This is a genomic window from Mesorhizobium muleiense, assembly GCF_900099905.1.
GTDB classification, from domain to species: Bacteria; Pseudomonadota; Alphaproteobacteria; order Rhizobiales; family Rhizobiaceae; genus Mesorhizobium; species Mesorhizobium muleiense.
Map to the genome: position 1 here is coordinate 1 of NZ_FNEE01000016.1, position 57267 is coordinate 57267.

At 64.0% G+C, this 57267-nt stretch carries 47 protein-coding genes and 5 pseudogenes (1 of these 52 only partly in view); 28 read left to right on the forward strand and 24 right to left on the reverse strand.

Annotation, left to right across the window (positions count from 1 at the left end; all coding sequences use genetic code 11):
- Positions 1-266: 266 nt before the first annotated feature.
- Positions 267-950, reverse strand: a complete 684-nt coding sequence (locus tag BLT09_RS23260; protein ID WP_091597217.1) for a GntR family transcriptional regulator — start codon at positions 948-950, stop codon at positions 267-269.
- 269 nt (positions 951-1219) lie between these two features.
- Here BLT09_RS23260 and BLT09_RS23265 point away from each other — a divergent pair, with 269 nt between their 5' ends.
- From BLT09_RS23265 to BLT09_RS23320, 12 genes and pseudogenes are all read left to right on the forward strand, one after another.
- Entirely contained in the window at positions 1220-2347 is a 1128-nt protein-coding gene (locus tag BLT09_RS23265; protein WP_091597220.1) for a BMP family ABC transporter substrate-binding protein, read from the forward strand.
- Between the two features lie 40 nt (positions 2348-2387).
- The gene (locus BLT09_RS23270; protein WP_091597223.1) at positions 2388-3548 is read left to right on the forward strand and encodes an ABC transporter permease; all 1161 of its coding nucleotides are present in this window, start codon (positions 2388-2390) and stop codon (positions 3546-3548) included.
- Positions 3548-4474, forward strand: a complete 927-nt coding sequence (locus BLT09_RS23275) for an ABC transporter permease (protein WP_091597226.1) — start codon at positions 3548-3550, stop codon at positions 4472-4474. Before BLT09_RS23270 ends, BLT09_RS23275 begins: the two co-directional genes overlap by 1 nt.
- Positions 4475-4499: 25 nt before the next feature.
- Positions 4500-5200, forward strand: a pseudogene (biuH, locus tag BLT09_RS23280) (biuret amidohydrolase).
- 10 nt (positions 5201-5210) lie between these two features.
- Positions 5211-6740: an ABC transporter ATP-binding protein gene (locus tag BLT09_RS23285; RefSeq protein ID WP_091597229.1), complete on the forward strand. Its 1530-nt coding sequence runs from the start codon at positions 5211-5213 to the stop codon at positions 6738-6740.
- On the forward strand, positions 6740-7408 hold the full coding sequence (locus BLT09_RS23290; protein ID WP_091597232.1) for a cysteine hydrolase family protein: 669 nt from the start codon (positions 6740-6742) through the stop codon (positions 7406-7408). The genes BLT09_RS23285 and BLT09_RS23290 overlap by 1 nt, the downstream gene beginning before the upstream one ends.
- A complete protein-coding gene (locus BLT09_RS23295) occupies positions 7401-7751 on the forward strand; it encodes a cupin domain-containing protein (protein WP_091597235.1) in 351 nt (116 codons plus the stop codon). Before BLT09_RS23290 ends, BLT09_RS23295 begins: the two co-directional genes overlap by 8 nt.
- Positions 7748-9574 (forward strand): allophanate hydrolase, encoded by a 1827-nt coding sequence (atzF, locus tag BLT09_RS23300; RefSeq protein ID WP_091597238.1) that lies wholly within the window; start codon positions 7748-7750, stop codon positions 9572-9574. The genes BLT09_RS23295 and atzF overlap by 4 nt, the downstream gene beginning before the upstream one ends.
- A 401-nt stretch (positions 9575-9975) precedes the next feature.
- Positions 9976-11844, forward strand: coding sequence for a di-heme oxidoredictase family protein (locus tag BLT09_RS23305; protein ID WP_236473651.1), 1869 nt, complete (start codon positions 9976-9978; stop codon positions 11842-11844).
- Complete coding sequence (locus tag BLT09_RS23310; protein ID WP_091597244.1) at positions 11841-13271, forward strand: putative sulfate exporter family transporter; 1431 nt, start codon at positions 11841-11843, stop codon at positions 13269-13271. Before BLT09_RS23305 ends, BLT09_RS23310 begins: the two co-directional genes overlap by 4 nt.
- Positions 13272-13316: 45 nt before the next feature.
- Entirely contained in the window at positions 13317-14024 is a 708-nt protein-coding gene (locus BLT09_RS23315; RefSeq protein WP_091597247.1) for a phosphoadenylyl-sulfate reductase, read from the forward strand.
- Between the two features lie 171 nt (positions 14025-14195).
- Positions 14196-17444 (forward strand): AfsR/SARP family transcriptional regulator, encoded by a 3249-nt coding sequence (locus BLT09_RS23320; RefSeq protein ID WP_091597250.1) that lies wholly within the window; start codon positions 14196-14198, stop codon positions 17442-17444.
- Positions 17445-17739: 295 nt separating this feature from the next.
- Here BLT09_RS23320 and BLT09_RS23325 read toward each other — a convergent pair whose 3' ends face one another.
- From BLT09_RS23325 to BLT09_RS23340, 4 genes are read right to left on the reverse strand one after another with little or no spacing between them, the layout of a single operon-like run.
- Complete coding sequence (locus BLT09_RS23325) at positions 17740-18918, reverse strand: hypothetical protein (protein WP_091597253.1); 1179 nt, start codon at positions 18916-18918, stop codon at positions 17740-17742.
- Positions 18919-18975: 57 nt separating this feature from the next.
- On the reverse strand, positions 18976-19986 hold the full coding sequence (locus BLT09_RS23330) for a succinylglutamate desuccinylase/aspartoacylase family protein (protein ID WP_091597256.1): 1011 nt from the start codon (positions 19984-19986) through the stop codon (positions 18976-18978).
- 9 nt (positions 19987-19995) lie between these two features.
- Positions 19996-20340 carry a RidA family protein gene (locus tag BLT09_RS23335; protein ID WP_091597258.1) on the reverse strand — a complete coding sequence of 115 codons (345 nt, stop codon included), beginning with the start codon at positions 20338-20340 and terminating at the stop codon, positions 19996-19998.
- 44 nt (positions 20341-20384) lie between these two features.
- Entirely contained in the window at positions 20385-21704 is a 1320-nt protein-coding gene (locus tag BLT09_RS23340) for an alanine racemase (RefSeq protein ID WP_091597261.1), read from the reverse strand.
- A gap of 74 nt (positions 21705-21778) precedes the next feature.
- Between BLT09_RS23340 and BLT09_RS23345 the strand changes: the two genes are divergently transcribed.
- Positions 21779-22720 carry an amidohydrolase family protein gene (locus BLT09_RS23345; RefSeq protein WP_091597505.1) on the forward strand — a complete coding sequence of 314 codons (942 nt, stop codon included), beginning with the start codon at positions 21779-21781 and terminating at the stop codon, positions 22718-22720.
- Here the strand turns inward: BLT09_RS23345 and BLT09_RS23350 are convergent.
- The 4 genes from BLT09_RS23350 to BLT09_RS23365 are packed head-to-tail and all read right to left on the reverse strand — an operon-like array spanning position 22694 to position 27204.
- Positions 22694-23665, reverse strand: a complete 972-nt coding sequence (locus BLT09_RS23350) for an ABC transporter permease (protein ID WP_208602530.1) — start codon at positions 23663-23665, stop codon at positions 22694-22696. The two genes, BLT09_RS23345 and BLT09_RS23350, sit on opposite strands and share 27 nt — an antisense overlap.
- On the reverse strand, positions 23662-24618 hold the full coding sequence (locus tag BLT09_RS23355; protein WP_413468425.1) for an ABC transporter permease: 957 nt from the start codon (positions 24616-24618) through the stop codon (positions 23662-23664). Before BLT09_RS23355 ends, BLT09_RS23350 begins: the two co-directional genes overlap by 4 nt.
- Positions 24619-24623: 5 nt before the next feature.
- Positions 24624-26132 (reverse strand): sugar ABC transporter ATP-binding protein, encoded by a 1509-nt coding sequence (locus tag BLT09_RS23360; protein WP_091597267.1) that lies wholly within the window; start codon positions 26130-26132, stop codon positions 24624-24626.
- Between the two features lie 19 nt (positions 26133-26151).
- The gene (locus BLT09_RS23365; RefSeq protein WP_091597270.1) at positions 26152-27204 is read right to left on the reverse strand and encodes an ABC transporter substrate-binding protein; all 1053 of its coding nucleotides are present in this window, start codon (positions 27202-27204) and stop codon (positions 26152-26154) included.
- Positions 27205-27445: 241 nt separating this feature from the next.
- Here BLT09_RS23365 and BLT09_RS23370 point away from each other — a divergent pair, with 241 nt between their 5' ends.
- On the forward strand, positions 27446-28246 hold the full coding sequence (locus BLT09_RS23370) for an IclR family transcriptional regulator (protein WP_091597273.1): 801 nt from the start codon (positions 27446-27448) through the stop codon (positions 28244-28246).
- 334 nt (positions 28247-28580) lie between these two features.
- On the opposite strand, the pseudogene BLT09_RS23375 reads toward BLT09_RS23370, so the two are convergent.
- A pseudogene (locus BLT09_RS23375) lies at positions 28581-29587 on the reverse strand (isopenicillin N synthase family dioxygenase).
- A gap of 446 nt (positions 29588-30033) precedes the next feature.
- On the opposite strand from BLT09_RS23375, the gene BLT09_RS23380 reads away from it, so the two are divergent.
- Positions 30034-30840: an SRPBCC family protein gene (locus BLT09_RS23380; RefSeq protein WP_091597276.1), complete on the forward strand. Its 807-nt coding sequence runs from the start codon at positions 30034-30036 to the stop codon at positions 30838-30840.
- Between the two features lie 87 nt (positions 30841-30927).
- Positions 30928-31096: pseudogene (locus BLT09_RS23385) on the forward strand (AbrB/MazE/SpoVT family DNA-binding domain-containing protein).
- Positions 31097-31170: 74 nt separating this feature from the next.
- Here BLT09_RS23385 and BLT09_RS23390 read toward each other — a convergent pair.
- The 3 genes from BLT09_RS23390 to BLT09_RS23400 all read right to left on the reverse strand — a co-directional run bounded on the left by BLT09_RS23390 (position 31171) and on the right by BLT09_RS23400 (position 34545).
- A complete protein-coding gene (locus tag BLT09_RS23390; protein WP_091597278.1) occupies positions 31171-31752 on the reverse strand; it encodes a DUF1349 domain-containing protein in 582 nt (193 codons plus the stop codon).
- Positions 31753-31829: 77 nt separating this feature from the next.
- Entirely contained in the window at positions 31830-33347 is a 1518-nt protein-coding gene (locus BLT09_RS23395; protein WP_091597508.1) for a S10 family peptidase, read from the reverse strand.
- Positions 33348-33447: 100 nt separating this feature from the next.
- The gene (locus BLT09_RS23400; protein WP_091597511.1) at positions 33448-34545 is read right to left on the reverse strand and encodes a lactonase family protein; all 1098 of its coding nucleotides are present in this window, start codon (positions 34543-34545) and stop codon (positions 33448-33450) included.
- Positions 34546-34694: 149 nt separating this feature from the next.
- Between BLT09_RS23400 and BLT09_RS35070 the strand changes: the two are divergent.
- From BLT09_RS35070 to BLT09_RS23415, 3 genes and pseudogenes are all read left to right on the forward strand, one after another.
- Positions 34695-34834 (forward strand): annotated as a pseudogene (locus BLT09_RS35070) (amine oxidase); the annotation flags it as partial.
- Positions 34835-34837: 3 nt separating this feature from the next.
- Positions 34838-35988 (forward strand): annotated as a pseudogene (locus tag BLT09_RS23410) (CaiB/BaiF CoA transferase family protein).
- Positions 35985-37133: an extracellular solute-binding protein gene (locus tag BLT09_RS23415; RefSeq protein ID WP_091597281.1), complete on the forward strand. Its 1149-nt coding sequence runs from the start codon at positions 35985-35987 to the stop codon at positions 37131-37133. The pseudogene BLT09_RS23410 and the gene BLT09_RS23415 overlap by 4 nt, the downstream one beginning before the upstream one ends.
- Before the next feature lie 19 nt (positions 37134-37152).
- Here BLT09_RS23415 and BLT09_RS23420 read toward each other — a convergent pair whose 3' ends face one another.
- The gene (locus BLT09_RS23420) at positions 37153-37989 is read right to left on the reverse strand and encodes an amidohydrolase family protein (protein WP_091597284.1); all 837 of its coding nucleotides are present in this window, start codon (positions 37987-37989) and stop codon (positions 37153-37155) included.
- A 51-nt stretch (positions 37990-38040) separates the two neighbouring features.
- Entirely contained in the window at positions 38041-38832 is a 792-nt protein-coding gene (locus BLT09_RS23425) for an IclR family transcriptional regulator (protein ID WP_091597287.1), read from the reverse strand.
- Positions 38833-38981: 149 nt separating this feature from the next.
- Between BLT09_RS23425 and BLT09_RS23430 the strand changes: the two genes are divergently transcribed.
- From BLT09_RS23430 to BLT09_RS23440, 3 genes are read left to right on the forward strand one after another with little or no spacing between them, the layout of a single operon-like run.
- A complete protein-coding gene (locus tag BLT09_RS23430; protein WP_091597514.1) occupies positions 38982-39311 on the forward strand; it encodes an L-rhamnose mutarotase in 330 nt (109 codons plus the stop codon).
- On the forward strand, positions 39304-40380 hold the full coding sequence (locus BLT09_RS23435; protein ID WP_091597291.1) for a Gfo/Idh/MocA family protein: 1077 nt from the start codon (positions 39304-39306) through the stop codon (positions 40378-40380). Before BLT09_RS23430 ends, BLT09_RS23435 begins: the two co-directional genes overlap by 8 nt.
- Position 40381: 1 nt before the next feature.
- Positions 40382-40840, forward strand: a complete 459-nt coding sequence (locus BLT09_RS23440; protein ID WP_023800111.1) for a MaoC/PaaZ C-terminal domain-containing protein — start codon at positions 40382-40384, stop codon at positions 40838-40840.
- Positions 40841-40930: 90 nt separating this feature from the next.
- Here the strand turns inward: BLT09_RS23440 and BLT09_RS23445 are convergent, their stop codons facing one another.
- From BLT09_RS23445 to ehuB, 7 genes are all read right to left on the reverse strand, one after another.
- A complete protein-coding gene (locus tag BLT09_RS23445; protein WP_091597294.1) occupies positions 40931-41599 on the reverse strand; it encodes a Vgb family protein in 669 nt (222 codons plus the stop codon).
- Between the two features lie 41 nt (positions 41600-41640).
- A complete protein-coding gene (locus BLT09_RS23450) occupies positions 41641-42861 on the reverse strand; it encodes a helix-turn-helix domain-containing protein (RefSeq protein ID WP_091597297.1) in 1221 nt (406 codons plus the stop codon).
- A 650-nt stretch (positions 42862-43511) separates the two neighbouring features.
- A complete protein-coding gene (locus BLT09_RS23455; protein WP_091597299.1) occupies positions 43512-44243 on the reverse strand; it encodes a GntR family transcriptional regulator in 732 nt (243 codons plus the stop codon).
- Positions 44240-45019: an ectoine/hydroxyectoine ABC transporter ATP-binding protein EhuA gene (gene ehuA / locus BLT09_RS23460; RefSeq protein ID WP_027152502.1), complete on the reverse strand. Its 780-nt coding sequence runs from the start codon at positions 45017-45019 to the stop codon at positions 44240-44242. The genes BLT09_RS23455 and ehuA overlap by 4 nt, the downstream gene beginning before the upstream one ends.
- Positions 45016-45675, reverse strand: a complete 660-nt coding sequence (ehuD, locus tag BLT09_RS23465) for an ectoine/hydroxyectoine ABC transporter permease subunit EhuD (RefSeq protein ID WP_023800464.1) — start codon at positions 45673-45675, stop codon at positions 45016-45018. The genes ehuA and ehuD overlap by 4 nt, the downstream gene beginning before the upstream one ends.
- Entirely contained in the window at positions 45672-46400 is a 729-nt protein-coding gene (gene ehuC, locus BLT09_RS23470; protein WP_091597301.1) for an ectoine/hydroxyectoine ABC transporter permease subunit EhuC, read from the reverse strand. Before ehuC ends, ehuD begins: the two co-directional genes overlap by 4 nt.
- A gap of 55 nt (positions 46401-46455) precedes the next feature.
- Positions 46456-47325 (reverse strand): ectoine/hydroxyectoine ABC transporter substrate-binding protein EhuB, encoded by an 870-nt coding sequence (ehuB, locus tag BLT09_RS23475; protein ID WP_023800462.1) that lies wholly within the window; start codon positions 47323-47325, stop codon positions 46456-46458.
- Between the two features lie 215 nt (positions 47326-47540).
- Here ehuB and BLT09_RS23480 point away from each other — a divergent pair, with 215 nt between their 5' ends.
- The 6 genes from BLT09_RS23480 (at position 47541) to BLT09_RS23505 (ending at position 54973) form a co-directional block, all read left to right on the forward strand.
- Positions 47541-48731, forward strand: coding sequence for a M24 family metallopeptidase (locus tag BLT09_RS23480; protein ID WP_236473652.1), 1191 nt, complete (start codon positions 47541-47543; stop codon positions 48729-48731).
- A gap of 76 nt (positions 48732-48807) precedes the next feature.
- The gene (locus BLT09_RS23485; RefSeq protein ID WP_091597304.1) at positions 48808-49956 is read left to right on the forward strand and encodes a M24 family metallopeptidase; all 1149 of its coding nucleotides are present in this window, start codon (positions 48808-48810) and stop codon (positions 49954-49956) included.
- Between the two features lie 9 nt (positions 49957-49965).
- Positions 49966-51222 carry a sarcosine oxidase subunit beta family protein gene (locus BLT09_RS23490; RefSeq protein WP_091597307.1) on the forward strand — a complete coding sequence of 419 codons (1257 nt, stop codon included), beginning with the start codon at positions 49966-49968 and terminating at the stop codon, positions 51220-51222.
- 13 nt (positions 51223-51235) lie between these two features.
- Positions 51236-51532 carry a sarcosine oxidase subunit delta gene (locus tag BLT09_RS23495; RefSeq protein WP_091597310.1) on the forward strand — a complete coding sequence of 99 codons (297 nt, stop codon included), beginning with the start codon at positions 51236-51238 and terminating at the stop codon, positions 51530-51532.
- Positions 51529-54483 carry a sarcosine oxidase subunit alpha family protein gene (locus BLT09_RS23500; RefSeq protein ID WP_091597313.1) on the forward strand — a complete coding sequence of 985 codons (2955 nt, stop codon included), beginning with the start codon at positions 51529-51531 and terminating at the stop codon, positions 54481-54483. The genes BLT09_RS23495 and BLT09_RS23500 overlap by 4 nt, the downstream gene beginning before the upstream one ends.
- Positions 54476-54973 (forward strand): aminomethyltransferase family protein, encoded by a 498-nt coding sequence (locus BLT09_RS23505; protein ID WP_091597316.1) that lies wholly within the window; start codon positions 54476-54478, stop codon positions 54971-54973. The genes BLT09_RS23500 and BLT09_RS23505 overlap by 8 nt, the downstream gene beginning before the upstream one ends.
- A gap of 27 nt (positions 54974-55000) precedes the next feature.
- On the opposite strand, the gene BLT09_RS23510 is transcribed toward BLT09_RS23505, so the two are convergent.
- Both BLT09_RS23510 and BLT09_RS23515 read right to left on the reverse strand, forming a co-directional pair.
- Positions 55001-56035 (reverse strand): phosphotransferase family protein, encoded by a 1035-nt coding sequence (locus tag BLT09_RS23510; RefSeq protein ID WP_167366515.1) that lies wholly within the window; start codon positions 56033-56035, stop codon positions 55001-55003.
- Between the two features lie 31 nt (positions 56036-56066).
- Positions 56067-57267, reverse strand: the 3' portion of a protein-coding gene (locus BLT09_RS23515) for an acyl-CoA dehydrogenase family protein (protein ID WP_091597318.1). Its footprint extends 11 nt past the window's final position; only the last 1201 of its 1212 coding nucleotides appear in the window; its start codon lies beyond the right edge, outside the window — the gene reads right to left on this strand; it ends in the stop codon at positions 56067-56069.

Here is a 57267-nt window from a genome sequence, read left to right on the forward strand (position 1 = left end):
AAACGTCATTACCCTCGTCCGCAACGCGCCGATGGGAAGTCGGCCGCTTTCAACGCCATGCCGCTGCTTCCGGTCACGCAGCAGGCAACGAGAGCATCTCCTGCATCTTGGCTTTATCGTTGGCGTGTCCGCTTCAGGATCTGTTGAAGCCAGCCCAAACGACCGACATTGGGGCGCGAAGCGGCCATTCGCTACATGCAAGACATAGGTCGCCTCGGGGTCAAAACGGTATTCCGTTTCGGGTACCACGCGTCAGGTTTTGTCCACTAGGAAGACATCCCAATCGAATCCGCCGGTTTCATCGGGTCAACCGCGGCAAAGACGGCGCTCGCCTCGCTGACGATGGAGACGTGATCCTTGGCTGCTTGCCCTGCGGCGGCGCCGTCACCGCGCATGATTGCGGTAACGATGACGTCATGCTCCTGCCAGGATTTGGCCAGGCGGCCCGGCAGCATGAATTGCGCGCGCCGGAACGGCGCCAGCCGGCTGCGTGTCATGACGGTCAGTTCATAGATGTGCTTGCTGTGCGCGCCGCGATAGAGCCGCGTGTGGAACTCGGTGTTGAAATATTCGTAGTCCTCCTCCGCACCCAATTGCACGAGGCGCGCCGATGCCTGGTGCTCGGATTCGAGCGCGCGGCGTTCGCCGGCGGTCATGCGCTCGGCCGAGAACCGCGCGCAGATCGCTTCAAGCTCGGCCATGCTCTCGAACATCGAGGCAAGATGCTCTTGCGTCACCACGGCGACGGTGGCGCCGCGGTTGGGCCGCCTTTCGACCAACCCCATGGCGCTCAGCCGGCCAAGCGCCTCCCTGACGGGGGTGCGCGACACATCGAAACGGGCAGCCAGCGAGGCCTCGTCGAGCTTTTCGCCGGGGCGCAGGAAGCCGGTGACGATCCGGTCACCGATCGCCCTCACCATCTGATCGACGGTCGTGCCCGACCTGATCAAGCTGCGCTTCCCCGACAATTCTCCTCCGTCCAGTCTTTTTCGTTTCGACTCGGGCGCGCCCTCTATGCCTTTATTTTAATCTTGTTGTCAAACTGTCTAATTGAAAGGCAAAAAGTGTATGCAATTGCCTTTCGCTTGAGCACGGCTAATCAGCCCGCCAACTGATTTAATTGGATAAAATCCAGCTTTTGAACTGGCACAGCGATTGCATGCACTTTTACGAGAAGGGGATTAATCGACCCGGAAAGGGTCCAACAGGGAGCATTCACATGACCGAGAGATTCATGCTTAGCCGCCGCGATCTGCTCAAGACCTCCGCCGCCGGAGCGGCGCTCGGCCTGGCCTCGGCGTCATTCCCGATCAGCAGGGCGTTCGCCGCTGCCGTCACTGTCGGCTTCATCTATGTCGGACCGAAGGACGACTACGGCTATAATCAGGCGCATGCCGAGGGTGCCGCCACATTGAAGGCCATCGAGGGCATCTCCGTGGTCGAGGAGGAGAACGTCCCCGAAACGGTCGATGTCCAGAAGTCGATGGAATCGATGATCAACCTCGACGGCGCCTCGCTGATCTTCCCGACCTCGTTCGGCTATTTCGATCCGCACATGCTGGCCATGTGCGCGAAATTCCCCGACGTGCAGTTCCGCCATTGCGGCGGCATGTGGAACAAGGACAAGCATCCGATGAATGCCGGTTCCTATTTCGGCTATATCGGCATGGGCCAGTATCTCAACGGCGTCGCCGCCGGCCACGCCACCAAGAGCAAGAAGATCGGCTTCGTCGCGGCAAAGCCCATTCCGCAGGTCCTGCTCAACATCAACTCCTTCCTGCTCGGCGCACGCTCGGTCGACCCGGCAATCACCTGCCAGGTGATCTTCACCGGCGAATGGTCGCTGGCGGTCAAGGAGGCGGAGGCCACCAATGCACTGGTCGATCAGGGTGCCGACGTCATCACCTGCCATGTCGACAGCCCGAAAGTGGTGGTCGAAACGGCGGCGGGGCGCGGCGCCTTCATCTGCGGCTACCATGCCAATCAGAGCCCGCTGGCGCCCGAAGAATACCTGACCGGCGCGGAATGGAACTGGGCGAAGGTCTACAAGATGTTCGTCGACGACCTCGTGGCCGGCAAGCCGCTGCCCAATTTCACGCGCGGCGGACTGGCCGACGGCTTCGTCAAGATGAGCCCGCTCGGCCCCGCCGTCAGCGAGGCGGCGCGCGCGCAGTTCGACGGCACGCTCGCCGAAATGATGAAGGGCGGCTTTTCCGTGATCAAGGGGCCGTTGAAGAACAACAAGGGCGACGTCGTCGCAACCGAGGGCCAAACCTTCGTCGAAGCCGCGATCGAACTGGAAAGCATGGACTATCTCGTCGAGGGTGTCGTCGGCTCGACCGCTTGAGCATGGATCGGAGACGGGATCCATGTCGGAGACGGGGGCCATGGCAGACACCGTGAGCAGCGCGAGCGTGCCAGTGATGCTCGGCGCCAAAAGCTATCCGACGGCGCTCGAATGGATCGCCCGGCGGGCGGAAGCCCTCGTCATCCCGCTCGCGGCCCTGATTGTCGGCATGGCCCTGTTCAGCCTGTTCATCGCGCTGGTCGGCAAATCGCCGGCGCAGCTCTATGAAACGATGTGGCGCGGCGGCTTCGGCTCGTGGTTCTCGGTCCAGAACTCGCTGTCGCGGGCCGCACCCTTGCTGCTTGCGGCGCTCTGCGTGGCGCTGCCGGCCCGGCTCGGCCTTGTCGTCATCGGCGGCGAAGGCGCGATCGTGCTGGGCGGCGTTGCCGCGGCTGCAATGGGCGTGGCCGCCAGCGGCGCCCCCGCCTTTTTCGTTATTCTTGTCATGGGCGTGGCGGGCCTGGCCGCCGGCGGCATCTGGATCGGTGCCGTCGGCGCGCTACGCCACTACCGTGCCGTCAACGAAACCATATCGAGCCTTTTGATGGCCTATATCGCCATCGCCCTGATGAACCATCTGGTGGAAGGACCGCTGCGCGATCCCGCCTCGCTCAACAAACCGTCGACCGAGCCGTTGGCTGAGGCCTACCGCATCGGCAACATTCCCGGCATGGACGTGCATTGGGGCCTGGTCGTCGGCATCATCGCCTGCATTCTGTCCTGGCTGCTGATCGAAAAGACCCGCTGGGGGTTCGCCGCCCGCATCGCTGGCGGCAATGTCAGGGCAGCCCAGGTGCAGGGACTTGCCGTTGGACCGCTGATTGTCGGTTTCACCGCGCTGGCCGGCGGCTTTGCCGGCCTTGCCGGCATGCTGGAAGTCGCCGCCGTGCAAGGCAGCGCCAACGCCTCGCTCGCCGCCGGCTATGGGTATACCGGTATCCTGGTCGCCTTCCTCGCCCGCCACAATCCGCTCGCCATCATCCCGGTCGCCTTCCTGCTTGGCGGCATGGACGCCTCCGGCGGGCTGATCCAGCGCCGCATGGACCTGCCCGACGCCACCGTGCTGGTGCTGCAGGGCATGCTCTTCGTCGTCATCCTGTTCAGCGAAACCTTCTACGGCCGCTTCAAGGCCTTCAATCCCGACCTCTGGCAGAGGGGCGATCTCTTGAAAAGGCCCGATCTCCTGAAGGGAACTGCCTGATGGACGCAACCGAGATCGGCCTCTGGGGCGTTCCGCTCGCCATGCTCGGCGGCGCCATCCGGGTGTCGACGCCCTTCATCTTCGTGTCGCTGGGCGAAGCCATCACCGAGCGTTCGGGGCGCATCAATCTCGGTCTCGAAGGCACACTGGTGTTCGGCGCGATGACCGCCTATGCCGTCGCGGTGATAACCGGCTCACCATGGCTCGGCCTGCTGGCCGCCGCCGCGGCCGGTCTTTGTTTCGGCCTGTTCCACGGCTGGATCTGCAGATTCCGTGGCGTTAACGACATCGCCATCGGCATTGCGCTGATGCTGTTCGGCTCGGGTCTCGCCTTCTTCTTCGGCAAACCGTTCATCCAGCCCCCGGCGCCCGACCTGCCGGCCATCCCGTTTGGCGGCTGGTCCGACGTTCCGCAGGTGCAGGCGGCGCTCAACATCAATGTGCTGTTCCTGATCGGCGCAGCACTTGCCGTGTTCCTGTGGTGGGCTTTCCGCAACACCCGCGCCGGCCTGATCCTGCGCGTGGTCGGCGACAGTTCCGACGCCGCGCGCGCCATGGGCCTCAACCCGAATACGGTGCGCCTCATCGCCACCGGCATCGGCGGCGCGCTGGCCGGAATCGGCGGCGCTTATCTGTCGCTCTATTATCCCGGCAGCTGGACCGAAGGCATTTCGTCGGGCCAGGGGCTGATGGCAGTGGCGCTGGTCATCTTCGCGCGCTGGAACCCGCTCGGCTGCTTTGCCGCCGCGCTGCTGTTCGGCGGGGCCGGCGCGCTGGGGCCGGCGCTGCAATCGGTCGGCGTCACGCAAGGCTACTATCTGTTCTACGCCGCACCCTACATTCTCACCCTCGTCATCATGATCGCCACCTCGTCGCCGAGCCGTTCGCTGGCCGGCGCGCCGGGCGAACTGTCGATCACCAAATGACGTTTCCAGACTGGAGTTTTTCTCAATGAACGCCAGAGCCGAGGTCACGCAGCGCTACATCGATGCCGATCCCTATCCATGGCCCTACAATGGCGAGCTTCGGCCCGACAACACGGCGCTGATCATCATCGACATGCAGACCGATTTCTGTGGGCCGGGCGGCTATGTCGATCATATGGGCTACGATCTCTCGCTGGTGCGGGCGCCGATCGAACCGATCAGATCGGTGCTGTCTGCCATGCGGGCGAAGGGCTACACCATCATTCATACGCGAGAGGGCCACCGGCCCGATCTCGCCGACCTGCCGGCCAACAAGCGCTGGCGCTCGCGCCGCATCAATGCCGGCATCGGCGACCCGGACCCTGCGGGCGCATCCTGGTGCGCGGCGAGCCGGGCTGGGACATCATCCCCGACCTCTATCCGGCCGAAGGCGAGCCGATCATCGACAAGCCGGGAAAGGGCTCGTTCTGCGCCACCGACCTGGAACTGATCCTCAACCAGCGCGGCATCGAAAACATCGTGCTGACCGGCATCACCACCGACGTCTGCGTGCACACGACGATGCGAGAAGCCAACGACCGTGGCTTCGAATGTGTGATGCTGGAGGATTGCTGCGGGGCGACCGACTACGGCAACCATCTCGCCGCGATCAAGATGATCAAGATGCAAGGCGGCGTGTTCGGCGCGGTGTCGAACTCGGTGTCCTTCGTTGCGCAGTTGCCATGAGGGTGTCGTGATGCGTGAAAGCGGCAAGAAGGCCGTCGGCGTCGAGACGATCGGCATGAGCATGCGTTTCGGCGCCTTCACCGCGCTGGACGACGTCTCCATCAAGGTGCCGGCGGGATCGTTTCATGCGCTGCTTGGCGAAAACGGCGCGGGCAAGTCGACGCTGGTCAAATGCATCATGGGCTTTTATCACCCGACCGCCGGCGAAATTCTGGTCGACGGCCGCGAGGTCGGCATCGCCAGTCCGAAGGACGCCTCGGCGCTCGGCCTCGGCATGGTCTACCAGCATTTTACCCTCGTCCCGTCGCTGACAGGTGCGGAAAACCTGGTCATTTCCCGCGAAAAGGTGCCGGGGATTATCGACTGGCGCAAGGAACGCGCCGCACTTGCCCAGTTCATGGAGCGGATGCCATTCAAGCTGCCGCTCGACGTCAAGGTGGCCGAACTCGCCGCCGGCGAGAAACAGAAGCTCGAAATCATCAAGCAGCTCTATCTCGGCCGCAGTTTTCTGGTGCTGGACGAGCCGACGTCGGTGCTAACCCCCGGCGAGGCGCAGGAAGTGCTGGGCCTAGTGCGCGGCATGACTAAGGCGGGCGACCTCACCGTGCTGATGATCTCGCACAAGTTCCACGAGGTGACGGCGTTTGCCGACGACATCACTGTGTTGCGCAAGGGCAGACTGACAGGAACGGGGAAAGTATCGGAACAGTCTCACAAGCAGATGGCGGCGATGATGATCGGTGACCAGCCGATCGCCGCGCTCGACAGCCGCGCTCCAGTGCCGGTCGGCGCCAGGCAAATCCTGACGGTGAAGGCGCTGAAGGCGCCCGACCGCACCGGCCTGAAAACCATCAATATCGGCGAGCTCGATGTGAAGTCCGGCGAGATCGTCGGTGTCGCCGGCATTTCCGGCAACGGCCAGAAGGAGTTTCTAGAAGTCCTTGCCGGACAGCGTACGCGTGATGCCGGCGACGTTCTGGTGAAGGGATCGCCCTACGGCGCCAGCCGCGCCGAAGCCCGCACGCTCAATGTGCGCTTCATCCCGGAGGAACCGTTGCGCAATGCCTGCGCGCCGAGGATGACGGTGGCGGAAAACATGGCATTCCGGACCTTCGACCTGAACGAGGCCGGCAAGCCGATAAGCTGGATCCGGATGAGCGCCATCAGGGACTATGCGACGCGGCTGGTCGAGCAGTTCAAGGTCAAGACAGCCTCGCTCGCCTCGCCGATTTCGTCGCTCTCCGGAGGCAATGTGCAGCGTGCGGTGCTCGCCCGCGAACTGACCGGCGAGGTCGATCTTCTCATCGTGTCGAACCCCTGCTTCGGCCTCGACTTCTCCGCCGTCGCCGAAATCCGCGCCCGTATCATGCGGGCACGCAACGCTGGTGCCGCGGTGCTGTTGATGTCGGAGGACCTCGACGAACTGCTGGAGCTCTCCGACCGCATCTTCGTCATGTCCGACGGCGCGCTGGTCTATGAGACACCGATCGCACAGGCGAGCGTGCAGACGATCGGCGAGCACATGGCGGGACATCACTGATGGCGGAGATCGACGCGCTGCCGTTTCCGTTTGCCTTCAAGCCTGAGGCGATGGCGCTGGTCGTCATCGACATGCAGCGCGATTTCGCCGAGCCGGGCGGCTTTGGCGCCAGCCTCGGCAACGACGTCGGCCGGGTGGCGGCGATCGTGCCAACGGTGAAGAGACTGATCCAGGGATTTCGCGCCGCCGGCCTGCCGGTGATCCACACGATGGAGTGCCACAGGTCAGACCTTTCGGACCTGCCGCCGGCCAAGCGCAATCGCGGCAATCCTTCGATCCGAATCGGCGATGTCGGTCCGATGGGCCGCGTGCTGGTCGTCGGCGAGCCGGGAACGGCGATCCTCGACGAGGTAGCCCCGCTGCCTGGCGAAATCGTCATCGAAAAACCCGGCAAGGGCGCGTTCTACGCTACCAGCTTCGGCGAGGACCTGAAGCGGCTCGGCGTGCAGCAGCTCGTCTTCGCCGGAGTTACGACGGAAGTCTGCGTGCAGACGACGATGCGCGAGGCCAACGACCGCGGCTACGAATGCCTGCTGGCGGAGGATGCGACGGAGAGCTATTTTCCGGAGTTCAAGGCGGCCTCACTGGCCATGATCAGGGCGCAGGGCGCGATCGTCGGCTGGACGGCGATGACGGACCAGGTGCTCAAGGGAATTGCCGATGCCTAACATTGCATACCCGGCTCTCATCCATGGGGTCTGGCGTGATCTGGCATTCGAGCATTTTCGCGACGGCATCACGGTGCATTGGCTGCTCAAGGGCGGACCGGCCGAACCCTCCGTCGCGATCCTGAACTATCGGCCCGGCGCCGGCGTGCCGCGCCATCGCCACGTCGGGCTGGAAACCATCGTCGTGCTGGAAGGCACCCAGAGCGACGAGACTGGCGACTATCTTCCGGGAAGCGTGATCCTGAACCCGGTCGGGACCGAGCATTCGGTATGGACGAAAGACGGCTGCGTCGTGCTGATCCAGTGGAATCTGCCGGTGATCATTCTGGACGAGGCCAAATGAGCGACATCCGTCTTGGTATCGGCAGCCTGCACGCGGCCTATGCCTCCGGCATGTCGGCCGCTGCCATTATTGAAACCGTGTTTCAGCGCATAGCGAAAGCGGACGATCCCGGCATCTTCATCCATCTGGCGAGCAAGGCGGACCTGTTCGCCGAAGCCGACGCACTCGGCGGGTTCGATCCCGTGGCAAAGCCGCTCTGGGGCGTGCCGTTCGCGGTCAAGGACAACATCGATGTTGCCGGCATGCCGACCACCGCCGGCTGCGCCGAATATGCCTACTTGCCGGCGAAAGACGCCACCGTCGTCGCGCGTCTGAGGGCGGCCGGGGCGCTGGTCGTCGGAAAAACCAATCTCGACCAATTCGCCACCGGCCTCGTCGGCGTGCGCACACCTTATCCGGTCCCCCGAAACGCGATCGATCCGAAACTGGTGCCGGGCGGTTCCTCGTGCGGCTCGGCCGTGGCGACGGCGCACGGCATTGTTTCTTTCGCGCTCGGCACCGATACCGCAGGATCCGGCCGCATTCCCGCCGGCCTCAACAACATCGTCGGGCTGAAGCCGACCGTCGGCGCGCTGTCGGCCACCGGCGTGGTGCCGGCCTGCCGCACGCTCGACTGCGTCTCCGTCTTCGCGCTCACCGTCGATGACGCCTACAGCGTCTTCAGGGCGGCGGCGGCCAAAGATGACGTCGATCCTTATTCGCGCGCTATCGCGGCGCCGCCGCTTGGTCCGCGTCCACCCGTGTTGACCGTCGGGGTTCCCGCAAAAGCGGACCGGAAATTTTTTGGCGACGCGGCCATGCAGGCGGGATTCGAAACGGCGCTGCGGACGCTGGAACAGCTCGGCTGCCGACTGATCGAAATTCCCTTCGGCGATTTCTACGCTACCGCCAACCTGCTCTACGAAGGCGCCTGGGTAGCGGAGCGCTATGCGGCGATTGCGGATTTCATGGACGTGAACGAGACAGCCATGCACCCGGTGACGCGCACAATCATCGGCGGCGCACGAAAACTTTCCGCGGCGGATGCTTTCAAAGGCCTCTATGCGCTGCAGGCCCACAAGGCCAGGCTCGCGCCTGTCATCGCCTCGGTCGACCTTTTCTGCGTGCCGACGGCGCCGACGCACTATTCGCTGGAAACTGTTTTGGCCGATCCGATCGTCACCAACAGCCGGCTCGGCACCTACACCAACTTCGTCAATCTGCTCGACATGTGCGGCATCGCCGTGCCGACCGGCAAGCGCGACGACGATCTGCCGATGAGCGTTACCTTGCTTGCCGCTGCCGGCAAGGATGCACTGACGGCGACGCTGGCCAGCGAGTTGCATGCGGCGAGCGGTCTCGGCCTTGGCGCGACAGGCTGGGCGATGCCTGCCTTCGCCGCCAAAAGCTTCGACCCTACTGACGACCTGATCGAGCTCGTGGTTGTCGGCGCGCATTTGTCGGGAATGCCACTCAACGGCCAACTCTGTGCGTTGGGCGGGCGATTGAGCAGAGCCGCCAGGACGGTTGCCTCCTACCAGCTTTATGCGCTCGCGGGCCAGTCGGTGCCGAAGCCGGGGCTCGTGCGTGTTGCCGATGGCAACGGGACGTCGATCGATGTCGAGGTTTGGCGGCTTTCACCAGACGCGTTCGGACGCTTCGTGGCCGCGATCCCGCCGCCGCTCGGCATCGGCACGATCGAGCTCGATGACGGGACATCGGCCAAGGGCTTCCTGGTCGAAACCGCCGGGTTGTCACGAGCGATCGACATTTCGGCCTATGGCGGTTGGCGCAGCTTCGTTGCTAGGCCGGCGGAGCGAGTGGAAAGCGTTCCGGCCGATTGAACGACCGGCCGTTCGCGCCGGCAGCTGACCTCAAATCATAGCGGCATGCTCGGCGAGCCAGCACGCCGTAAGCGATCCGTATGTGCGCGTGCTCTAAAATTGCACTGTGATTTGGCAGGCGTCAGCGCGCGCTTGCGACCGCTGGAGACTTCGCGATGCGAGCAGGCCGTGCAGTTGCCCCAACAGATTCCGTCGGAACTTATCAGGCCCGCCGGACGCTGTCGAAGGCCGCGGCGATAGTTCTCAGCCTGTTGCCAAGCGGGGCGTTCGCGGGAGATCAGACTCCCGATTGGCGCCTGAACGCTCGAATCGTTGCCGTCGGGCTGCCCGACGTGGCCGGCGTGCGCGAGGTGGGGCGCTTTCATGTCGGCGGGCCGATACCGGGAAATCCGGAATTTCTTATGGCGACGCGCGAAGGGCGGATGCTCGATCCGCTCAGGGTTCTCGTCGCCGTGGGCAGCAATTTCGGCGCACCAGCCGACTATCCAGCGCTTGAGGTCGGGGCGATCCTGTCCATCGATCCGCGCGCCGGCAAGTCTGGTGGCACCATCATCGTTCCGCAAGAGCTCACCGGCAACGGCGGAGATGCGAGGGTGCAACTCTACACGGCGCAGAGCGAACAGTTTCTCAACCGGCGATACAATGCCGGAGCTCGAACCGCGCGCCTCGCAGCCGCATCCGGACCGCGATACATTTCGATCAACAACGCCTTCGGAAGACCCTGGATCGCCAACGCGCCGAACGGATTGGCTGGCGAGGGCAGCGTCACCGTCGTCGACCCCGACGGTGCGCCGCTCGCCAACGCGCCAAGCCGCGAGGCCGGCGGCGTGTTCGCCGGCCGGCATACCGATCGCGAGCAGGCGCCGAAAGCACAGCCCAGCGGCTGGCTTGGCAAGCTGCTGAATTACCAGGCAAGCGGCCAGCTGACATCGGGCGGAATGCAGACGGGCGCGCTCGGAACGGCGTTTCTCGGTCCCTCGCCCGACGGCAGCGGCTTTGCCGTGTTCGCCGCGGTCACCGCGGATGGCGGCGTGGTTCAAATCCACGTCCAGGATGGTGTCGACGGCTTGGCCGGGCCGGGCACGGTAAGCACCGGCCTGGGCATCGGCGACGATCCCGGCGTCGTCGGCATCGCCTTCAAGTGGAACCCGGACCGCGCTCTCTACATCGCCGATCCGGGCCGTGACCGGCTGGTGCTGCTTGACCTGGAGGACGACCGGCGGCATTTCACCGTCGCCAGGGCCCGCACGATCTTGCTGCCGGAATTCGACCGCCCGGTCGACGTCGCCGCCGCCATTCCCGAAATCGCCAATCCGCAGTTTTCGAGCCATACGACACTCGCCGGCGGGTCCGATCTGTTTGTCGCCAACCGCGGCGACGGTTCACTGCTGCGCGTGAGCCAGGACGGCCGGCTTCTCGCACGCGCGACGATCGAGGTTCCAGGGCTCGGCCCTTTGGGAGCCGATCGCCTTCGCGCGATCGCGACGTCGGCGGACGCACAGCATATCTGGATAACGATTGGCGGCGAGGTTCCGGGATTTCCGGGCCACGAAGGGGCGCTCGTCGAGGTTGGGGCCTTCGACGAGCACGGCGCGGCGGCAGCGACGCAGGAGACGCAGAGCGCTGCCGCCGACGCCAATCTTGCGGCGCGCGGAAAACAGGTGTTCCAGACCGACTACACGCCGCGCATGGGCCTCGGCCCATTGTTCAACGCAACGTCCTGCGTGGCCTGCCACCCCGGTCCCGGCGGCGCAAGCACCGACGAAAGCCATTTTGCGCGCAGGGTAGCCCATATGGATCCGGGGTCCGGACGCACGGTGCCGATCGACCATCCCAACAGTCCGGTCGCCAGGCGCTATACACTCGGCGGGGGCGCCGGCAACGCGACCGTCCCGGCGGCGATGCCGCGCCAGGCCAACGTGATTTCGCTGCGCATGCCGCTCGCTCTCTACGGTATCGCTGGGATTGACGAGATACCCGACAGCGTCATCGAAGCGCAGGCGGTCAGCAAGGGCGCCGGCATCAAGGGCCGCGCCCATCATGTCGTCGATGGCCAGGGCGCGTCGCGGGTCGGCCGATACGGTTGGAAGGCTGACATGGCCACCCTCGAAGACATGGTGGCGAACGCGTTCGCAAACGAACTCGGCGTCACCGGCGCGAGCGTCGGCCGCGAGGCGAGCGCGCAGCCGATCGAAGACAATTCCGCACAGATCGAGGCGGTCGCCTCCTATCTGCGAGCGCTGCGCCCGCCCGATGGGGCAAAGCCATGAGCCTCGCCCTGACGCTCTCCCATGCTCCGGAAAAAATGCGCCCGGTCCTGCCTGGCGTCATCGTTGCTGCGGCACTCGCCCTTGCGGCCGGCTGGATCGCCGGCGGACTGGGCGAGCCGCTGTCGCGCAACCCGGTCCTGGTCGCCATGATCTTCGGGCTGCTGATCGGCAGCAGCTTCGCCTGTCCGGACGCCTTGCGCCCGGGGCTCGACTTCACCAAGCGCTATCTGTTGCGGCTCGCCGTGGTGCTGGTCGGCTTCCGTATCACGACGCGGCTGTTCCTGGATCTGGGGTTCATGCCGCTCGCAGTGGCGGCCATCGAGCTGATCCTGGTGCTGACGCTGCTCTACGCCATCGCGCGCAAGCTGTTCAGGCTCGACGCCGAAATCGCGCTGCTGGTCGCGGTCGGCAGCGCCGTCTGCGGCGCCGCGGCGATCCTCTCGATGGCCGCGCTTATGCGGGCGCGCGACCAGAGCGCCGGCATCGCCATCGCCTTGATCACGCTGAGCGGCACCGTGGCGTTGCTCGCCTATCCGGTCATGTTCCTGGGCGGGTGGCTGCAGCATCTCGACGACCGCCTCTATGGCGTGTTCGTCGGGGCGAGCATTTTCGAGCTGGCGCAGGTCTATGGCGCCTCCTTCGCCATTTCCGACGACGCGCTGAACACCGCAACGCTGGTCAAGCTCAGCAAAGTGCTGATGCTCGTCCCGCTTCTGCTGGCCGCCAGCCTGGTGTTTCGCAGCCGCAACAAGGTGCAAGAGGCCGCGCCGATCCCGTTCCCGTGGTTCATCGTCGCGTTCATCGGCGTGGTGATGCTCAATTCGGAGATCACCCTCAACCCGCAACTGCGCCGCGCCATCCTCGATGTCGACCAGTTCCTGTTCCTGATGGTGATGATCGCGCTCGGCATCACCACCCGGGTCGGACGGCTCGGAGAGGCCGGCGGCGCCTGGCGCCTGATCGGCATCGGTTTCGTCGGGGTGGCTCTGTCGGCGGCCCTGGCCTATGCTGCGCTGATCCCATTCTCGGCGACCTTCCGGGCCGCATCGCCCTCATCGAGCCAAGGCGCGATGCTTGGCAGCCATGGCGGACGGCTTTTCGCCTCGATCGGCTGCGCCAAATGCCATGTGCCGGCGCTGGAGGGCAGCAACGGCGAAGTTGAGCTGTACTCCGACCTTTTGCTGCACGACATGGGGCCGGCGCTCGACGACAAGATCGTCCAGGGCGATGCCATCGGCGCCGAATGGCGGACCGCACCGCTCGTCGGCATCCGCCTGCGCCACCGTTACCTGCACGACGGCCGTGCGACAACACTGCGCGATGCCGTCTTCGCCCATGGCGGCACGGCGCAGATCGTGCGCGACCGCTTCTTCGACCTGGACGAGACAGACCGCCAGGCGCTCCTCGATTTCGTGGCGAAGCTATGATGCGGCTTCGTCACGCCACCACCGTTTTTGATCGGCCGAACCGCCATGTATGAAGCCGTCATCGCAGAGCTGAACCATCTCGACGGACCCGACCTGCTGGCGCCGCTTGTCAGCGACGTGTTTTGCGGAAACATAGCGCTCGTGTCCTCGTTTGGCGCGGAATCCGCGGTGCTGCTGCACATTGCGGCCTCGATCGACCGTTCGCTCCCCGTTATCACGCTCGACACCGGAAAGCTGTTTTCGGAAACGATCGCCTATCGCGCGCAGCTGACGGCTCTGCTCGGCCTCACCGATCTGCGCGTCGTCAGGCCTCAAACGGATGTCTTGCGGGCGCTCGACGTCGCTGGATCGCTGCACCGCCGCGATCCTGACCGGTGCTGCCAGATCCGCAAGGTTCTGCCGCTCGAAAATACGCTGACTGGCTTCAAGGCCTGGATTTCCGGTCGCAAGCGATATCATGGCGGGCTTCGCGCGGATGTTCCGACGCTCGAGGAAACTGACGGACGCCTGAAGGTCGATCCGCTTGCCCGCTTCACCCGCCAACAGATCGAGGCCTATCTCGATCGCTATAATCTTCCCCGGCATCCGCTCCTCGAAAAAGGCTACCTCTCGATCGGCTGCGCGCCGTGCACGGTCGCGTGCGGCAGCGCGGACAATCCGCGCGCGGGCCGCTGGAGCGGACTGTCGAAGATGGAGTGCGGGATTCACCGGTCGCCCATTGCCGCTCGCAATTCGGCCGCGTCTGCTGCCTGATTTCGCGGTCGCGCAGGCATCCAGTCGACGCTTGCAACAGGCCGTTGCCGCTTCATCTCCGAAGCCCCTACGAATTGTCGCACGATTGCGCTACCCTAAGGTCAATCTGGGCGGCGGGACGGTCATCACGGCACGACCCGACGCTCGATGATTGGTCGAGCGGGAGCCCCGATGACCGCCCTGGACGCCATTGACGCCGATGCGAGGCGCCCGCTCTCGGGCACAGGCCGGATCGCCAAGCTGGCGGCGCCGCGCAGCGCCAGGATATTGAGGCGGAACCGCGTTCTCGAAGCGATCGGTCAAAAATCGCGTTCGAGCGTATGCTGGGTGGCCGCGCCGGCCGGCTACGGCAAGACGACGGCGGTCATCGACTACCTCGAAAGCGTCGCGGCACCGCATGTGTGGTTCCGCATCGACGAGGGCGACCAGGATATCGCGCGCTTCTTTCAATATCTGGCGCAGTCACTCGCCTCACCCGCGGTTGGAAACATGCCGGTGTTCGGCGTCGAGTATGCCGAGCAGCCGAAGGAATTCGCCAGGCGCTTCTTCAGAGCCTATTTCGCGCGGTTGAAGCCCGGCACCATTCTGGTCCTCGACGATTTGCAGGACGCCGACACGCCCGAATTCCGGGCGGTGCTTTCGGTGATGTTCCGTGAACTTCCTGACACGGTCCGCTGCATCTGCGTCTCGCGCACGCTGCCCCACAACGAACTGGGCGACCTCGTCCTCAAGGGCCAAGTGGCCGTCGTCGACAGGTGGGCGCTCGAATTCTCAACATCGGAAGCACGCGATTTCGTCAAGCTGCGGTCGACGAACGGCGCCGTTCCAGTCGATGTCGAAGCGGCGCGCGGCTGGGCGATCGGGCTGGTTCTCCTCGCCGATCACGGCTCGGCGGTCGGCCCTGACGACACGACCGGGACAGCACCCGGCGGGCAGAATGCCCTGTCGGACGTTCTCGGCCGCCATTTCTTCCTTTCCCTTCCCGCCGCCGACCAGGACATGCTGCTGAAACTCAATCTGCTGCCCGAAATCAGCGCCGAACTGGCGGACGTGATGATCGGGTCGAGCGAAGCGGGCAAGCTGCTCGACAGGCTCTACAGGCGGCAGTTGCTGGTCACGCGAACGGAAAACAGCCGCGACGTTTTCCACCTGCACGACCTCTTGCGGGACTTCCTCGACCGACGCTTCGCACAGCGTGTGACGGCAGAAGAGCAGAAGTCGCTCAAACAAAGGGCGGCAAAGGTGCTCGCCGACGCCGGCCGATATGACGAAGCCATACACCTCGCCTTGCAGGCAGAGGACTGGGACCAGGCGAGCGGGCTCATGCTGAGCCGGGCGGAGACCGTTTTGGCGCAGGGACATCGAACGACCTTCATCGAATGGGTCGGCCGGTTGCCGGAAGCGTTCATGAACGGCTGGCATTTCTATTGGCTGGGCGTGGCCCACATGCCGAACGACGCCGCGGCAGAGCACTGGCTGTCGAAGGCATGGCATACCTTTGGCGAGGCCGACGATCAGCGCGGGCTTTGTCTTACGGTGTCGCGCGCGGTTCTGGTCAAAACGGACAGTTGGCGCACCTATGAGGGTCTTTCGGCCTGGACCCGCCGGGCGTTCGAAATCATCGAGCGCGGCCTGCCGGAACTGCCTTCCGAGGAAGCGATGCTGGTGCGCATCGGCATGGTGCGGGCGCTAAACTTCGGCGACGACTACTACCGCAACAGCCCGGCCGGGCAAGCGCTGGAAACCGAACTGCTGGAGCGGCTGACCCGGAATCCCGAGCACGACCCAAGCGGCTTACGGCTGCTTGCCAGCGAAACGCTGATCGAGCATTCGGTATCGGTCATGCGGGCCGATCTGTTCACCAAGGCCGTCGACAGCGTTGTCGAGGATTTGAGCGACAAGGAGGTGCTGCCTTGGGTGCTCGGCATGTGGCTGGTCGAGTTTGGCGCCAAGAGCGGCCGTTACTTCCCGTATAAGAGACGGGGTTTTCCCTACCCGTCGGCCGAAGCGGCGTTGCGGGAGGCGATCGCGATTGGCGAGCGCGAGTCGCTCAAGGGTGTGGAGTTCGGTGGCCTGTATCATCTTCAGATGCAGATGAAGTTCCGCAACGACTTTGCCGAGCTAGACCAGGTGGTCGAGCGCCTGGCCGAGATCGCCGACAGCCGTTTCAGCACACAGGTCGCCATCGTCGCCAATTGCTATGCCGCGCTTCATGCCAGGCAAGGCGATTTCGCGGCCGCCTATGAGGATTGCGAGCGCTTCATGGCGGCGAGCGAGGCCGCCAACGAGCCGATGGTCGAGCGCTGGGCGCACTGCATCACGAAGTTCCAGGTGCTTCTCGCCGACAGGAAGCCACGCGAAGCCGCAGCGCTACTCAGCGACCTGCTGCCGCGGCTGGATGGCGGCGCCCGCAAGCGAACCGAAATATGCATTCTCGCAGCGGCCGCGCTGGAGAGCCTGTGCGACCAGGGTCCACGCTACGGCAATCAGCTGAAGGTCTTCATGGAGGCGCTGCGCGACGTCAGCTGGCCAATGGTGCTCCTCAACGTTCCGGAATTGCTCGCCGAACTGCTTGGCGATGCGCTTGAGCGCGGCATCGAGCCCAAGCTTTGCTGGTCGCTTATCCGGGAACGCCGATTGGACGCGCCGCAACGGCGGCCCGCGGCCTGGCCATGGCCGCTCAAGGTCCACGTCCTCGGAGGCTTTCGGCTCGAACTCGATGGAAACCCTCTTAATCTCGGCGCCAAGCCACCGACGAAGGCTCTCGACATCCTGCGGGTACTGGCGATCTCGAAAGAGAACACCTGCTCGCTGGAGACCGTTCAGGACTGGCTGTGGCCCGACCTCGACGGCGACCAGGCGCGGGCGGCATGCGAGCAGGCGCTGCATCGGCTGCGCAAGCTGCTCGGGCGGACCGACCTCATCGTTCAGCGCGAAGGCAAGCTTCGCCTCGCGTCGGACAAGGTCTGGGTCGACCTCGCCGACTGGGATGCACGGCTCAAATCCGTGACGACAGCCAATGGCGAGGCGGCCGGGCTGCGACCGGAAGCGGAAGCGCTCTTCCTCGCATTCCCCGGTCCGCTGTTTCTGCACGAGCGAGCCAGCTTCTGGTCGTTCGCCGCCGCTGAAAAAGTGCGTCGCGATCTGGTCGATCTTGGATTGCGGATCGGCCAGCGGCTGGAGACATCCGGCAACACCCAGGAAGCGCGCTCGATCTATTTGAGGGCGTTGGACCTCTATCCGGATGCCGGCCCCGTCTGCAAGGCGCTGATCAAGGAGCGGCTGTCGCGCGGTGATTTCGAAGGCGCGGTCGACGACTATGCACGCTACGAACGGGCGCTGCGCGCCGCCGGCGAAGCGGAACCCGCTGCGGAAATACGCGCCTTGGTCGAACCCTATCTTGTGCGGCACACGCGCTGAAGACGGTGTCATGCGCTGCCTGGCGAAACACCGGGCTATCGTCGGTCTGGCAGCCCCCTCAATCTCCGAGCAGGGTGTTTGCTAAGGGCTGCCAGGTTCAAAACGAGGCCAGCGATCGCGTCCATCCTCTCGCTGCGCGTCAGCCCGGCCTGGATAGCACGAGGTGATGGAGCCAAGGGAAATGACAGGTCGCGAGGCAGGACAGCGCTGTCATGCATAACAATGACTTAAAGCGCCTCGCATGAATCCATTCAGCCGCGACGCGCTTTCGACTGCGGCACACGGATCGTTTTGTTCAGCCAGGTCGTGCTGCACGCACCCAATCGAGTCGTGCGGCGGGGACAAGGCCGTAATTGTAAAAATTGATACCGTCGACGTCCGGCGCCAGCGCCGGTTTCACCTTGGCGGCGAGAATTTCAGGGCCTGCCATTTCCGGATAAAAGAGCCGGTAGCCGGCGCCGAGGAATTTCTCTGCCCCGAGCGCGGTGCGGCCAGCCGCCATAAGGCCCGTCACGTCGCCGGCCTGCATGTCGTAGGCACAAAGGATCGCCCCGTCGCAAACCTTGCCGAGCGCTGCCAGATCGCAGCCGCCGAGCCAGCCGTCTCGCAGGTCGATGACGAGGACACGGGTCCCCGGATCGGCAACCTCGCGCAGTTCGGCGACAAGACTGGTCACCGGCTCGAACCGCCACAACAGATAGGCGTGGAGATGCGGCCAGGGCAAAAAGGTGTCGAGGCCACTTGCGGGAAATTCTGGAAAGCGCCGTTCAGGCACCGCGCGCTCGCACGCCTCGGCAATCCACTGCTTGACGAGGTCACGCGCCGCCTGGCCTTCGATGCCGGCACAAGCGGCGCGGGCGAGGCAGGACGGACAGAAGCACAGCGACAGAAGAAAGTCGTCTTCCGGCGTCAGCCCGACACCATCCTTCTCATGATGGTATTCATGGGCAAAGCCCATGAAGGACGGGCTTTCAAGTTCGATTCTGTCGGGCTTATAAGTGTGCGTAACGTCGGCGACGAGCGCGCGGACATAAGCGCGCGCATCCGGATGCGACGGGCACAGATTGTAATAATTGGGATCGCCAAAGGCGTTGCGGGTGACGGCCTGCGGATAAAGCATGCCGAGGCGGGTATTGTGCAGGCAGACCGTCCAGCACGACACCTGGAGGCCGCCTGCCTCGCGCCGTTGGATAAGTTCGGCCAGAACGTCGCCACGTTCCGTGATCATTTCGGCCACCTTCGGCTGGATCACGAGATCGGCCCATCGGGCGGCGGTTGGCTTGAAGTAGATCGTGCCGTCCTCCGGGAAATAGGCTTTGCGGCGTGGGCTGCGCGGCTGCAGGAAGCGACCGGCATGATAGGAGGTCGCGAGACTGATCATGTTGAGCCTGGCGCGCTCGACGAGATCGCGTTCGACTGTCTCCAAGCCCAGATCCTGGACATCCCAGGGGTAGGTCCACATCGAAAGCTGCATGAAATATCCTCGGTTTTCTGCAATGGCGCCGTGAGCAAACGCCGGTTGGTTTCCCTGTCAGCCTTCCACCGGTTCGGCGATCTGCAAAAGGCAATCTCCTGCCTCGCACATCGTGTGCAGCCGGCGCGAAAGTACGATACCGCTTTCGGCGAAATGCAGGGCCTCCTCGGCCAGATCGAGCCGCTCGAGGTCGTGATACCAGCCGGCCAATTGTCCGGCGCTCACGCCGTCGCCGAGCCTGACGGCGGGTTCGAACCAGCCGCGGCGGGTGGCGTAGAGGCCCTGACTGTGCCGGGAAAGCGAGAGCAATCGCGTCGGCGCCGAAGGCTTCGACTCCGGCGCGAGAACCGGCGCCTCGACCACGCCGGTGGCGACCATCAGACTGTCGATCGCGCGAGCGGTAATCGCCATCGTATCGACTGTGGCAGTGCCGCCGCCGCCGAACTCGCCGCTGACGCCGATGGCACCGGCCCGGCGGGCTGCGCCCATCGAGGTTGGCGAGGCCTGACCATTGTTGGCCACGAACCCGTACGGCATGCCGAGCGCCCGCATCAGCTCCACCCCGCGCCCATGCCTGTCGGGATCGGTATTGCGCTCGATGAGCGCCGTGGGAAGATGCTCCATCGAGGTGCCGCCCGAATGAATATCGAAGATGACGTCGTGGCGGGGAAACAGTTCCGTCTCCAGGAAATTGGCAAGCCGGCTTGTCGGCGCGCCCGACGGATCGCCGGGAAAGGCGCGGTTGAGATTGCCGCCATCGAGCGGCGAACAGCGTTTGGCGGCCATGACCGCCGGTGCGTTCGCCATCGGCAGGACGGTGACGCGGCCCTTGAGCCGCTTGGGATCGAGCCGGCGGATCAGCTTTGCCAGCGACAGCTCGCCCTCATATTCGTCACCGTGATTGCCGGCCATCAGAAGCAGCGACGGGCCTTCACCGTTGCGTATGAGGCAGATCGGGACCTTGACCTGGAAATAGGGCGAACGGTCTATCGAGAACGGAATGCTGAGATAACCTGATGTCTTGCCGTCCCGGTCGAAGTCGAGCGTATGGGTGAGGCCGGTGTGCATGGCGGCAACTCAGGCGGCGGCGATCGCGGTGACCTCGATGCGTAGGTCGGGATCGGCGAGACGCGCCTCGACGCAGGCCCGCGCCGGCAGGCGTTGAGGATCCACCCAGGCATCGTAGACGCTGTTCATGGCGTCGAAGTCGCCGATCTGCGGCAGGAAGACGTTGACCGCCACAAGCTTTGACTTGCTGCTGCCGGCCTCGACCAAAAGCCCCTCGATCTTTGAGAGCACATCGCTGGTCTGGTCTTCGATGCCGGCCTTGCGATTGTCGGCTACCTGGCCTGCGATGTGGACGAGGCCGCCATAGACGACCGCCTGCGACATGCGGGAGCCGGACTGGAAATACTTGATCATATCGGATCCTTTCGAGGTTTCTTTGGGGCCGCCGCAAGCTCCGGTCAGCCGAAATAGGTGGGAAAGGCGTGGCGGACATGCCCGGCCGCGTCGACGCCGAAGATCACGCGATAGCGATCGAGGCAGGTGCAGGGATGGGAGATGCCGAATTCAACGACGTCGCCAACGGCAATGTCGTCGCCCGGCGCGATTGTCAGGAAGGCGTGCTGGTCGTTGAGCTTGAAGACCTCGGCGCGTGGTATCGGCAGCGGCTTCCCGGCCCGGAAGACCGCGAGCACCATCGGAAAGCCCTGATCGAACGACACGTCGCGCATGCCCATGCCGCATATCGCAAGGCCGGCCTCCGGCCGCGACAGCACCTCGGCCCACAGGCGCAAAGCCGGACGAAACGAATTTCGTGCGGAAGCACCGACGCCGCCGACCGCAAAACCCTTGCGGGCATCGAGTGCAACAAGCGAGCGGTCATAGATGCCATGGTCGTGGAAGAAGATGGCGCCGCTGCGCAACACCAGCGTCGCATTGCTGTCCCTGGAAACGGTGGGCGAAAGTGCTGCGACCACTTTGTCGAAGAACACAGAGCCGCCGGCCGTGACGACCAGCGGCACGTCGCCGCCGACGCGGGCGCGCAGCCGCAGGAACATGTCGGCGGTCATCGCCAGCAGAGCCGAGATCGCCGCATCAGTGCGGCCAGGATCGGGTTGCGCCGCGGCACCTTCGTAGGCTGCGACGCCGGCGATCAGCAGCCGTCCGCCGGCCGCATCAACTGCATCGGCGATCGCCTCGGCTTGCGTCGTGGTCCGCGCGCCTGCCCTCCCCGCACCGAGTTCGACGAGCACGCGCAACGGCGGCAGCATTCCATTGGCCCGCCAGGCTTCGGCGAGCGCTTTCACGGCAGCGACGGAGTCGGCGAAGACGAAGGGCTCGACGCCTGGCCAGGCGGCAACCAGCGCCGCGAGCCGGTTCGCACCTCCTGATCCACCAACCTCGTTGGCGATGATCAGTCGTGTGAGGCCGGCCCTGAGCATCACCGCGGCTTGTCTGATATCCGCGACGGTAGTTCCCCATGCTCCGGCCTCTACCAACGATCGGGCAAGGTCGGGCGCCATCGGGGTCTTGGCATGCGGCGCGATCATCGCGCCCTGTTCGCGCGCGTAGCGCAGAAACAGATCACTATTGGCGATGAAGGCCTCCTCGTCGAGGGTCAACACCGGCAACGACATGCGCCCGTCAGCCGGATGCCAGCGCTCAGATGCGACAAGGCTGCTGTCCAGCCCGAAGGTGCCGGGCGGCACGCCGCGGATGCGATCGTCGAGCAGGAAATTTTCACGGATCGCGAGCCCCGGCACGGGTGAGTTTTCGGTCATCCGATGCTAGTCCTTTCGCCTTCGCAGGATGAAGCCCGGATCGATTTCCGATGCCGGCCAAAGCAGAGGGATGCGTGTCAAAGCTTTACTCCGGACCGATCATCGATGCCCACCATCATCTTTGGGATCTCGGCCTCGGCCGCCACCCCTGGCTCGCCACAACGGCTGGCGAGCGCGGCGGCCTGGGCGAGCTTGGCCCGTTGCGGCGAAACTATCTTCCTGAGGATTATTTGCGCGACGCCAGCCGGCACAATGTCGTCGCCACCGTTCATGTCGAAGCCGGTTGGGCCGGGGACGACTGCGTCGGCGAAACGCGGTGGCTTGAAACGCTCGACAAGTCGCGGGGTGTGGCGGCCCGCTACGTCGTTCACGTCCCGCTGGCGAACCGCCAAGCGCCGGCGCTGGTCGAGGCGCAGGCGGCATTCGACCGTGTCGTCGGCGTGCGCGACATATTGAGCTGGGATCCAGATCCTGCCCGCCGTTTCGCTGCCCGTGACGGGATCATGAACGATCCGGCCTGGCGCGCCGGCCTGGCCCTGCTTGCCGGCCATCGGCTGGTCTTCGATCTGATGGTGTTTCCGCGCCAACTCGCTGGTGCCGCGCACCTCGCGGCCGCCTATCCGAACCAGCTCTTTGTTCTCAACCACTGCGGCAGCCCGATCGACCGTGACGCCGACGGAATGCGGACGTGGCGTGAAGCACTTCGGCTTTTGTCGGAGCGCGACAACGTCGCCATCAAGATATCGGATCTGGTCGCCTACGATCATGATTGGACGCTCGACAGCCTGAAGCCGGTTGTCATGCATTGCATCGACTGTTTCGGCACGCAGCGCGCGATGTTCGGCAGTGACTTCCCGGTGGCCGGTCTGCACGCATCGTTCGATGCCGTATATGACAGCTTCAAGGCCATTGCCGGGGAGCTTTCCGCAGACGAGCAGACGGCGTTGTTCTTCGACAATGCAAGGCGCATCTACCGGCTGGACGATATGTCATCGGCGGGCCTGCTCCCTGCCTGAGAGAAGCAGCAGCCCCAGGATCAGCGAACCGAACAGGATGCTGCGCCAGCCCGGCGATGCGTTGACGACGGTTATGAGAGCCGTGATCGTGACCAGCAGGATGGCGCCGGGGATGGTGCCGGCATAGGTGCCGAGCCCGCCGAGGATCGAGGTGCCGCCGAGCACCACGGCCGCAATCGAGGCGAGCAGATAGGGATCGCCGATCCCGACATAGCCTTGCCCGTTCATGCCGAGCACCAGCACGCCCGCAAGCCCTGAATTGAAGCCGCTGATGCCGTAGACCGCCAGCGTCGTCGAGGTTACTGGAACCCCCGACAGTGCCGCGGCGAGCGGATTGGCGCCCATGGCGAAGAGCCGTGCGCCAAAGGATGTGGCATGCATTGCGGCCAGAACGATCACGGAGACGGCCACCCACAAGAGCACACCTGCGGGAATACCGGCCGGCCGCGCATTGCCGAGCCAGCGGACCAGCGGGTTTTCGGCGGTCACGGCGCTGCCGCCGGCGATAATGATCAGCAGACCCTGCAGGAATGTCGCCATGGCCAGGGTCATGATCATCGGATGGACGCGCAACAGCGCCACGCCCAGCCCGTTCACCAGACCGATTGTCGTCGTCAGCGCAAGGACGGCAAGGACGGCGGTGAGCCCGGTCGGATCCCCCTGCCACGACAGCAGCGGCAGGCTGACGGCGCTCACTGTGACGATAGCCGCGACGGAAAGGTCGATGCCACCGGCAATCACCACGAAGGTCTGGCCCGCCGCAACCAGGCCAATTACCGCGGCCAGTTCGACCAGATAGCGCAAATGGCCATAGGCGCCGAAGCCACGCGAAACGAAGCTCGCGACGATCCACACCGCGGCAACGATGGCAACGGTGAGAAAAGGCCGGCTGCGCAGGATTGTCAGGGCGCGCCTGCCGCCTGCGCTCTCTTTCCATGCTGTCATTGCTGCACCTTGCGGAATTGCGGGGTGGCGACCGCCCCGATGATGATGAGACCTTGTGCGACATACTGGGCGACCGGCGTGAAGCCGAGGAAGAACATCACACTGATCATCAGGCTGAGCAGCAGGCTGCCGGCAAGAGCGCCGCGCATCGTGCCTTGACCGCCGAGGAAGCCGATGCCGCCGAGCACGGCGGCGGCGATGGAATTCAGCGTGAAGGCCGTGCCGATGACCGGATCACCCGAACCCGTTTGCGCGGCAACGAACAGACCGGCGCCTGTGCAAAGCAGGCCACTGATCGCGTAAGCCGCTATCCGTGCGCCATCGACCGGCACGCCGGAGCGATAGGCGCCGACGGGATTCTCGCCGGCAGCATAGAGGCTCAAACCAAGCGGCGTGGCGAGATAGAGCTTCCACAGAAGGACTATGAGCATCAGCAGCACGAAGGCTGCGGGCGTGTTGCCGGCAAGCAGGTCCGACAGCCATTCCGGAATGGCGCCGCCGGGTCTCGGCAGGATGAGCAGCGCAGCACCGCCGATGATGAAGGAGCCGGCGAGCGTCACCACGATCGCCGGCAACCGAAGTTTCACGACAATGAACCCGGTTGCGGCACCGATGCCGACACCGGTCAGCGCCACCGCAGCGGCACCGCCGGCTATGCCCAGCGGCCCGGTCATCGTCGTCGCGGCGATCACCGCGCCCAGGCTGACCATTGCGCCGATCGCCAGGCTGATGCCACCAGTGAGCATGAGGATCGCCTGGGCCATGGCGACCAGCGCCAGCGGAAACCAGCTCTGGGTGAATTTGGCGAAGCCGGAGGCGGTCAAGAGGCCAGGAAAGAGGAAGCCATAGGCGACGAGGAACGCCATAACCACGGCGAACAGGCTGCGCACGCCGACATTGCGGCGCAGTTGAACCGGCCAGTAGAGAGCGCCGGCTTGCCCTGAGGGAGCCACCGTATTCACGCCGCCACCTTTCGCTGTTCGGCGCCCATCGCGGCGGAAACGATCGCTTCCTCGCTCAGCGCGCCGCGCTTGAGCATGGCAACGATGTGACCCTCCCGGACCACCGCGACGCGGTCGCAAAGGTGCACCAGTTCGGGTGTGTCGGAACTGAGCAGCACGACCGCCTTGCCGGCGGCGGCGAAGTTGCGAAGCATCATGTAGATTTCGCGCTTGGTCTCGACATCGACGCCGCGCGTCGGGTCATTGAGGAGAAGCACAAGCGGGTCGTGCGGCATCCATTTCGCCAGCGCGACCTTCTGCTGGTTGCCGCCCGAGAGGGCCTGCGCCGGCCGGTCGAGGTCGCCCTTGATACCAAGCTGGGCAGCGAGACCTCTTGCCGTCTCGCGCTCGGCACGGCGGCTGCGCAGCTTCAGCGCCGGCAGTCTTGCGAAAGTGGGCAGCATCATGTTGGTGATGATGGAATGGATCAGGTGCAGGCCCTCGCGCTTGCGGTCGGCCGGGACATAGGCGAGGCCAAGCGCGTTGGCTTTCGGCACACCGCTGGGCAAACCCGAAGCCCCCTTAACGATCGCGGATGCCGTCCTGGCCGGAATGGCACCGTAGAGGCCGAGCAGCAAATCTTCCTGCCCTTGCCCGACCAGGCCTCCGATGCCAAGCACCTCACCCGTCCTGATGTCGAGATCGACGTCGCGCATCAGGCCGGCCGAAAAATTGCGAACCGAAATGGCGTTGGCAGCCGATGCCGAAGGCTGCCAATGCGGAAAGAGATCGCCGGGGTCGCGCCCGACCATCAGCCGTACCAGTCCTCTGGCGTCGGTTCCTTCCAGGGTGCGGTCCGCCGTGCAGGTGCCGTCCTTCAGGACGGTGACGTGCTGGCACAGCGCCATGACTTCGTTCAGCCGGTGCGAAATGTAGAGAATGGCGATGCCCTCGCCGCGCAGCCTCTCCAACAGGTCCGTCAGGACTTTCGTTTCGTTTGCCGAAAGCGACGAAGTGGGTTCGTCGAGAATGAGCACGCGCGGCCGGCGGTAAAGCGCCTTGGCGATCTCCACCATCTGCCGGCGGCCAAGCGACAATTGTCCGACCGGCATCGAGAGCGGTTCGTGAAGTCCGACAAGATCGCATGCTGCCCTGGCCCGCACTGCGAGTTCGGGATAGTCGAGCAAACCGAACCGGCGCGGATAGGCGCCAAGGCCGATGTTCTCGGCGATGGAGAGGCTGGCCGTCAGGCTGAGTTCCTGCTGGACGACGGCAATCCCTGCCTGTTGCGCATAGGCAGGGCTCATGCGCGGCACCGGGCGCCCATCGACCTCGATCGCCCCGCCGTCCGGGCGCAAGGCACCGGACAAAAGGTTGATCAGCGTCGACTTTCCGGCGCCGTTCTCGCCGAGCAGCGCATGCACGCGGCCCGGCTGGAGAGCGATGGAAACATCGCGCAGGACGGGATTGCCGAAGAAGGACTTCGACACCCCCCGCGCGGCAAGAAGCGGAGCCGTGGCCAGCACTTTCTGCGACCTTTCAGGCTTATTGCTCAGCCAGAAGTTTCTTGAACAACTCCTCGTCGTAGGGCGAATAGATATAGCCGTCGGCCGGAAAGTCGGCCGCCCGTGCGAGGTACTGATCGATATTGGAATTGTCGATCACCGGCAGCGGGATCTTGACAAAAGCCGGCACATCCTTGCCTTCCAGCGCCTGAACGGCGGTGTAGGTGGCGAAAGCGCCGAGCCAGTTCGGCTGCATGGTTGCCCAGCTCTTGAGGCCCTTTTCCTTCCAGAGTTCGAGGAATTGGCGGGCATTCTCGCCGGTGATCGGCACTTGTTCGCGGCCCTGCTTGTCGAGGGCGAGCACCGCGCCCGCCGACAAGGCGCCGCCGAGCGACAGTATCCCGTCGATCTCGGGATTGGCGAACAGCAGGCTGGTGACGGCTTCCTGTGCAGGCGCGACATTGTAGGGTGTATTGGTCTCGGCAAGGACCGTCACGTCAGGATGGGCTTTGAGCGCCGCGTCAGCGCCTTTGCGCCGATCGTCGCTGACCGAAACGCCGGCAGGGCCGTTGAGGATGAGGATCTTGCCCTTGCCGCCGATCGCGTCGATCAGGAACTTGGCCGCCTGATCGCCCCACTGGGCGGAATCGGTGTTGACCTTGGCGGTCACCTGGTCGGTGTCGACGAGGCTGTCGAAGTTGATGATGGCGATGCCCTTGGCGCAGGCGTCCGCCAGCACACGCGCCGGCGCGGTCGACGAGCCGGCAATCAGGATGATGGCGTCAACGTCGGAATCGATCATCGACTGGATCTGCTGGATCTGGACGTTTGCGTCGCCCTGGGCGTCGGTTACGACAAGCTTGTCGACCAGCCCCTGCTTCTTCAGGGTCTCGACCTCGGCTTCGATCGTGCCCTGTGTCTGCTTCATCCAGGTCGGCACTGAATAAATGTTGGCCCAGCCGATCGTGTACGGCGCCTTGCGGTCGCCCTTGATGCATTTGGCGGCCGCATTGGCCTGCGAACCGGCGCCGAGGCTTAGTAGGAGACCGAGGCAAAGGGCGCTGGCGGATGCGAAAAACGATGATTTCGTCATGATTGTTCCCTTCTGAGGTTATGCCTGGACGTGCGGGGTCCGGACGAGAAAACCCGCCGGTTGCCGCATCCGGAAACCGCCTGTTTTTCTCGTCAGAACGTTCTGCGCCTGGCTCGTTATTGTCTGATATTTCAGACAATTGGTCTGTATATCAGACAAATGGGATGCTAGACTGAGCCTTGACATCTTTCAAGCGTCTTGAGACGAGGGCCGAATTGATTTTTACGCGGATGCGGCCGACATGAGCGATGGAGCTACTGGTCTGATCGAAACGGAAGCCGGCGCCGAGCCGCGCAATGGCGAACGCCGCCGCGGCATCGACCGCGTCATCATGCTGCTGGAAGCGCTTTTGCGGCACCGCGCGCCGATGCGCGTCGGCGACATCGCCAAGATGATCGGCGCACCGCGTTCGACCACTTACGAAATCGTCAACAGCCTGCTCGAAGCCGAAATGCTCGAAAACGTCGGGACGGAAGGCTACGTCTATTTCGGTCGGGCTATGCATCTGTTCGGCTGGGCCTACTCGCATCACAACGCCCACTACCGGCGCATTATCGAGACGCTGGACAAGATGGCGGCGGAGACCGGCGAGACCGTGCAACTGTGCGGCCTGCGCGGAAACAAATATATCGTTCTCGATTGCCGGGACTCATCCGGCCCGTTCCGGATTTCAAGCGATGTCGGGGTCGAGGTGCCGATCCCTTGGACGGCGTCCGGGCGGCTCCTGCTCGGCCATATGAGCGAGGAAGAGCTGAAGGACTTCATCCCGCCTGGCGACTACAAGCTGCCCGACGGCCGCGTCATTGCGCCAGCCGAATTCTTCAGCGATGTCGCCCTGGCCCGCCGGCAAGGTTTCAGCGAGACCGTCGCCCTCGCCGACCGCTTCACGTGGTGCATGGCCGCGCCCATCCGCGATAGCTACGGCGCCATCAACAAGACTCTTTGCTTCGTGTTGCCGGTCGACACACCGGAAGCGCGGCGCAGCGAATTGCTTGCCCTACTGTGCGAACGCGCCCGTGGATTGTCGTTGGCGGGAAGCTAACGCATTTCGCCCAAAAGTGCGCAGCGGTTTTGGGATGACGACATGCATAAAAACAAAGAACTTAAACCGCGTCGCGTGAATTCCTTATGACGCGCTTTTTGAAGAATCGGCTCTGGCGCCTTCGCCAAGGGAGCGCGGAAAAAAATGGCCGGGCTCGAATACGGCCCGGTCAAAAGAAGGTTACAACCTTCAGAGGGGAATGCCGTTCAGGGGAATGGGAGGAAACCGCCGAACGGTGTTACCTGTTTGAGCTTGTTTGAGCGGGTTGGGGACGAACAAAATTCCAAAAGCCGGCGGGATAGCGAAAATTCCTGTTCTATTTGCTCTGACGTCTTCAGCCGGGTGATGCCCTTGTCTCAAGGAGATCGGCATAGTGCCGGCGCGCCACGTCAGGATGCGAGCGCAGGCGACTTTTCAGCACATTGGTGCCGACGTCGCGAAACAGCGGATTGTCCGGATCGCTCGCCGGTCCGCGCGCCTCGGCAGCCAGTTCTTCAGGCAGGGTCAGCAGCGGGATCGTCGCGTCGAGCCGGGCGCTGAAGAAGAACGGAACGGAAATCCGCTCGACACCGGCCGACGGCGTCACGACACGGTGAACCGTTGCCCTGAGATAGCCGTTCGATGCCAGTTCGAGGAGTTCGCCGATGTTGACCACCAGCGTTCCGGGGATCGGATCCACATTCACCCAGCTTCCGTCATATTCGACCTGCAGCCCCTTGTTGTCGTCCTGAAGCAGGAGCGTCAGGAAACCGCCGTCCTTGTGTGCGCCGACACCCTGGTCGCCGCCGGTTGTGTCGCGCCCGGGATAGCGCACGATCTTCATGCGATGGTTGGGCTCACCGCTATAGATCGGATCGAAAGCATCCTCGGCCTGGTCGAGCGACAGCGCGAAGGCCTTCAGCAGGCGGACTGCCACCGCCGTCGCCCTGGTCTGCCATGCCAGCAGTGCCGGCTTGAGTTGCGGCAGGGCCGAAGGCCATTGGTTCGGCCCTTGCAGCCGCGTCCAGGCAGGAATGCCCGGCCCCGACGCTCGACGCCGATGTCGAGCTGTTCGCGCCAATCGGCCTTGCCCCTGGTCAGTTCGCCACCGGTGCGCGTGTAGCCGCGGAATTGGGGGGACTTGACCATTTCGATGGCCAGCTTGTCGGCTTCCGGCAAGGCAAAGAACCGGCGCGAGGCGTCGAGCACCTCGTCGATCTCCACAGCCGAAATTCCATGGCCGCTGAGATAGAAGAAGCCGACATCGCGGGCCGCCGTGCGCAGATCGAACAGAAAGGTCCGACGCTCCGACGCGCCCTGTTCGAGACGGCTGAGATCGAGCACGGGTACAATCCTGGCCATGGTCAACCTCCTCCTGCCTCAGGCTTGGATCAGGCTTTTACGGTGACACGCAGGTTGTTGCGATCAAAGCAACGCTCGATCCAATCTCGATGCCATTGGCGGAAAGTCAGCGCTGCGTTTGGCGGCCGGCAGGCAAATAACGTCCGAACGGCTGTTCCATGGCGCACTCACGCCAAGGCGCTGCAATGTCATTGCATTAAAAGTTCTGCGGTCTCAGGTTCGCCCTCTCTTCATGAATTCGGCTCGATTGCGAACGCTCAGATCACACGACACGGCGACGACGCGCCATAGCCGCTTTCGGCCATCAGCGCGCGTCTTGACAAAATATTTTGTCAAGACGAAAATGAGTATGCTTGAGCTTTGACGGGCGGCCGAATCGGCTCGTAGTGCCGTCGTACCGCACCCGGCCCCGACCGTGAGGACGCCAAACCCTGAAAGGAGTTCCCATGCCGATCAAGAAAGATGAAACCGGAAAGCGTTGGGTCGAAATGGAGTTCATCACGCCCGGCACACCCGAGCAGGTGTGGCGGGCCATTGCGACGGGTCCCGGCAACACTGCCTGGTTCACAAAAACCACGATCGACGAACATGTCGGCGGCAGGCTTCATTTCGACTTCGGTCCCAATGGCGCGTCCACCGGCGAAGTGACGATTTGGGAGCCGCCGTTCCGTTTCGGCTATGTCGAACGCGACTGGAGCGAAGGCGCCCCGCCTGTCGCAACGGAGATCACCGTGACCAGCCGGTCGGGTGATCGTTGCGTTGTCCGCATGGTCCATTCGCTGTTTGCCTCGACCGACGATTGGGATGACCAGCTGGAAGGGTTCGAGAGCGGCTGGCCCGGCTTTTTCGAGGTGCTGCGCATTTACCTTTCGCATTTCGCCGGCGAAAACGCCGCCAGCTTCAGCGTCATGGCCCGCACGAAGGCCGACCAACTCTCGATTTGGAGGCAACTTACAGAGACGCTCGGACTGGCCGGCGCAAATGTCGGCGAGCGGCGGAATGGACCGCTGCAGCCGGAGAGACTATCCGGCATAGTCGAACGCGTGCGGCAGGACGACAAGCAGCGCTTCATCGCGCTGCGCCTGACTGCACCTGCTCCCGGCATTGCCCTGATCGGAACCTATGATATCGATGGCAGCGCAAATGCCAGCATGGCCCTGTATCTTTATGGCGACGACGCCGAACAGCGCGCCGCCGAGGGCGAGCCCAAGTGGCGGAACTGGTTTGGCGAAACCTTCAAGCATCCGGGCTGACGGATGCTACTGGATCGGCCGGCCAGAAGGTCGGCCGCCCGGGCAGCGCCCAACCATGGCGCATATGCAATGCATAGGGAGAGTGTGATGAAGGTCGCCAGGTGGGGCAACAGCCTCGCCATCCGTCTTCCCGCCGTTGTGGTCGAGGCCCTCGAACTCAGGGAAGGCGATGAGATTGCTGAAGCGGCTTCGCGCCTTCCGCGGCCGCCTTCCCGCCGATTTCAAGTTCGACCGGGATGAGGCGAATGCCCTCTAGCTTCTTCGACCGCAATTCGGCTGTCGGAACGATACTGCTGTGAAAGCGGCGCCCCGATCCGCTGACAGGACGCGTCAGTCGTGGAGTTCCCTCGAGATCGCCGGGCCGACTGAAAAATCGCTGAATGTGACTTCGAAACCTTCACGTTGCGGTGAACAGCACATCATGCCGACATCGACTGTTTTCGAGGGCGGGAAGTAGGCGAGCCGCACCGGCTTCCAGCGATGGTCGGAGGCATCGCGATACTGAACGCGGATTGTCTCGGCATGGCGGGTCAGCCGGATCCTGACTCCGTCCGGACCGGCCGGGATGCTGACCAACGACCAGTCGGAAGCATCATTGGTGACGACGACGGAAAAATAGGCGAGCCCGTCGGTGAACTCGATGCCAGCCTTGACCCAATGCGTCTCGCTCAGCCGGACCATCAAACCGGCCTGATCATAGAGCACCTTGTAGTCCCCCTTGACGGTGACCTCGGCGCTGAAATCGCCCTCGACCTGCCGGTAGAGGAAGTGGCCATTGTCACGCCAGAAGTCATAAAAAGTCTCGCGCCAGAAATCGGTTTCCTTGCCGGTCCGAACATGCACGGTGCTGTCGCCGAAGGCATGATGCGGTGGCGGGTTGAGCCAAGTCAGTTCTGCAGGCTGAGATGTCATCGACTTGTTCGCCTCGCCGGTTCGTGTTGCGTCATCCGCCTCTCATGCGACGAGGCGGATTTGTCTCTTTTACGCGCTCATTTCGGCGCTTGGTAAAGCTCGGACGCGGCCTCTCTCAGCGCGCGCCGGCTCTCCGGCCTGAAATACATCATGTGGCCGCCTTCCAGCAGTTCGAGGCGGATAGGCGTTGCGCCGGGAAGCGAAGGAACCTGGCCGACAAGATAGCGTGACACCAGATAGGGCGTCACCAGGTCGGTGTAGCCGTTGACGATCAAAACGCCGAGGCCGGGATTTAGCGCGCGCGCCTGCTGAAGGTCATCCATCACGCCGGTATAGCCCTGACGCGTCGGGCTCGTCCCGTAATCCCAATTTCCGCTGATTTCACGGTTGAGAAGCCGATAGCTTAGATCGGTACGGAATTTCAGTTCCTCCCTGACATAGCTGACAAAGGCGGAAGTGAGCGCCGGCACGCTTCGGTCGAGCACCGGATCAGGGCCGCTGGGCCTTGGACTTTCCGGGGCAACGTCTGCCGTTTCGATCGTGCCGTCATAGACGCTGAGAACATTGCCCCTTGCCCGCGCAAACTCCTTGGCGAAGAGCGCGGTGGGAATGCGTGCAAAGTTTCGTTTCACGACTTCGAGCGGCAGGCCGGTGATTTCAGCAACGCGCGGGCTCGCCAGACGCCCGCCCTGTTCGAGCCCGCTGGCAAGCGCGACGAGATAGTCGCCAAGCGCATAGCGTTCGACATCGGCCAACCGCTCCCGCAGTTCGGAACCGGTGACGCTTTGGCTGCGCAGGCGCACCGCCGCCAGCGACGGCAGCTCAAGCGCCCAGTGAAGCGGCTGGAACTCGTCGGGCCGCACGAGCGTGAATTCGAGCGCCGGCGAGATGAGCACGATGCCGCGAGGGCTGATGCCGATATCATCCTGGAGCGTCTTGGCAAGCAGTGCCGCCCGAAACCCGCCATAGCTTTCGCCGGCAAGAAACACCGGCGACGCTGTGCGGCCCGCCTGTGCCAGATAGAGCCGGATGAAGGCGCCCATCGCGGCGGCGTCCTGGTTGACGCCCCAGAAGCTGCGTGCCTCGGTGCCGGATGCTTCGCGGCTGTAACCGGTTCCGACGGGATCGACAAAGACCAGGTCGGTCATGTCGAGCCAGGTGTTCGGGTTGTCCAAAAGCCGCTGCGGCGGTGGGAGAAAACTTCCATCGGCCGCTGTCGCCATCACGCGTGGACCAAGCGCGCCAAGATGCAGATAGGCGGAAGCCGCTCCGGGACCACCGTTGAATACGAAAGTGATCGGGCGGCGGGGATCAGGTTCCCGGCTTGGCTCGGGACGCAGCGTGTAGGCGACATGAAAGATTTCCGCGGTGACGTCGCCCTTGCCGGATAGCAACGACAGCGTGCCGGTCCTTGCCTGATAGTTGAGCGTGCGTCCCGCGATCACGATCGAATGATCTGAGACCTGGGGCGGCGGGAGCAGCGACAGAACGCCGCCCGAAGGCGACGGCCGTTCGGCCACTTGCGCATGGCCGGCTGGAAGGCCGCCGACCAGCACCAGCATAGCAAGGGTGATTTCTAGGAGCTTGGTACGCATGGCGACTCCGCAGCGGAACGACTGCAAGCTACCACGCTGATGGCTCAGCCGAAATCACAGGACTGTGCACGCCCTCGCTGCTGGAAGGAGAGCAAGGCTTTCAACGCACGATCTTCACGCACATCGGCGTGCCGATATCGATAAACCGCCCGGTGTCGGCCAGCCGACCCGTGGCCGCATCGCGTGCGAAAATCGAGATGCGGTCGGCGTTCTGGTTGGCCGAGAAGAGATGGCGACCCGAGGGCGTCAGTGCCAGATTGCGCGGCGCAGCGCCCCCGCACGGCGCATGGTCGACCAGCGCAAGCGTGCCCGTCTGCTGGTCGACGGAAAACACCACGACACTGTCATGGCCGCGGTTGGAGCCATAGAGGAAGCGGCCGTCGGGCGATATCTGGATGTCGGCGCAATGATTGCCGTCGCGCGCCGCGGCCGGCACGGCCGGCTTCGTGTCGATCTCGGTGAGCCTGCCCGACGCTTCGTCCAGCGCAAGCGAGACCACCGTCGAATCCAGTTCGTTCATGACGAATACGAAGCGCCCGCCCGGATGCAGCGCCACGTGACGTGGCCCAGCGCCGGGCGCAAGCGCCGACTCCGCCAGTCTGGTCAGGCCGCCGTCCGGCCCGATGCGGTACGCGACAAGCCGATCGATGCCGAGATCGGCGACCATCGCCACGCCACCGGCAATCGTCTCGGTGACGCTGTGGGCATGGGGACGTTCCTGACGAACTGCGTCGGGACCAGTTCCGCTATGGGCGACGCTCGACAACGGCGCGGTCAAGCCGCCATCGTCGCGCAATCCGTAGACGACGAGCGAGCGATCGGGGCCGCCTTCGCCCATGCCGTAATTGGCGACCAGGAGCTTCGTCCCGTCGCGCGTGACGGTGTTGTGCGCCGTGATGCTGCCAAGCGTCGGCTGCTTGTTGATGTAGGAGAGCGCGGCGGTTTGCCTGTCGAAATGGTAGGCCGAAACCACGCCTTCGCGCCAGGTGAACACTTCGGAGTTGGCATAGACATGTGACCCGTCCGGCGTCACCGACAGGAAGGTCGGATTGTCGACGTCACCCGTCTCGGCCAGTTTCCTCGTCTCCAGCGTTTCTTCGTCGAAACTGTAGACACCGAGCCCAACGCCGCGCGCGCCCTGAAAATAAGGCGCCTCGCGGTTGAGGCTGCCGACGAAGACCAGACAGGCGTCCTGCATCGAAATCCCTTTTTCCGCCGGCACCCAGCCGCAGCGGATCGCGGCAAATTTCGCCTGTTCACGCTTGAAACACAATCCCATATGTGAAAATACTATTCACTAGAGAAGATCGACGCGGACCGATCGTGCAATCCAATCTCGACACAAAACCTCAATACAAGGAGATGGGCTGATCCGCGCCAGCTATGAGGTCTTCAAGAGTGAAGGAGAGCTCGTGCTTTATTGCCAGCTCCTGCAGACGGTGAAGTGCCGGAATCCGGCCGATTTCGCCGGCAAGACGGAGACATAGGCGATGGCTGCCATCGCCGAATTGCCGCTGACCGGGCTCGTCGTCGTCGACATGAGCCAGTTCCTGTCCGGGCCCTACTGCTCGCTGCGGCTGCTCGACCTTGGCGCCCGCGTCATCAAGATCGAGCGCCCCGATGGCGGTGACCTGTCGCGCCGACTCTATCTCAGCGACACCGAGATCGGCGGCGATTCCACCATCTTCCACGCCATCAACCGGGCCAAGGAAAGCTTTGCCATCGACCTCAAGGAAGCGGCCGATCTGGCGGCGCTGCGCGGCCTGCTGGCCAAGGCCGACGTGTTGATCCAGAATTTCCGGCCCGGCGTCATCGAGCGCCTTGGCCTTGACTACGAGGCGGTGCGCAAGATCAATCCACGCCTGGTCTATGCCTCGATCAGCGGCTATGGCGAAGAAGGCCCTTGGGTCAAGCGCCCCGGGCAGGATCTGCTGGCGCAGGCGTGATGTGGCTGAACGGCGACGAGGACCAGGGTCCGGTGCCCTTCGGCCTGGCGATTGCCGACATGCTGGCAGGCGCCGCCGCCGCGCAAGGCATCCTTGCCGCACTGGTGCGGCGCGGCCTGACCGGCACCGGCAGTCATGTCGAGACCAGCCTGCTCGAAGCGCTGGTCGACTTCCAGTTCGAGGTGCTGACCACGCATCTCAATGACGGACGCCGCCTGCCACGGCGATCGGCGTTCCGCAGCGCCCATGCCTATCTGTCGGCGCCTTACGGCGTCTATCCGGCCAAGGACGGCTATCTGGCGATTGCCATGACGCCGATCCCGAAGCTGGCCGACCTTTTGGCACTCGAACAGCTTGCGCCCTATCGCGATCAGCCGTCGACCTGGTTCACCGCCCGCGACGAGATCAAGGCGATCATTGCGCAAAAAATCGCGACGAAAACCGTTGACGATTGGCTTGCCATCCTCGAGCCCGCCGACATCTGGTGCGCCAAGGTGCTGACCTGGCCGGAAATGATGGCCAGCGAAGGTTTTCAGGTGCTCGACATGCTGCAGACCGTGACGCGCGAGGATCACGTCTCGATCCTCACCACGCGTTCGCCGCTGCGGGTCGATGGCGTCCGCGCCAAGGTCGAGCGGGCGGCGCCGCGCATCGGCGAGCACAGCGCAAAGATCCGCGAAGAATTCGGGCTGTGAGCGACGTGACGCTCAAAGGCATGACCTGGAGCCATCCGCGCGGCTACGACCCGATGGTCGCCTGTTCGGGACTGTGGAAGCAGCAGACCGGCGTCACCATCGAATGGGACAAGCGCTCGCTGCAGGATTTCGAATCGTTTCCGGTCGAGGACCTGGCCCGTGCCTACGATTTGATCGTCATCGATCATCCGCATGTCGGCCAGATCACCGCCGAGACTTGTCTGGCGCCGCTCGACATTGTGGGGCGTGAAGAGGAACGCGCGGCATTGGCGGCAGGCAGCGTCGGCCAGTCCTATCCTAGCTACAACTGGCAAGGCCGGCAGTGGGCGTTTCCGATCGACACGGCCAGCCAGGTGCAGGCGTGGCGGCCGGACATGCTTTCCGCCGCGCCGGCGAACTGGTCCGAGGTGCTCGACCTGGCGCGGCAAGGCCGCGCGTTGCTGCCGCTCAGGCCGCCGCATTCGCTGATGGTGTTCTACACGCTTGCCGGCAATCTCGGCAGGCCCGCCGTCGAAGAGCCTGGCGACCACATAAACCCTGACATCGGCGGCCGCGTTTTCGAGATGATGCGCGAGATCGCGGCTCTCGTCGATCCGACCTGCCTTGGCATGGACCCGATCGGCGTCCTGGAGGAGATGGCCAGCTCCGGCACGCGGATCGCCTGCGCGCCGCTGATCTACGGCTACGTTTCCTATGCCATCGCCGGATTCCACAGCAGCCGCCTTGCCTTCGCCGACATTCCGCCTGCCGGCGACGCCGGTGTAGTCGGGTCGGCGCTCGGCGGAACCGGCATTGCCGTGTCGGCCTTTTCGAAGGCCACGCAAGAGGCCATCGACTTTGCCTATTGGATCGCCAGCGGCGAGGTGCAGCGCGGCCCCTATGCGTCGGCCGGCGGCCAGCCCGGCCATGCCGCAGCCTGGGACGATGCCGCCGTCAACGCAGCCGCCGGCAATTTCTACAAGGACACCCGCGCCACGCTCGAGAGGGCCTGGGTCAGGCCACGCCACGATGGCTACATGGCCTTCCAGCAGGCGGCCTCCGATCGTATCAATCTCGGCCTGACCGAAAGGCACGATGCCGGCCGCGTCGTCGCCGATCTCAATCGCCTGTTTGTGAAGAGTCTCCGGCACCCGGCGCTGAGATGAGGCAGAGTTCGCTAACTTCTCACAAATTCCACAGCCGCTTCGCATTGGCGGAGAGCAGCTTTTGCCGTTCATCGATGCTTGCTCCGGCAAGCAGCGCATGCGTCGCCGCAATCCAGGCCGCGAGCCCGCCGCCAAGCGTGCAGACCGGCCAGTCGCTGCCCCACACGACCCGGTCCCAGCCAAAGCATTGGATGGTGTGCTCGACATAGGAACGCAGCGTTTCGACAGTCCAGGATCCAGCGTCCGCATAGGCGACCACACCGGAAATTTTGCCGACGACGTTCGGGCGCCGCGCGATCTCCGCCATATGCTCGCGCCAGGGATGCTCACTGCTGCCCTTGATGTCGGGCACGCCGCAATGGTCGAGCACGAACTGCACGTCCGGCGCGAGGTCGGCAAGCGCAATCGCCTTGGGGATCTGATGCGGCAAGACGACGAGGTCGAAGGTCAGTTTGGTGCCGGCAAGCCGCTTGATGTTTTCGCGAAACAGCGCGCCTTCCGAAAGCTCGTCCGGCACGACGTGGAGCACACGGCGAAAACCCCTGACGAAAGGATCGGCGCGCTGGCGCTCGAGATAGGCGGCAAAGCCCGGCTCTTCCGGACGGCAGGAGGCTATTGCCCCGCGCAGCAAGCTGTCCTTCTGGTGTGACAGCGCCATTACGTGACTGGTCTCAGCCTCGATATCGGCTGGATCGACATCGACCTCCATGTGCAACGCGCCCTCTATGCCGGCGCGGCGAGCCTGGACTGCATATTCGTCGTAGGGGAAATCGCGGTTTAGTGCCGGCACGCCGGAGAGCCAAGGATAGCGCAGCGCCGACTGGTCGATCAGATGCAGATGGGTATCGAAGATCATGATGGCGCGCTCCTCCTTCGCCGTTTCAAAATCATCTCACGCAGAAATTGTTCAATCAGTCGCCTGCTTGGCAGCGGCTCCCGCCAGCTGCGACAGCTTTTCGGCGGCTGCCAGCAACAGTTCTATGGTCCTCGTAATGTCGGGCGCCCTGGGTGCGTTGATCAGGGTTATGTAGGGGATCGACAGCACGGCGATCGCCCTGCCGTCCGAGCCAAGCACGGGTGCCGACAGGTTGAATACACCGGCGGTCTGCATCGATGCCATCATTTCATAGCCGCGTTGTCGGATCTGGTCGAGACGGGCAAAGAAGTCCGGCGATTGAGGCGGCTTGTGGGCGCTGCGCAGATGTTCGGAGATCATCATCCGCCGCTCTTCCGGCGAGCGGAACGCCAGCAGCACATGTCCGGAGCCGGTGTCGAACAGGCTGACATGGGCGCCGACACGAATGGAGATGCCCCAATAGTCCGGCGCCTCCTGCTGGGCGATTACCACGGCAGAACCGCGGTCGAAGACGACAAGCTGGTTTGACTGCTGCGACGTTTCGGCAAGTTCGCGCATCAGCGGCGTCGCATAGGAAACCAGCCGCCGCACCGGCGCGTGCAGCTGCGCCAGGCCAAACAGCTTGAGCGTCAGCGAGTAGCGGTCGCCATCCAGCCGCGTGACGTAGCCGCGCCGCACCAGCCGGTCCAGCATACGGTAGAACTCGTTGGGGCTGCGGTCGAGCTTCTTGGCGATTTCCGCCTGCGTCAGGCCGCCATCGACGCCGGCCAGAAGCTCCAGGATGTCGAGACCCTTGTCGAGCGCCGGCGCGCGATAGCGGTCATCGTCCTCGTCCTCCGCCATAGTCACTCCCCGTGGTCAGCATCCGAAGGACCATCGGCTTGGCGATTGTGTAAATTATTTGTTTGTATGTAAATAGTGGGCAGATCACCGCCGGTGCAACGCAACGCATCGCGGCATTCATAACGACGATAGTGAAACAGGAGCCGGACATGCAGCGGATGGCAATGGTGCTCGGCCTCAAGCCGGAAAAGGTCACCGAATATGTGCGGCTTCACGCAGCCGTCTGGCCTGAAGTGCTGGCGATGATTTCCGCCTGCAACATCAGGAACTATTCGATCTATCTCAAGGAGCCGGAGCACCTCTTGTTCAGCACTTTCGAGTACCACGGCACCGACTATGCCGCCGACATGGCGAAGATGGCCGCCGATCCCAAGACGCAGGAATGGTGGGCGCTGTGCATGCCTTGCCAGGAGCCGCTGCCGACCCGCAAGGAGGGCGAATGGTGGGCATCGATGGACGAAGTCTTCCATCATGACTGACGGCGTTTTCGACCCAGCCTGGCTCTCCCAGTCCTGGGCGAAGCCATCGAAGCCGCGGCCGATCGTGATTTTCGGCGCCGGCTCGATCGTCGGCGACGCGCATTTCCCGGCCTATCGGAAAGCCGGCTTTCCGGTCGCCGGGCTTTTTGATCCCGACCACGCCAAGGCGGAAAAACTCGCGGCCAACTGGGGCGTCACCGCTTACCGGTCGATCGAGGAGGCTACGTCAATCGACGGCGTCATCTTCGACCTGGCGACGCCGCCGGCTCATCATGCCGGCGTGCTCAGGGCGTTGCCCGACGGCGCCGTAGCGCTGATCCAGAAGCCGATGGGCAGCGACCTCACCGAGGCGAGCGAGATCCTCGAAACCTGCCGCGCCAAAAACCTGAAAGCGGCGGTGAATTTCCAGCTTCGCTTCGCACCGATGATGCTGGCGCTGAAGGATGCGATCGCCAGGGGCTGGCTGGGCGACGTCGTCGACTTCGACGCCTGGCTGGCGCTGGCGACACCCTGGCAGCTGTGGGAATTCCTGCTGAAGGCGCCGCGCGTCGAGATCGCCATGCATTCGATTCATTATCTCGACCTGATCCGGCAATTGCTCGGCGATCCCAGGGGGATTCACGCCAAGACGCTCGGTCATCCCGACCATAAGGTCGCGCAAACCCGCACCAGCGCGATCCTCGACTATGGCGACACAGTGCGCTGTGCGCTGTCGATCAATCATGATCATAAATTTGGCCGAAAACACCAGGCCTGCGAGTTCCGCATCTGCGGAACCGAGGGCGCCGCCTATCTCAAGCTCGGGCTCAACCTCGACTATCCGCGCGGCGAGCCCGATATCCTTGAAATCTATCCGAAGGGCGGCTCAGACTGGGTCACGGTGCCGCTCGTCGGCGAATGGTTCCCGGACGCCTTTGTCGGCCGCATGGCCAATGTCCAACGCCACGCATCAGGCGAAGACGCCGAGCTTGTCAGTTCCGTCGAGGACGCCTGGAATACCATGGCGCTGGTCGAAGCTGCCTACCAATCGAGCGCGGCACCGGCAACACCGATCGCGGCGAGGCCCTGACATGGAACAGACTGTCTATTTCGAGGATTACCAGATCGGCTCGTCGCGCATGACCAGCGGGCGCACCATCACCGAGACCGACTTCGTCGTGCATGCCGGCCATACCGGCGATTTCTTCCCTCACCACATGGACGCCGAGTTCATGAAGACGACGCCGTTCGGCCAGCGCATCGCCCATGGCACGCTGGTCTTCTCGGTCGGCGTCGGACTGACGGCAAGCGTCATCAACCCTGTCGCGTTCTCCTATGGCTATGACAGGTTGCGCTTCATCAAGCCGGTGTTCATCGGCGATACGATCAAGACCCGCACCACCATCTCGGCCAAGCAAGACGACCCAAAGCGGCCGGAGTCGGGTCGCGTCATCGAGCGCTGCGAGGTGATCAACCAGCATGGCGATGTGGTCCTGGTTGCCGACCACATCTACATCGTCGAGCGCCGCGACAAGCCCAACAGCGCTTAAGGGCTCCAGCGATCCGGTCCGCCGCATTGATGACCGCTCCCGGCGGACGGTTCGTCAAAGCGGAAAGCGCGCCCGCGAGGGCCGCTTCGGTTACTTGCTCGTCGGGTCGACCGGGGTTTTGGAGCCTCGCCTGGGTCGGCGGATGGCTCTCACCTTGCCGCTGTTTCCACCGCCGCAGAAGAACTGATCGCCACCATCGGACTCGAGCCCCGACACGCCTGTTCCGGGCGGCATATCAAGCTTCTCCAGGACCTTTCCGGTTTCAGGATCTATCCGCCTGACGTCGCTCTCGTCACCTTCCCAGGTGCCGTGCCAGAGTTCGCCGTCGATCCAGGTGACCCCTGTGACGATACGGTTGGAATCGATTGTGCGAAGAACTGCCCCTGTCTGGGGGTCGATCTGATGGATTTTGCGACCGCGATTCTGCCCCACCCAAAGTGAGCCTTCGGCCCAGGCAAGTCCGGAGTCGCCGCCGCCACCTGGCGCCGGAATCGTGGCGAGCACGCGGCCAGTGTTGGGATCGATCTTCTGAATGCGATCTTCGGCGATCTGGAACAGGTGCTGGCCGTCGAAGGCCGTTCCTGCGTGCGCGGCGACATCGATCGCGCGCACCACATTGCCGCTCGCAGGATCCAAGGCGTTCAGCCTGTCTCCTGACGCAAACCAGACCTGCTGACCGTCGAATGTAACCCCAGCCACGTGGTCGACACCCGGAAAGGGTCCATATTCGCGGAGGACTTCAGCTGCAGATCGTTTCATGCTTCTCCTCCAGGCTCAGATCTGTTGAATTGTCCATGACACTAGTAACCCGACAGTGAGCCGGGGAGTAACAAGATTGTCGGGAATCCCGGCACCGGCGGGGTCATCCAACGGCGCGCTCGCCCGAGGCCGAAGGACTGCACCTTGCCTGCTGCCGCAAGCTGCTCGAGCGAGCGCTGCACGGTGCGCGAGCTGGCTCCGAGCGCAATTGCGAGCGCCGAGCTCGACCACGACTCGCCGTCGGCGAGGAAGGCGAGCACCGCTGCATGCGGCTCGTCGGCGGGCGGCGCCAGCACCACGACATCGCGTGGGCGGCGCGGCTTAAGCGCAAAGCCTCGCTTGGTCGCGCTCACATCCGCCAGTGACCGCAACTCCACCCGAAGCCGACCGACTTCGACCCGCAACCGGGCGCGATGCGATTCATCGGCGTGCTTGCCGCCGAAGGCGCGTGCGACGAGCGTGCTCCTCGGTACGTCTGCGGGCCAGGCTTCGCCCAGCGTGCGCGCAAGCGCGAACAGGACCGGGCGCGTCGCCAGCGAGACGATCATGCCGGCGTCCCGCATGACATTGCGGCAGGCGTCGACGACGAGCGCCCCCGACGCCAGCAGCGCTTCGACCTCCTCGAGCAGGAGCGGGCGCTCCACCCCGCGCGCGATCAGCCGCGCCGCGGGCGTGTTCATCACCAGGGATGCGCCTTCAACCTCGGCCGTCAGCGCTGGAATGTCCGCCTGGCGCGCCGCGTGCGCGGCCCGTCCGAGCGCAGCGCGCGCCGCCTTGGTCCGGAGGCGGCGTATCGCGATCCCCGCAATCACCAGCTCGTGGGCGGCCCTTGACGCGGGTGGGAGCGTCGTCGGGTCGAAGCCAGCCAGCCTGCCCTCCGCCTCATCGAGGCGTCCGATCAGGAGCAGGCGCCGCGCTTCGAGATTGCGCGCATGCGCGGCATTGACGTGGTCGCCGTGTTTTTCAAGCGTCGACCGCGCGGCGTCGAGCGCCTTCTCCGGCCAGCCGAGGTCGCGCGAGACGAGCGCGATCTCGGCTTCGGCGACGACGCACCTCGCGCGTGCCACCGCCTCTCTCGGACCGAAGGCGCGCGCAGCACTTTTGAGAAGAGCCTTTGCTCGGACGAGATCGCCGAGCTGCGCCATCGCGATGCCGCGCAGCGCAAGCGCAGGCGCATCCTCACGCAGGGCGACCCGCTTCAAAGCGCCAAGAGGATCACCCGTCGCAAGGGCGCGCGCCGCAGCGGTGATCAGCGAGTCCATCGGAATCCCGTCACACTTGTCACTCTCACCTTTCGATGTCCGGTCCTAATCTATCTCGGGACCAACAGCCAGCGCGCTGAAGCGCCGCCTGCCGGTCGTGATCCGGCGTTCGCCAGATCAAACGGCAACTGGCGCGACGTAGCCCGACGTGGCGATGGCGTTCGATTTTGTGCAAATGCCAGTTCTGAGCCTGGCAAAAGGGGTAATTACCTGGCTGACAAACCCAACGTGAAACAGGAATATGTACCTGACAGGCCGGCAGTTTAGCGCGTTCTACGCAGCGAGCGGATAAAGACAACAAGGGCGCCTAGGGCGAACCCGGGATTGGTGAAGGACCACCCTCCTGTACGCGCCAGGAACTCTGCCTCTAGTGGATCTTGCGGACCAAGTGGACCCCGTTCGATATGCTCCCTCTCTGGAGCAGCTCGCCTTGCAGCCTTAAGCTTTTCAAGGCGCGCGCCCAAGCGCTTAAGCCGCGCTTGCAACTCGTTGTCCGTCAAGTGTTCCATACATCTGTCATCGCACCAACTCTGGGTTGGAGCAACACCGCTACCCAGCTGTAGGGGAATGGCATTGGATTTAGGCGGCCGCCTTTTTAGGTCTTTCATCCGGGTGAATCCCGCCCGCAGGTGGAGGGTTCAGAACATAAACTACAGAGTTCCGCCGGAGAGCTTGACCTCGCCTGCATGACGCATCATGCGGCGAAAGCTCATCGAGATATGGGCTCGCCTGATGTGCCCGATCGACTCCCAGTCGCCGATCTCGGCGGCGGCAAGCACCTCTTCCATTTCGCGGCGGAACGCAGTGAACTCCTCGACCAGGCCCAACTGCGGCATCATCTTCAGGACGACGCGCGCGACCTGAAAATACAGACGCTCGCTGATCTCGCGCAGCGGCTGGTTGCCGGTCATCGCGGTGAGCTCGTAGAAAAAATCCATGTTGAGGCGCAGGAAAGCGCGCTGGTCGGGATTGAGCACATCGGAATCGCAGCGCGCGATGAGTGCCCTTATCCGGTCGAGGTCGTCCGCCGTGCGCGGGATCGGCGAAAGCTTGCCGACGAGGAGCGCCAGCTCCAGGCGCAAGTGATAGACCTGCTGCAATTCCTCGATGTCGACGTCGGTGACGATCGTGCCGACGCCATGGACGGATTGAACCAGACCCTCGGATTCGAGGCGCGCCAGGACACGGCGAACCGGCGTGCGGCTGATCTGGAATTCCTGGGCAAGCTCTTCCTCGGAGAGATGGCTGCCGGGCGCATAGTCGAGCAGGCAGATGCGGTCGCGCAATATCCGGTAGATACGCTCGAACCGCTCCCGCGCCGAGAGCGGGCGCGGCGGTGCGGCGGTCGCGGCCAGGGGCGCGGCATCCGTCTCAAGCGTCATCCAGCCTCCAGGACAGCGTGCAGGAACTGCCGCGTCCGCTCGTTCTTGGGGGCACCGAACAACTCGTTTGGCGGCCCCTGTTCGCAGATCTTGCCGGCATGGAAAAAGCAGACGCGATCGGAGAATTCCTTGGCAAATCCCATCTGGTGGGTGACCATCAGCATGGTGAGGTCATGTTCCCTGCCGAGTTTTCGGATGACTTCAAGCACTTCGCCGACGAGTTCGGGGTCGAGTGCCGAGGTCACCTCGTCGAACAGCATGATCTTGGGCCGCATGGCGCAAGCGCGGGCGATGGCGACACGCTGCTGCTGGCCGCCGGAAAGCTGCGAGGGATAGTGGTCCTTCTTCTCCGACAGGCCGACCATGTCGAGCAGCTCGGCCGCACGCGCCTCGGCATCGGCCCGCTTCATGCCGAGCACGGTTATCGGCGCCTCGATGCAGTTCTGCATCGCCGTCATGTGCGGGAACAGGTTGAACGACTGGAACACCATGCCGATCTTGGCGCGGATCTTGCGGATGTGCGCGAGATCGGCGGGAACAAGCTTGCCGTTCCTCTCCATGTGGGTGAGCGGCTCGCCTTCGACCCAGATGACGCCGTCATTGATCGTCTCCAGCGTCATCAGCATGCGCAGCACCGTGGTCTTGCCGGAGCCGGACGGCCCGATGATGGAGACCTTCTCGCCGCGTGCTATGTCCAGATTGAGCCCGTCGAGAACGGTCAGCGCGCCATAGCGTTTCGAAACATTGTCGAAGCGGACCATCGGTTGTTCCGTCATCGCATGGTCCTCCGGTTGAGCAAGCCTTCGAGGGAGCGAATGAGCGCGGCGGAAACCAGGCTCATGGCAAGGAAGAACAGGCCGACCAGCGTCATCGGCTCAGTGTAGCGGAAGGTTTCGGAGCCGATGATCTTGGCGGTCTGCATCAGCTCCAGCACGGCGATTGCGGAAAGCAATGGCGTCTCCTTGAACAAGGCAACCAGATAGTTGCCGAGCGCCGGAACGATCGGCGGGATCGCCTGCGGAATGATGATGTCCCGGAACGTCGTCCAGGCTGACAGATTGAGGGCGACCGAGGCTTCCCACTGGCCGCGATGGATGTTGTCGAAACCGGCGCGATAGACCTCGGAACAATAGGCAGCGTAGTGGATACCGATGGCAAGCACCCCGGCGGTGAAGGCGTCGAGCACGACACCGAATTTCGGAAAGACGAAATAGAGAAAGAATATCTGGATCAGCAACGGGGTCGACCGGATCAGTTCGACCAGCACCGAAATCGTCCAGCCGGTCCACGGCACGGCGATGCGGACCACCGCCAGCACCAGGCCAAGCGAGGCGGCAAGCGCAAACCCGATCAGCGTCGCCTCGATGGAAACGATGGCAGCGCTGGCGAGCACCGGCAGGATTTCAAAAGCAAATGCCCAGTCCCAGATCATGCTGCCTTCCCCCGCGCCAATCCGAGCGAAGCCCGCCTTTCGAGAAGCCGCATGCCGATGGTCACGACCAGCGACATTGCCAGGTACATCAGCAGGACGAGGGTGAAGATCGGAATGGTCTTGAACGTGTTCTGGTTCATTTGCTGCGCCTTGAAGGCGAGGTCCGAGAGCGTGATCAGCGAGACCAGCGCTGTCGATTTCAAAAGCTCGATGAACAGATTGCCCCAAGGCGGGATCATGGCGACGAAAGCCTGCGGCAGGATGATCCGGCGCAGCATCTGGGGGCGGCTCATGTTCAATGCGGTAGACGCCTCCCACTGTCCGCGGGCGACGGACTGGATCGCGCCGCGCACGACTTCCGATCCGTAAGCACCAACGTTCAGGCCGAGCGCCAGGACAGCAACCAGAAATGCGTTGAGCGTGACACCGAATTGCGGCAGCACAAAAAACAGCCAAAACAATTGCACCAGCGCCGAGGTGCCGCGGAAGATCTCGACATAGACCGTGGCCAGCCATTTGAGCGGCGCCGGGCCATACATCCTTGCCAGCGCCGCCAGCACGCCCATGACGATTGCCAGCAGGCTGCCGAGGATAGCGATCTCGATCGTCAGGACCGCGCCTTGCAGCAGCCCCGGCATAAACACTTTGTAAGATTCCTGCGTTGCCAAGGCACCGATCACGACAAGCGCGACGACCAGCATGGCAACGAGCGTACGGATTCCCATGCGGATTCCCCCAGGAAAAAGGGGCGGCGCTTTCGCGCCGCCAGCAGTTGGGAACCTATTTGCCCGCGCAAAGCTCCGCGGTGGTCTTGTTGGGCAGGTAGTCCTTGCCGAAGCCGAGCGGCTCGACCAGCGCGATGTGCTCCGGCGAACCGAGGAACGTCTTCAACTCGGCGTTGAACGCCTCCTGCAGGTCGGTATCTTCCTTGCGGAAGCCGAAGCCGCCATGGCCTTTCACCGACTTGCCGGCAACCTCGCCGAACGGCTTGGTCGATTCGACGCCGTCGGCCTTCTTGGCCATGTCGGCGATCGAAAGAGCGGTTAGCGCGGCAGCGTCGGCACGGCCCGACTGGACGGCGGCGACCAGACTGGACTGGTCGGGCAAGGCAACGATCTGCCCGGCGGCGACACCAGCGTCCTTGGCATAGCCGCCCTCGACGGCGCCGGCCATCACGGCGAGCTTGAGATCCGGGTTTTCCTTGATGCTGGAAAAGTCCTTCACGCCCTTCGGATTGCCTTTTGCCACCAGCATGGCCTGACCGATGCCGTAGGACGGCTCGGAGAAATTGATCTCGGCGCAGCGCTTCGGATTGATGAACATGCCGGCGGCGATGATATCGAAGCGGCCGGCCTTGAGACCTGGGATAAGCGAGCCGAACTCGGTCAGCACGCCGTCAACCTGCGCGATACCCATCTTGGCGAGTACCGCCTTGGCAACTTCCGGCGCTTCGCCGGTCAGCTTGCCGTCAGGCGTGGCGTAACCGAACGGCGCCTCGTTGGCAAAGCCGACGCGGATATAGCCGTCCTTCTTGGCCTGTTCGAGGGTGGTTTCCGCATAAGCGGGCAGCGCCGTGAATGATGTCGCGGCAAGCGCGAGGCAGGCGGCGGCTTTCACGACCATCCGGCGCGATATCGATGATTTGAACATGCTTTTCTCCCATTGAACAACTGACTGATATTCCGGGCGCGGCCTTCTTCGAGGTCGACACTTGCCTGTCAAGACGTATACAACTGCCCTAGACATTGTGCAAGCTAAGATATAAAAACTACAGAAATCTGGCAATAATTCGTAATCAGACCACACATTATTGCCAGTTGTGCACAATTTAAGAAAAAACCAGCGTACTGGCAGGTGGGATTTCGGTGGCGAGCGCGAGCGGTTTCGGGACTTTCACGCAAGCGGAGTATGCGCAGCGCCTGGCCGGCGTGAAGTCACGCATGGAGAAGGCCGGCTTCGACCTCATCATCTGTCAGGACCCAGCTAATATGTGCTGGCTGACCGGCTATGACGGATGGTCGTTCTATGTTCCGCAATGCGTGCTCGTCCATCTCAGGGAAGACCGGCCGATCTGGTTCGGCAGGGCGCAGGACGCCAGGAGCGCACGCCTGACCACCGGCCTGCCGGAGAAGAACATCGTGCCGTTCTCGGAACGGCTGGTGCAGCAGCCCGTCGAACACCCCTATGACGAACTCGCCCAGCTGATCCGGTCGCGTGGCTGGGGAAACGCCCGCATCGGCGTCGAGATGGACGCGCATTATTACACCGCGCGCTGCCATGCCCATCTCGTCAGCGGGCTGCCTGACGCGCACTTCGCCAACAACCACGATCTCGTCAACTGGGCGCGGCTGGTCAAATCCGAAGCCGAGTTGGCGCTGATCCGCGAGGCCGGTGCGATCTGCACGCACGCCATGAAACGCGGCATCGAAAAAATGCGGCCCGGCGTACCGCAGAACCATGTCATTGCGGAAATCTATCACGCACAGATCATGGGCGTGCCCGGAGCGGGCGGCGACTATGCCGCGATCTGTCCGCTGATGCCCGTCGGCGAGGGCACCAGCACGCCGCATCTGACCTGGTCCGACGCGCCGCTGCCGGACAGCGGCCTCGCCATTCTGGAGATCGCCGGGGTGCGGCGGCGCTATCATGCGGCGCTGACGCGGACCGTGCATTTCGGCAAGCCGCCGCAAGTCCTCGTCGACATTGCCAAGGTGATCGTCGAGGGCGTCGACGCCGGCCTTGAGAAGGCCCGCCCCGGCTACACCGCCGAAGAGGTGGAAGCCGCCTGGCAGGCAGTGTTGAGGAAGAACGGGCTGAAGAAGGAGAGCCGCGTCGGCTATCCGGTCGGGCTCGCCTACCCGCCCGATTGGGGCGAACGCACCGCAAGTCTTCGTCCCGGCGACACCACCAGGATGCAGTCCGGGATGTGCTTCCATTTCATGGCCGGCGTTTGGCTCGACGATTTCGGCATCGCCATCTCGGAATCCTTCGTCGTCACGGATCGCGGCGGCGAACGCCTCTGCGACGTGGCGCGCGAACTCATCGTCATCGACTGAGCATGGGGACTGGAAGCCGGTCACTGACGAAAGATCATGCCGGCAACGAAACCGGTAACCAGAACGAGGACGCCTGATGGACCGTAATCCGTTTTCCGAAGCCGAAATCGCCGGCCGCCTTGTCAGGGTCCGCACGGCGCTGGCCGAGCGCGAGCTCGACGCTGCGGTCTTTGCTTCGCCGGAGAACGTCTTTTACCTCACCGGGCTCGATCACTGGGGATATTTTGCCCCTCACCTGCTGATCGTCCCACTCGAAGGGAAACCTGTCCTGGTCACCCGCTCGATGGAAAGGGTGACGATCGAGAAACAGGTGACGGCAGCGGAATTCCGCGGCCATTCCGACAGCGAAACGGCGGCCGACCTTGCCGCGCGGGTGCTTGCGGAGCTCAGCCTGTCCGGCAAGCGGATCGGCCTCGAATACTGGACGGCCGGCCTCAGCCATGGGCTTGCCGTCGCACTCCAGACGCAGGCCGATGCCAGATGGAGCGATGTTTCCGGGCTGGTCGACAGGATGCGGCGAGTGAAGAGCGCCGAGGAACAGGCACTGATGCGTCAGGCGGCACAAGTGACCGACGCCGCCGCCGGCGCCGCGATCGCCGCGATCTCGGACGGTGCCTCCGAACAGGAGGTCGCAGCCCAGTGCGTTGCGGCGATGATCCGCGCCGGCGGTCATGCTCCGGGCTTCGGCCCGTTCATCCGCCCGGCCGCGCGCCTGGGCGAAGAGCATACGACCTGGGGCGACGGGATCTACCGCAAGGGCGAGCCGGTCTTCGTCGAACTGTCCGGCTGCATCTCGCGTTATCACGCGCCGCTCGGCCGGCTCGTTCGCATCGGCCATATCAGCGACGAAGACGCCGCGATGGCGGAGGTGACCGCCAGGGCGTTCGATGCCGTCGTCGAGGCACTCAAGCCCGGCGCCAGGGCGCGCGACGTCTACGCCGCCTGGCAGACCGTCGCCGACGAGGCCGGTCTTTCCCATTATCGCCGCCATCACTGCGGCTATCTGGTCGGCGCCGGACAGCCGCCATCATGGACCGGCGGCAATTCGGTGACCGGCTTGAGGCACGATTCCGATCTCGAAATCGAGACCGGGATGAGCTTCCACATCCTGTCGTGGCTGATGGGCACCGGTCGCGGCGATGACTTCGTCTCCAACACCGTGCTTCTGACCGATGCGGGTGCCGAAGTGCTTACCCGCACGCCGGCCGGCCCGATCGTTCGATAGGCCGCAGGGATGGCGCGCTACTCGGCATTTTCGATTTTCCGCAACGCGCTGTCTGGCCAGAAGAACTGGCAGCGCGCCTGGCGGGCAGCGGAGCCAAATCCGTCCTACGACGTGATCGTCATCGGCGGCGGTGGACACGGCCTCGCTACCGCCTTCTACCTCGCCGAGAACCACGGCATCCGCAACGTCGCGGTGCTCGAAAAGGGCTATGTCGGCGGCGGCAATGTCGGCCGCAACACCACCGTCATCCGCTCCAACTACCTGCTCGACGGCAACACCCAGTTCTACGAATTCTCGATGAAACTCTGGGAGAACATGTCGCGGGCGCTGAACTTCAATGTCATGTTCTCGCAGCGCGGCCAGCTCGTCACCGCGCATTCCGCCGACCAGCTCGACGGCTTCAGCCACCGCGCCAACATCATGCGGCTGAACGGCATCGATGCCGACATCCTCGACCGCGACGCGGTGCGCCGTCTCGTGCCCTATCTTGATTTTTCCGACACCGCCCGCTTCCCGATCCATGGCGCCATCTTCCAGGGCCGGGCGGGCACGGCGCGCCACGATGCGGTCGCCTGGGGCTATGCGCGAGCCGCCGACGGCCATGGCGTCGATATTATCCAGAACTGCGAGGTGACAGGCTTCCTCCGCGACGGCAACAGGATCGTCGGCGTCGAAACGACGAAAGGCCGGATCGGCGCCGGCAAGGTCGGCCTCGCTGTTGCCGGTCATACATCCGTGCTCGGCGCCAAGGCCGGCCTGGAACTGCCGATCGAAAGCCACGTCTTGCAGGCCTTTGTCACCGAACCGCTGAAGCCGTTGGTGGACCACGTCGTCGCCTATGGCGCCGATCATTTCTACGTCAGCCAGTCGGACAAGGGCGGGCTGGTCTTCGGCGGCAATCTCGACGGCTACAATTCCTACGCCCAGCGCGGCAATCTGGGCGTCGTGTGCGAAGTGGCGGAGGCGGCGAGCGCTCTGATGCCGTGCATTTCGCGCATCCGACTGCTGCGCCATTGGGGTGGCGTCATGGACATGACGCCCGATGCCAGCCCGATCATCTGCCCGACGCCGATCGAGGGGCTCTATCTCAACGGCGGCTGGTGCTATGGCGGCTTCAAGGCGACGCCGGCTTCCGGCTGGTGCTTCGCCCACACGATCGCCACCGGCAAGCCGCACCCGTTGATCGCAGCCTACGGGCTCGATCGTTTCCGCACCGGCCACACGCTCGACGAGGCCGGCGCCGGCCCCTCAGCCTGGCTGCAATAGGAGGCGCAAGACAATGCTGCCCATCGAATGCCCCTGTTGCGGTCCGCGCGACCATGACGAGTTCCGCTACGGTGGCGATGCTTCCGTCACGCGCCCGGCGCACGACGATCCAGATCCCGAGGCCTGGTACCGTTACGTTTTTATCAGGGCAAATCCGGCTGGCCTGCATCGCGAATTCTGGCAGCACGTGATCGGCTGCCGCCAATGGCTGGTGGTCGAGCGCGACACGCGCAACCACGCCATCGCATCGGTCGAGCTGGCCAGGAAATCGCCCCACAGTAAATCGCTGGCCAGGAAGTCACCGGCATGAGCTCGAACCACAAGCGGCTGTCGATGGGTGGCCGCATCGACCGCGAGCAGCCGGTCGAGTTTACCTTCGACGGCCGGAGCCTGATCGGATATCGCGGCGACACGCTTGCCTCCGCGCTGCTCGCCAACGGCGTCACCCTGGTCGGGCGCAGCTTCAAGTATCATCGTCCGCGCGGCATTTTTTCCGCCGGACCCGAGGAACCGAATGCGCTGGTTACGCTCGCAACCGCAGGCAGGCGCCAGCCGAACCTGCCGGCGACGACGCTGGAACTCCAAGACGGCCTAGTCGCGGAGAGCCAGAACCGCTGGCCGTCGCTTACGTTTGACGTGCAAAGCGTCAACGGCCTGTTGGCGCCGTTCCTTTCGGCCGGCTTCTACTACAAGACCTTCATGGGCCCGACGCGCCGCGCCTGGATGTTCTACGAGCACTTCATTCGCAAGGCGGCCGGGCTTGGCAGAGCCGGCACCGATCCCGACTCAGACCGCTACGACATCAGTCATGCCTTTGCCGATGTCGCCATCATCGGCGGCGGCCCTGCAGGATTGTCGGCGGCGCGTGCTGCCGCAGCGGCCGGCGCGCGGGTGGCGCTGATCGAACAGGATTTCCTGCTCGGCGGCCAGCTTCTGGCGGAACCGTCCGACAGCGCAGCGGCCAAATGGTTGAGACAGGCCGAGGCCGAGCTGGAGAGCTCCGAAACCGTCACCCTGATGAAGCGGACAACCGCTTTCGGCAGCTATGACGGCAATGTCATCGGACTGGTCGGGCAACGCGACCCAGCCAATCCGCGGCCGGCCGGCGAAGTGCTGCAGACATTCACGATGCTTCGCGCCCGCTCGATCGTTTTCGCCACCGGCGCCATTGAGCGGCCAATGATATTCTCCAACAACGACCGACCCGGCGTCATGCTTGCCTCGGCCGCCCGGACCTACCTCAACCGTTTCGCCGTCCTGCCCGGCAAGAAAATAGTCGTCGCCACCGGTAATGACAGCGCCTGGCGCGCCGCGTTCGACCTTGCCGGTGCCGGCGCAGAGGTGACGGTTGCCGATCTGCGTGCAGCGCCGTCCACAGCGCTTGCCGCAGAAGCCGGACGGCTCGGCGTGGTGGTGCGGGCCGCAACGCGCATCGTCGACCTTAACGGCGGCCATGCCGTCAGGCGTGCAACGCTCAACGAAGCGGACGGCCAGTCCGAGGCCACCTGCGACCTGGTCTGCGTGTCCGGCGGCTGGTCGCCGACCGTGCATCTCACCTCGCACCTGGGCGTCAAACCTCAATATCGCGACGACATTGGCGGCTTCGTGCCGGGCGCGTTTCCGGCGGACCGGTTCGGCGCCGGCTCGATGATGGGAATTTTTTCGACCGCCGATGTCATCGAGGACGGTCATCGCGCCGGCACCGAGGCGGCATCGTTCTGCGGCAAGTCGGCGCCGGTGCCCGCTCCGTCAAAACTCGATCTTGGCGAGACCGCCACGGCCCCGTTTCGCGAAATCCCTTCTCTCGGCCGTGGAAAGGCCTTCGTCGATTTCCAGATGGACGTGACGACCGGGGATATCGAACTCGCCTATCGCGAGGGCTACGAATCGGTCGAGCACCTGAAGCGCTACACCACGCTCGGCATGGGCACCGATCAGGGCAAGACCAGCAATTTTGCAGCGCTTGCCTCGATGGCGGCCTTACGCAATGCAACCATCCCCGAGACCGGCGCCACGACCTTTCGACCGCCCTATACGCCGGTCGCCATCGGCGCGCTTGCCGGACGCGCCATCGGCCATCATTTCAAGCCGATCCGCCGCACGCCGATGCACGACTGGCACATGGCGAACGGCGCCGAGATGCTGGAGGTCGGGCTCTGGATGCGGCCCTATTTCTACAGGCAATCCGGGCTCGACGTGAACGAAGCGTATGTCGCCGAAATGCGGAGTGTGCGCCAGGCCGCTGGCCTGATGGACATCTCCACTCTCGGCAAGATCGACGTCCAGGGCCCGGATGCCGCGATTTTCCTCGATCGCATCTACGCCAACGGCTTTGCCAAACTGCCGGTCGGCCGTGCGCGCTACGGCGTCATGCTGCGCGACGACGGCATCGTCTTAGACGACGGCACCACGACGCGGCTGGGCGAGAACCGGTTCTTCATGACCACCTCGACCGCCAAGGCCGCCGACGTGCTGTCGCGTCTCGAATTCCTGCTCGATACGGCCTGGCCGGATTTGCGCGTAGCCGTGACCTCGGTGAGCGATGAATGGGCGGCGATGTCGGTTGCCGGACCGAAAAGCCGCGCAATTCTGAATGCGGCGTTTCCCGCTCTCGATGTTTCCGACGCAGCACTTGCGCATATGGGATTGCTCGAGAGCGAATGGCAGGGCCGTGCGCTCCGCATCCTGCGTCTCAGTTATTCCGGCGAGCGCGCCTACGAAATCTATGTCGGCGCAACTGCCGGTGAACAGCTTTGGAGCCGCCTGCTCGAAGCAGGCAGGCCGCTCGACTTGAAGCCTTACGGCGTCGAGGCGCTCGGCGCGCTGCGCGTCGAAAAGGGCCATGTCGCCGGACCTGAAATCGATGGGCGCACGACGCTCGACGATCTTGGCCTCGGCCGCTTGGCGGGCAAGCGTTCCGGCTTCGTCGGCGACGTGCTGCGACGGCGCCCCGCCTTCCAGGCGCCCGACCGCCAGCGCCTGGTCGGACTGGAATGCATCGAAGAGGGAAAACGCCTTCGCGGTGGCGCCATCCTGTTCCTGCCGGGCGAGAAACCTTACGGCCACGGGCGCGGCCGCGTCACCTCCGTCACCTTCAGCCCCGAACGCGGCCACCATGTCGGGCTGGCCTTGCTTTCCGGCGATGTCGCCAGCGAAGGAAGCGAGGTCGTGGCCGTCTATCCGATGAAGGCCGAAACGGTCCGTGCCCGAATCGTCTCGCCGGTATTCCTCGATCCGCAGGGGGAACGACTGCATGGCTAGCCCGGATTTCAGCCTGTCCGTGGTCGATTGCCCACTCATCCAGATCGAGGGCTGGGACGGCACGCTGGCGCAATTCGAATCGAGCCTCTCGGCGTCGCTCGGCACGAAACTTCCCGCCTCGGTCGGAGAGACGGTCCGTCACAAAGGTTTTCTCGTCATCCGCGTCGCGCCTCGCCGCTTGTGGCTGGCTCTCGACGACGGCGCGCAAGCATCTTCGCTTGCCGTCGATCCGGATCTCGGCTGTTCGGTTTCTCTCGGCGAGGGTCGCGTGCGTTTCAGAATGGCCGGGGCGGACATCGCAGGAGTGCTCTCCAGATGCATCGCCGTCGACTGGTGCGCGCCGGCGGCCGCCCCGGGCCGCGCCGTGCTGACATCCTTGCACCATGTGCCCGTGCTGTTCCTGCGCAGCGGCGAGACCGCGTGCGAACTCATCGTGCCGCGAAGTTTTTCGCAAAGCCTCTCCGACTGGATTGCTGACGCTGCGGGGTAGGGAAAGGACCAGGCGCGAACGCTCCCCTCAGGAGGAGCCACTCCACGGTCTCGCTCCTTGGATGATCTCTTGAGCACGCGCGGCAAAGCGACCGGCGAGCGGCCACTTGCCGGCCGCATCGGCCGACGCCGCGCTGCCTGCCCGCGCCCGGTCGGCGATGCCGACAAAGATCACCGCGAAACGGAACAGCGAAAAAACCAGGTGGAAGCGTTGCAGGGGCGCAGTGGGCACGGCATGGGCGAAATAATGGTCGAGGAATTCGCGCTGGCTGGGGATACCGAGGGCGGCATGATCGAGGCCGAGGATGCCGCCATATTCGTCCGGGGTCGAATGCCAGGTCATCGAACAAAAGCCGAGATCGGCGAGCGGATGGCCGATCGTCGACAGCTCCCAATCGAGAATGCCGATCACCTCCGGCTTGCCGGAATGGAACAGCAGATTTCCGAGGCGGAAGTCGCCATGGGCGATCGACACGCGTCCATCATCCGCAGGCAGATGCTGCGGCAACCAGTCGGCGACCGCATCGAGTGCCGGAATTCCGTCGCTCGGCGATTCCCTCAACTGCCGGGTCCAGCGGCCGATCTGGCGCTCGAAATAGTTGCCGGGCCGGCCGTAATCGCCGAGACCGACCTCGTCGGGACGGACAGCATGCAGTTTGGCCATCGCTTCGGCCATGCCGAAATAGATGGCGCGTCGCTCCGCGGGAACAAGGCCAGGCAGCGAACAGTCGTGGAAGACGCGACCATCCAGCCGCTCCATCAGGTAGAACGGCGTGCCGAGCGGCTCGGCGCCGGCGTTATAGAGCACCGGCCGCGGCACCGGCACGTTGGTCGCTGCGAGCGCTTCAAGCACGCGGAACTCGCGGTCGACGGCATGCGCCCCGCGCAGGATCGGCCCGGCCGGTTTCTTGCGCAGCACCATGCGATGCGCACCATAGTCGACGAAGTAGGTCGGGTTGGACTGCCCGCCGCCGATCCGCTCGAGCGTCATTGCGGCATCGCCGAAGCGGTTCGCGAGAAAGCCCTTCAATGCCGCAGGATCGAAGTCCGCATTCAACGGCATCTTTTCCTCCTGAGACGCCACCCCGCGTCCGCTATGCCTCGTCTTCGACGGTCCAGCGCCAAAAACCCTTCTCCTCTTCGTTGAGGAAACGGTTCAGCACCATCTTGTGGACCTCATCGGCGCCGTCGACCAGCCGCGCCTGGCGCGCATAGCGGTAGATCCATTCGAGCACCGTGTCCTTGGAATAGCCCCGCGCGCCGTTGATCTGGATCGCCACATCGGCCGCGTCATGCAGCACATTGGCGACCTGGACCTTGGCCATCGACACATCCTTGCGGGCAAAGCCGCCGCGGTCCAGTTCCCACGCAGCCTTCATCACCAGCAGACGGCCGATCTCGATGCGCATGGCAAGATCGCCGAGCTTCAGCTGGACGCTTTCGCGGTCGGCGAGGCGCTGGCCGAAACCATGGCGCTCGGCAGCGTAGGCGCGCGCGATCTCAACGCAGCGCTTGGACAATCCAAGCCAGCGCATGCAGTGGGTAAGCCGCGCCGGGCCGAGCCGCACCTGCGTCACCTTCATGCCCCTGCCCTCGCCAACCAGCATGTCTTCGACAGGGATTTCGAGCCCCTCGAATTCCAGCTCGCAATGCCCGCCATGCTCCTCCGGGCCCATGATCTCGATGCGGCGAATGATATGCCAGCCCGGCTGGTCCTTGTGGAACATCAGGGCCGACAGACCGTGGCGCGGGTCGTCCGAGGTTCGCGCGATCAGGATGAAATGGCTGGCCTCCTCCGCGCCGGTGATGAACCATTTGCGGCCGGTCACCACGTATTTGTCGCCGCGCCGCTCCGCACGCGTCATGATCATCGAAGGGTCCGAGCCGCCGCCGGGATGCGGTTCGGTCATGGCAAAGGCCGAGCGTACCTGGCCCTCGACGATCGGCTTCAGCCATTTTTCCTGCTGCGCCGGCGTGCCGAGCGCCTCGAGCACCATCATGTTGCCATCATCGGGCGCTGCCGAATTGAACACCACGGGTCCGAAGATCGACCGGTTCATCTCCTCATAGCAAACCGCAATATCCATCTTGCCGAGACCGGCGCCGCCGGATTCGGGCTTGAGCTGCAGGCACCACAGGCCCGCCATACGCGCCTTGGCGCGAAGCGTCTCCAGCAGCGGCAAGGCGATATTTCCATGTGCGTCATAGGACGTCTTGTCGGCCTCGAGCGGCAGGATCTCACGCTCGACGAAGTCGGCAATGCGGACGCGGTAATCTTCGGTGCGGGCGGGAATG

Excerpts from the sequence above, each read along its gene's own strand:
- BLT09_RS23265 (WP_091597220.1), top strand. The coding sequence starts at position 1,220 with ATGACCGAGAGATTCATGCTTAGCCGCCGCGATCTGCTCAAGACCTCC.
- BLT09_RS23270 (WP_091597223.1), top strand. The coding sequence starts at position 2,388 with ATGGCAGACACCGTGAGCAGCGCGAGCGTGCCAGTGATGCTCGGCGCC.
- BLT09_RS23275 (WP_091597226.1), top strand. The coding sequence starts at position 3,548 with ATGGACGCAACCGAGATCGGCCTCTGGGGCGTTCCGCTCGCCATGCTC.
- BLT09_RS23285 (WP_091597229.1), top strand. The coding sequence starts at position 5,211 with ATGCGTGAAAGCGGCAAGAAGGCCGTCGGCGTCGAGACGATCGGCATG.
- BLT09_RS23290 (WP_091597232.1), top strand. The coding sequence starts at position 6,740 with ATGGCGGAGATCGACGCGCTGCCGTTTCCGTTTGCCTTCAAGCCTGAG.
- BLT09_RS23295 (WP_091597235.1), top strand. The coding sequence starts at position 7,401 with ATGCCTAACATTGCATACCCGGCTCTCATCCATGGGGTCTGGCGTGAT.
- atzF (WP_091597238.1), top strand. The coding sequence starts at position 7,748 with ATGAGCGACATCCGTCTTGGTATCGGCAGCCTGCACGCGGCCTATGCC.
- BLT09_RS23305 (WP_236473651.1), top strand. The coding sequence starts at position 9,976 with ATGGCGACGCGCGAAGGGCGGATGCTCGATCCGCTCAGGGTTCTCGTC.
- BLT09_RS23310 (WP_091597244.1), top strand. The coding sequence starts at position 11,841 with ATGAGCCTCGCCCTGACGCTCTCCCATGCTCCGGAAAAAATGCGCCCG.
- BLT09_RS23315 (WP_091597247.1), top strand. The coding sequence starts at position 13,317 with ATGTATGAAGCCGTCATCGCAGAGCTGAACCATCTCGACGGACCCGAC.
- BLT09_RS23320 (WP_091597250.1), top strand. The coding sequence starts at position 14,196 with ATGACCGCCCTGGACGCCATTGACGCCGATGCGAGGCGCCCGCTCTCG.
- BLT09_RS23325 (WP_091597253.1), bottom strand. The coding sequence starts at position 18,918 with ATGCAGCTTTCGATGTGGACCTACCCCTGGGATGTCCAGGATCTGGGC.
- BLT09_RS23330 (WP_091597256.1), bottom strand. The coding sequence starts at position 19,986 with ATGCACACCGGCCTCACCCATACGCTCGACTTCGACCGGGACGGCAAG.
- BLT09_RS23335 (WP_091597258.1), bottom strand. The coding sequence starts at position 20,340 with ATGATCAAGTATTTCCAGTCCGGCTCCCGCATGTCGCAGGCGGTCGTC.
- BLT09_RS23340 (WP_091597261.1), bottom strand. The coding sequence starts at position 21,704 with ATGACCGAAAACTCACCCGTGCCGGGGCTCGCGATCCGTGAAAATTTC.
- BLT09_RS23350 (WP_208602530.1), bottom strand. The coding sequence starts at position 23,665 with ATGACAGCATGGAAAGAGAGCGCAGGCGGCAGGCGCGCCCTGACAATC.
- BLT09_RS23365 (WP_091597270.1), bottom strand. The coding sequence starts at position 27,204 with ATGACGAAATCATCGTTTTTCGCATCCGCCAGCGCCCTTTGCCTCGGT.
- BLT09_RS23370 (WP_091597273.1), top strand. The coding sequence starts at position 27,446 with ATGAGCGATGGAGCTACTGGTCTGATCGAAACGGAAGCCGGCGCCGAG.
- BLT09_RS23380 (WP_091597276.1), top strand. The coding sequence starts at position 30,034 with ATGCCGATCAAGAAAGATGAAACCGGAAAGCGTTGGGTCGAAATGGAG.
- BLT09_RS23390 (WP_091597278.1), bottom strand. The coding sequence starts at position 31,752 with ATGACATCTCAGCCTGCAGAACTGACTTGGCTCAACCCGCCACCGCAT.
- BLT09_RS23395 (WP_091597508.1), bottom strand. The coding sequence starts at position 33,347 with ATGCGTACCAAGCTCCTAGAAATCACCCTTGCTATGCTGGTGCTGGTC.
- BLT09_RS23400 (WP_091597511.1), bottom strand. The coding sequence starts at position 34,545 with ATGCAGGACGCCTGTCTGGTCTTCGTCGGCAGCCTCAACCGCGAGGCG.
- BLT09_RS23420 (WP_091597284.1), bottom strand. The coding sequence starts at position 37,989 with ATGATCTTCGATACCCATCTGCATCTGATCGACCAGTCGGCGCTGCGC.
- BLT09_RS23425 (WP_091597287.1), bottom strand. The coding sequence starts at position 38,832 with ATGGCGGAGGACGAGGACGATGACCGCTATCGCGCGCCGGCGCTCGAC.
- BLT09_RS23430 (WP_091597514.1), top strand. The coding sequence starts at position 38,982 with ATGCAGCGGATGGCAATGGTGCTCGGCCTCAAGCCGGAAAAGGTCACC.
- BLT09_RS23435 (WP_091597291.1), top strand. The coding sequence starts at position 39,304 with ATGACTGACGGCGTTTTCGACCCAGCCTGGCTCTCCCAGTCCTGGGCG.
- BLT09_RS23440 (WP_023800111.1), top strand. The coding sequence starts at position 40,382 with ATGGAACAGACTGTCTATTTCGAGGATTACCAGATCGGCTCGTCGCGC.
- BLT09_RS23445 (WP_091597294.1), bottom strand. The coding sequence starts at position 41,599 with ATGAAACGATCTGCAGCTGAAGTCCTCCGCGAATATGGACCCTTTCCG.
- BLT09_RS23450 (WP_091597297.1), bottom strand. The coding sequence starts at position 42,861 with ATGGACTCGCTGATCACCGCTGCGGCGCGCGCCCTTGCGACGGGTGAT.
- BLT09_RS23455 (WP_091597299.1), bottom strand. The coding sequence starts at position 44,243 with ATGACGCTTGAGACGGATGCCGCGCCCCTGGCCGCGACCGCCGCACCG.
- ehuA (WP_027152502.1), bottom strand. The coding sequence starts at position 45,019 with ATGACGGAACAACCGATGGTCCGCTTCGACAATGTTTCGAAACGCTAT.
- ehuD (WP_023800464.1), bottom strand. The coding sequence starts at position 45,675 with ATGATCTGGGACTGGGCATTTGCTTTTGAAATCCTGCCGGTGCTCGCC.
- ehuC (WP_091597301.1), bottom strand. The coding sequence starts at position 46,400 with ATGGGAATCCGTACGCTCGTTGCCATGCTGGTCGTCGCGCTTGTCGTG.
- ehuB (WP_023800462.1), bottom strand. The coding sequence starts at position 47,325 with ATGTTCAAATCATCGATATCGCGCCGGATGGTCGTGAAAGCCGCCGCC.
- BLT09_RS23485 (WP_091597304.1), top strand. The coding sequence starts at position 48,808 with ATGGACCGTAATCCGTTTTCCGAAGCCGAAATCGCCGGCCGCCTTGTC.
- BLT09_RS23490 (WP_091597307.1), top strand. The coding sequence starts at position 49,966 with ATGGCGCGCTACTCGGCATTTTCGATTTTCCGCAACGCGCTGTCTGGC.
- BLT09_RS23495 (WP_091597310.1), top strand. The coding sequence starts at position 51,236 with ATGCTGCCCATCGAATGCCCCTGTTGCGGTCCGCGCGACCATGACGAG.
- BLT09_RS23500 (WP_091597313.1), top strand. The coding sequence starts at position 51,529 with ATGAGCTCGAACCACAAGCGGCTGTCGATGGGTGGCCGCATCGACCGC.
- BLT09_RS23505 (WP_091597316.1), top strand. The coding sequence starts at position 54,476 with ATGGCTAGCCCGGATTTCAGCCTGTCCGTGGTCGATTGCCCACTCATC.
- BLT09_RS23510 (WP_167366515.1), bottom strand. The coding sequence starts at position 56,035 with ATGCCGTTGAATGCGGACTTCGATCCTGCGGCATTGAAGGGCTTTCTC.